Source organism: Aquimarina latercula DSM 2041, from assembly GCF_000430645.1.
Lineage (GTDB): Bacteria > Bacteroidota > Bacteroidia > Flavobacteriales > Flavobacteriaceae > Aquimarina > Aquimarina latercula.
In genome coordinates, this window is the sequence record NZ_AUMK01000021.1 from 1 (window position 1) to 57,671 (window position 57,671).

44 protein-coding genes and 1 tRNA gene are annotated in these 57,671 nt (G+C 31.7%); 21 read left to right on the top strand and 24 right to left on the bottom strand.

Going from position 1 to position 57,671, the window contains the following annotated elements; translation table 11 throughout:
* Nucleotides 1–172: 172 nt before the first annotated feature.
* Together H526_RS0117150 and xerA are read right to left on the bottom strand one after the other, a co-directional pair.
* Nucleotides 173–637 carry a hypothetical protein gene (locus tag H526_RS0117150; protein WP_027394136.1) on the bottom strand — a complete coding sequence of 155 codons (465 nt, stop codon included), beginning with the start codon at nucleotides 635–637 and terminating at the stop codon, nucleotides 173–175.
* Nucleotides 638–710: 73 nt separating this feature from the next.
* Complete coding sequence (gene xerA, locus H526_RS0117155) at nucleotides 711–1,844, bottom strand: site-specific tyrosine recombinase/integron integrase (RefSeq protein WP_027394137.1); 1,134 nt, start codon at nucleotides 1,842–1,844, stop codon at nucleotides 711–713.
* Nucleotides 1,845–1,974: 130 nt separating this feature from the next.
* Between xerA and H526_RS0117160 the strand changes: the two genes are divergently transcribed.
* Entirely contained in the window at nucleotides 1,975–2,352 is a 378-nt protein-coding gene (locus H526_RS0117160; protein WP_027394138.1) for a hypothetical protein, read from the top strand.
* Nucleotides 2,353–2,459: 107 nt separating this feature from the next.
* On the opposite strand, the gene recG is transcribed toward H526_RS0117160, so the two are convergent.
* Complete coding sequence (recG, locus tag H526_RS0117165; protein WP_027394139.1) at nucleotides 2,460–4,562, bottom strand: ATP-dependent DNA helicase RecG; 2,103 nt, start codon at nucleotides 4,560–4,562, stop codon at nucleotides 2,460–2,462.
* Nucleotides 4,563–4,664: 102 nt separating this feature from the next.
* On the opposite strand from recG, the gene H526_RS0117170 reads away from it, so the two are divergent.
* From H526_RS0117170 to H526_RS0117180, 3 genes are read left to right on the top strand one after another with little or no spacing between them, the layout of a single operon-like run.
* Nucleotides 4,665–6,782 (top strand): M1 family metallopeptidase, encoded by a 2,118-nt coding sequence (locus H526_RS0117170; protein WP_027394140.1) that lies wholly within the window; start codon nucleotides 4,665–4,667, stop codon nucleotides 6,780–6,782.
* Between the two features lie 8 nt (nucleotides 6,783–6,790).
* Nucleotides 6,791–7,684 carry a patatin-like phospholipase family protein gene (locus H526_RS0117175; RefSeq protein WP_027394141.1) on the top strand — a complete coding sequence of 298 codons (894 nt, stop codon included), beginning with the start codon at nucleotides 6,791–6,793 and terminating at the stop codon, nucleotides 7,682–7,684.
* 9 nt (nucleotides 7,685–7,693) lie between these two features.
* Complete coding sequence (locus tag H526_RS0117180) at nucleotides 7,694–8,617, top strand: patatin-like phospholipase family protein (RefSeq protein WP_027394142.1); 924 nt, start codon at nucleotides 7,694–7,696, stop codon at nucleotides 8,615–8,617.
* A 101-nt stretch (nucleotides 8,618–8,718) separates the two neighbouring features.
* Here H526_RS0117180 and H526_RS32515 read toward each other — a convergent pair whose 3' ends face one another.
* The 10 genes from H526_RS32515 to H526_RS0117230 form a co-directional block, all read right to left on the bottom strand.
* On the bottom strand, nucleotides 8,719–11,583 hold the full coding sequence (locus H526_RS32515; protein WP_027394143.1) for a PKD domain-containing protein: 2,865 nt from the start codon (nucleotides 11,581–11,583) through the stop codon (nucleotides 8,719–8,721).
* Nucleotides 11,584–11,955: 372 nt separating this feature from the next.
* A complete protein-coding gene (locus H526_RS29445) occupies nucleotides 11,956–12,729 on the bottom strand; it encodes a hypothetical protein (RefSeq protein ID WP_051336211.1) in 774 nt (257 codons plus the stop codon).
* Nucleotides 12,726–13,469: a hypothetical protein gene (locus H526_RS0117195; protein WP_027394144.1), complete on the bottom strand. Its 744-nt coding sequence runs from the start codon at nucleotides 13,467–13,469 to the stop codon at nucleotides 12,726–12,728. The genes H526_RS29445 and H526_RS0117195 overlap by 4 nt, the downstream gene beginning before the upstream one ends.
* 79 nt (nucleotides 13,470–13,548) lie before the next feature.
* Nucleotides 13,549–13,905, bottom strand: coding sequence for a bleomycin resistance protein (locus H526_RS0117200; RefSeq protein ID WP_027394145.1), 357 nt, complete (start codon nucleotides 13,903–13,905; stop codon nucleotides 13,549–13,551).
* Nucleotides 13,906–13,984: 79 nt separating this feature from the next.
* Nucleotides 13,985–14,503 (bottom strand): DUF7935 family protein, encoded by a 519-nt coding sequence (locus tag H526_RS0117205; RefSeq protein ID WP_027394146.1) that lies wholly within the window; start codon nucleotides 14,501–14,503, stop codon nucleotides 13,985–13,987.
* 13 nt (nucleotides 14,504–14,516) lie between these two features.
* Nucleotides 14,517–16,091: an FMN-binding glutamate synthase family protein gene (locus tag H526_RS0117210; protein ID WP_027394147.1), complete on the bottom strand. Its 1,575-nt coding sequence runs from the start codon at nucleotides 16,089–16,091 to the stop codon at nucleotides 14,517–14,519.
* 13 nt (nucleotides 16,092–16,104) lie between these two features.
* Nucleotides 16,105–17,388: an amidohydrolase gene (locus H526_RS0117215; RefSeq protein ID WP_027394148.1), complete on the bottom strand. Its 1,284-nt coding sequence runs from the start codon at nucleotides 17,386–17,388 to the stop codon at nucleotides 16,105–16,107.
* Between the two features lie 13 nt (nucleotides 17,389–17,401).
* Nucleotides 17,402–17,938 carry a DsrE family protein gene (locus H526_RS0117220; RefSeq protein ID WP_027394149.1) on the bottom strand — a complete coding sequence of 179 codons (537 nt, stop codon included), beginning with the start codon at nucleotides 17,936–17,938 and terminating at the stop codon, nucleotides 17,402–17,404.
* A 134-nt stretch (nucleotides 17,939–18,072) separates the two neighbouring features.
* Entirely contained in the window at nucleotides 18,073–20,445 is a 2,373-nt protein-coding gene (locus tag H526_RS0117225; RefSeq protein ID WP_027394150.1) for a PKD domain-containing protein, read from the bottom strand.
* Nucleotides 20,446–20,634: 189 nt separating this feature from the next.
* The gene (locus H526_RS0117230) at nucleotides 20,635–20,922 is read right to left on the bottom strand and encodes a hypothetical protein (RefSeq protein WP_035085904.1); all 288 of its coding nucleotides are present in this window, start codon (nucleotides 20,920–20,922) and stop codon (nucleotides 20,635–20,637) included.
* Between the two features lie 275 nt (nucleotides 20,923–21,197).
* On the opposite strand from H526_RS0117230, the gene H526_RS0117235 reads away from it, so the two are divergent.
* The 12 genes from H526_RS0117235 to H526_RS31045 all read left to right on the top strand — a co-directional run bounded on the left by H526_RS0117235 (nucleotide 21,198) and on the right by H526_RS31045 (nucleotide 40,557).
* On the top strand, nucleotides 21,198–23,528 hold the full coding sequence (locus H526_RS0117235) for an ATP-dependent helicase (protein ID WP_027394152.1): 2,331 nt from the start codon (nucleotides 21,198–21,200) through the stop codon (nucleotides 23,526–23,528).
* A 420-nt stretch (nucleotides 23,529–23,948) separates the two neighbouring features.
* Complete coding sequence (locus H526_RS31035; RefSeq protein ID WP_051336213.1) at nucleotides 23,949–27,329, top strand: starch-binding protein; 3,381 nt, start codon at nucleotides 23,949–23,951, stop codon at nucleotides 27,327–27,329.
* A gap of 767 nt (nucleotides 27,330–28,096) precedes the next feature.
* Nucleotides 28,097–29,887 carry a type VI secretion system Vgr family protein gene (locus H526_RS0117245; RefSeq protein WP_027394153.1) on the top strand — a complete coding sequence of 597 codons (1,791 nt, stop codon included), beginning with the start codon at nucleotides 28,097–28,099 and terminating at the stop codon, nucleotides 29,885–29,887.
* 24 nt (nucleotides 29,888–29,911) lie between these two features.
* On the top strand, nucleotides 29,912–30,706 hold the full coding sequence (locus H526_RS0117250) for a hypothetical protein (RefSeq protein WP_027394154.1): 795 nt from the start codon (nucleotides 29,912–29,914) through the stop codon (nucleotides 30,704–30,706).
* A 2-nt stretch (nucleotides 30,707–30,708) separates the two neighbouring features.
* Nucleotides 30,709–32,415, top strand: a complete 1,707-nt coding sequence (locus tag H526_RS29455; RefSeq protein ID WP_051336214.1) for a PAAR-like protein — start codon at nucleotides 30,709–30,711, stop codon at nucleotides 32,413–32,415.
* A gap of 37 nt (nucleotides 32,416–32,452) precedes the next feature.
* Nucleotides 32,453–33,685 (top strand): DUF3289 family protein, encoded by a 1,233-nt coding sequence (locus tag H526_RS0117260; protein WP_027394155.1) that lies wholly within the window; start codon nucleotides 32,453–32,455, stop codon nucleotides 33,683–33,685.
* 126 nt (nucleotides 33,686–33,811) lie between these two features.
* Nucleotides 33,812–35,371 carry a LysM peptidoglycan-binding domain-containing protein gene (locus H526_RS0117265; RefSeq protein WP_027394156.1) on the top strand — a complete coding sequence of 520 codons (1,560 nt, stop codon included), beginning with the start codon at nucleotides 33,812–33,814 and terminating at the stop codon, nucleotides 35,369–35,371.
* Nucleotides 35,368–35,898, top strand: coding sequence for a hypothetical protein (locus H526_RS0117270; protein ID WP_035085906.1), 531 nt, complete (start codon nucleotides 35,368–35,370; stop codon nucleotides 35,896–35,898). The genes H526_RS0117265 and H526_RS0117270 overlap by 4 nt, the downstream gene beginning before the upstream one ends.
* A 96-nt stretch (nucleotides 35,899–35,994) precedes the next feature.
* Complete coding sequence (locus tag H526_RS31850) at nucleotides 35,995–36,153, top strand: hypothetical protein (protein WP_155839715.1); 159 nt, start codon at nucleotides 35,995–35,997, stop codon at nucleotides 36,151–36,153.
* A 65-nt stretch (nucleotides 36,154–36,218) separates the two neighbouring features.
* A complete protein-coding gene (locus tag H526_RS31040; protein ID WP_051336215.1) occupies nucleotides 36,219–38,087 on the top strand; it encodes a hypothetical protein in 1,869 nt (622 codons plus the stop codon).
* Nucleotides 38,087–39,025: a tetratricopeptide repeat protein gene (locus H526_RS0117285; RefSeq protein ID WP_027394159.1), complete on the top strand. Its 939-nt coding sequence runs from the start codon at nucleotides 38,087–38,089 to the stop codon at nucleotides 39,023–39,025. Before H526_RS31040 ends, H526_RS0117285 begins: the two co-directional genes overlap by 1 nt.
* A 218-nt stretch (nucleotides 39,026–39,243) precedes the next feature.
* Nucleotides 39,244–40,557: a leucine-rich repeat domain-containing protein gene (locus H526_RS31045; RefSeq protein WP_051336216.1), complete on the top strand. Its 1,314-nt coding sequence runs from the start codon at nucleotides 39,244–39,246 to the stop codon at nucleotides 40,555–40,557.
* A gap of 19 nt (nucleotides 40,558–40,576) precedes the next feature.
* Here the strand turns inward: H526_RS31045 and H526_RS0117295 are convergent, their stop codons facing one another.
* A complete protein-coding gene (locus tag H526_RS0117295) occupies nucleotides 40,577–41,230 on the bottom strand; it encodes a response regulator transcription factor (protein ID WP_027394161.1) in 654 nt (217 codons plus the stop codon).
* Nucleotides 41,217–43,130, bottom strand: coding sequence for a tetratricopeptide repeat-containing sensor histidine kinase (locus H526_RS31050; RefSeq protein WP_051336217.1), 1,914 nt, complete (start codon nucleotides 43,128–43,130; stop codon nucleotides 41,217–41,219). The genes H526_RS0117295 and H526_RS31050 overlap by 14 nt, the downstream gene beginning before the upstream one ends.
* 297 nt (nucleotides 43,131–43,427) lie before the next feature.
* On the opposite strand from H526_RS31050, the gene H526_RS0117305 reads away from it, so the two are divergent.
* The 3 genes from H526_RS0117305 (at nucleotide 43,428) to H526_RS0117315 (ending at nucleotide 45,877) form a co-directional block, all read left to right on the top strand.
* Nucleotides 43,428–44,729 carry a cytochrome ubiquinol oxidase subunit I gene (locus H526_RS0117305; protein ID WP_027394162.1) on the top strand — a complete coding sequence of 434 codons (1,302 nt, stop codon included), beginning with the start codon at nucleotides 43,428–43,430 and terminating at the stop codon, nucleotides 44,727–44,729.
* Nucleotides 44,730–44,732: 3 nt separating this feature from the next.
* On the top strand, nucleotides 44,733–45,770 hold the full coding sequence (locus tag H526_RS0117310) for a cytochrome d ubiquinol oxidase subunit II (protein ID WP_027394163.1): 1,038 nt from the start codon (nucleotides 44,733–44,735) through the stop codon (nucleotides 45,768–45,770).
* A 32-nt stretch (nucleotides 45,771–45,802) separates the two neighbouring features.
* Nucleotides 45,803–45,877: transfer RNA gene (locus H526_RS0117315), tRNA-Pro, on the top strand.
* Nucleotides 45,878–46,003: 126 nt separating this feature from the next.
* Here H526_RS0117315 and H526_RS0117320 read toward each other — a convergent pair.
* Entirely contained in the window at nucleotides 46,004–47,413 is a 1,410-nt protein-coding gene (locus H526_RS0117320) for a vanadium-dependent haloperoxidase (protein ID WP_027394164.1), read from the bottom strand.
* A gap of 391 nt (nucleotides 47,414–47,804) precedes the next feature.
* Nucleotides 47,805–48,173, bottom strand: a complete 369-nt coding sequence (locus H526_RS0117325; RefSeq protein WP_027394165.1) for a DUF983 domain-containing protein — start codon at nucleotides 48,171–48,173, stop codon at nucleotides 47,805–47,807.
* A gap of 162 nt (nucleotides 48,174–48,335) precedes the next feature.
* On the opposite strand from H526_RS0117325, the gene H526_RS0117330 reads away from it, so the two are divergent.
* Nucleotides 48,336–49,208, top strand: a complete 873-nt coding sequence (locus H526_RS0117330) for an AraC family transcriptional regulator (RefSeq protein ID WP_027394166.1) — start codon at nucleotides 48,336–48,338, stop codon at nucleotides 49,206–49,208.
* A gap of 82 nt (nucleotides 49,209–49,290) precedes the next feature.
* On the opposite strand, the gene H526_RS0117335 is transcribed toward H526_RS0117330, so the two are convergent.
* Complete coding sequence (locus H526_RS0117335; RefSeq protein WP_027394167.1) at nucleotides 49,291–49,647, bottom strand: hypothetical protein; 357 nt, start codon at nucleotides 49,645–49,647, stop codon at nucleotides 49,291–49,293.
* Between the two features lie 127 nt (nucleotides 49,648–49,774).
* Here H526_RS0117335 and H526_RS0117340 point away from each other — a divergent pair, with 127 nt between their 5' ends.
* Nucleotides 49,775–50,620: a helix-turn-helix domain-containing protein gene (locus H526_RS0117340; RefSeq protein WP_027394168.1), complete on the top strand. Its 846-nt coding sequence runs from the start codon at nucleotides 49,775–49,777 to the stop codon at nucleotides 50,618–50,620.
* Nucleotides 50,621–50,716: 96 nt separating this feature from the next.
* On the opposite strand, the gene H526_RS0117345 is transcribed toward H526_RS0117340, so the two are convergent.
* From H526_RS0117345 to H526_RS31055, 6 genes are all read right to left on the bottom strand, one after another.
* The gene (locus H526_RS0117345; RefSeq protein WP_027394169.1) at nucleotides 50,717–51,526 is read right to left on the bottom strand and encodes an OmpA family protein; all 810 of its coding nucleotides are present in this window, start codon (nucleotides 51,524–51,526) and stop codon (nucleotides 50,717–50,719) included.
* Nucleotides 51,527–51,593: 67 nt separating this feature from the next.
* Complete coding sequence (locus H526_RS0117350) at nucleotides 51,594–52,034, bottom strand: hypothetical protein (protein ID WP_027394170.1); 441 nt, start codon at nucleotides 52,032–52,034, stop codon at nucleotides 51,594–51,596.
* Between the two features lie 78 nt (nucleotides 52,035–52,112).
* Nucleotides 52,113–53,351, bottom strand: coding sequence for a PepSY-associated TM helix domain-containing protein (locus tag H526_RS0117355; protein ID WP_027394171.1), 1,239 nt, complete (start codon nucleotides 53,349–53,351; stop codon nucleotides 52,113–52,115).
* A 163-nt stretch (nucleotides 53,352–53,514) separates the two neighbouring features.
* On the bottom strand, nucleotides 53,515–55,845 hold the full coding sequence (locus H526_RS0117360; RefSeq protein ID WP_027394172.1) for a TonB-dependent receptor: 2,331 nt from the start codon (nucleotides 55,843–55,845) through the stop codon (nucleotides 53,515–53,517).
* Between the two features lie 72 nt (nucleotides 55,846–55,917).
* Entirely contained in the window at nucleotides 55,918–56,943 is a 1,026-nt protein-coding gene (locus H526_RS0117365; RefSeq protein WP_027394173.1) for a transporter family protein, read from the bottom strand.
* 164 nt (nucleotides 56,944–57,107) lie between these two features.
* Nucleotides 57,108–57,497, bottom strand: a complete 390-nt coding sequence (locus H526_RS31055) for a hypothetical protein (RefSeq protein WP_051336218.1) — start codon at nucleotides 57,495–57,497, stop codon at nucleotides 57,108–57,110.
* Nucleotides 57,498–57,671 lie beyond the last annotated feature (174 nt).

Consider the following 57,671-nt stretch of genomic DNA (forward strand, 5'->3'; position numbering starts at 1 on the left):
TAACGTTTAATATATGTGTCGTAGCAGCGCAAAATGTTACCTTAATTTTGGATAAATCTGCGCATTGGTTGCTAACTTTAACTTTTGCAAGCATTGCGTCATCATAAATATACAAGAACCAACCGATTGATCACTTTGCTGCTATGATCACATATATGTTGTTAGAGCATGTTTATTTTTTTCCGATAACAGTCATTCCGTAATCTCCTTGCGATATTTCTTTTCCGTCATTCAGATTTTCAAATATCATATATACTCCGTTGTTTAATTTAATCGTAATTAATCCTAAAGAGTCCGTATCCTTTGAAAAGTTAAGTTTTTTAGAATTCAATTCATTAGTTACTTCATCAAGAGTAGGGTGGATGCCTTTTTTTAGAATCCAATTATCCATAACATTTAAACTTTCTCCTCCGTCAAGTTCGTTAACGTAATCATTGAATATTCCTGACAGATGAGTTTTATCATCAAAATGTAATTCAAAATTCCCGTATCTCCATATTCTAGAGGATTCTTTAGACTCTTTATTCAGCCAACATTCAGGGACCAGGTTTTGATTTTCAATTTCGGATTTGCTTTGTCCGATTTTTAGAAAACCAAACTCTCCATTAGTTATTAATCTTGTGAAATTTATATTCAATTCAGATGAGTGTTATTTATAATATGCTCTAACAATGTTATAACAGCTATTGCTGTTATATCTCTTTTATCATCTACAAATCTAGAGGATTTTTAATCATTCTAAAAGTATTTGTAGCGACGTGAGTATAAATTTCGGTTGTTTTACTAGAACTATGCCCTAGTAATGATTGTATGTAACGTAGGTCCGTCCCGTTCTCTAGTAAATGTGTAGCAAAACTATGCCTTAACGTATGTGGGGTTATCCTCTTTGTAATTTTAGATTTTTTGGCGGCTTTTTCTATAATTGCTTTTACACTGCTTGCACTGTATGGATTTCCTTTTGGCCCTTCAAATAAATAATGTTTAGGTTGGTATTGTTTGAAATAACTCCTTAAATCTTTTAATACATTAGTAGATAATAATGTATATCTGTCTTTGTTACCTTTTGCATGGACAACCCTGATTACCATTCGCTTGCTATCAATATCTGATATTTTTAAATTGAGTAACTCAGCTCTTCGTAATCCGGCAGAATATAATAGACTAACAATACATTTGTGTTTTAGGTTATTGGTATTATTGATGATGGATAAAATTTCCTCTTTACATAATACAACAGGAAGTTTTTGTTGTTTTCTAGGTCGTTCTATGGCATAAAACCTATTTGGCATATTAAGAACAATCTCGTAATAAAACTTTATGCTATTTATGGCCAGATTAATATAAGAGTTTGATTTTTTTTTACTTATTAATTTTCTAAGATACCTTCTTATTTCTAGCTCACCAATGTTTAAAAGTTCAATATCCGTATAATAATTAATAAAAGCTTCAAAAGCATTTACATAAGATCTTACCGTATTTTGAGAATAACGTTTTAATAATAGTTTTTGTAAATATTCTTCAGGACAAACTCTGTAGGTGCTTGCTAGCGTTCTATTCTTAAGTGGTTGAATATTAGCAATTGGGTTAGAATGGTTAATCACTTTATCGCTATAAAAATAATTACAATTGATCCAAGCCACACCTCTAAACTTCTCAAAAATTAGATCTATATTTTTTTGATTATTAATGATATAAGGCATTTTAAAATGATTACTCCACCTAGGATTAGGTAGCTCTTTGATTAAAGCCTGGATTATTTTATCCGGATAAAATTGCAAACCAATCATTTTTTGTTGATCAATCATTAAGTGTTTTAAGGTGATGTTTTTACTAATATGTTTCATTTGTTCCAAAGATGTATAGTTTTATAATCAATCACAATATAAGACATCGAATTAAACGTTTATTAAACGTTTAATTCGATGGATAGGTAACATTTATGGGTTTGAATACACTATCTTACAAAGATGTGTTATGGAACGACAGTGTACGTATTGTAAAGAACAAATCGAGGGAAGGGTAGGAAAAAAATTCTGTTCTTCTTATTGCAGGTCTGCTTTTTATTATCAGAAAAATAAAGAGAAAGAATATTCTTTATTTAAAAAAATAGACAAACAATTAAAAAAGAATCGAAAAGTTTTAAAATACTATAATAAAGCTGGGTTAGTAACTATTCGTAAAGAAAAGCTTCTAAAAGAAGGTTTCGATCCTAAGTATTTCACTCATTATTGGAAAAATAATAAGGGACAGGTATACTTATTCTGTTATGAATATGGTTTTTTGACTATTAGGGAGAATGAAAAAGAAAAATATGTATTAATCCAATGGCAATCATATATGAATAAGGCTTAATTGCGTCAGGGATAGGAATGGCATCCTTTTTTTTAGAGCAGTATTCTTAGGTTCTCGAAGAACACTGCTCTAAAAAAAAGATATAATGGATAGCCCGCTCGGACGCCTTAGCTAATATAGTTCCAGATATTTTTATGTTTAGCAAGTTGCTGATAAGTAAATAATAGTACTTTATTTTTTTCTAGAGATAATGCTGGGTCTTCTTTTAGAATTTTCATAGCGTAATATCTTGCCGTTTGCAGCACATCATTATCTCTTACGATGTCTGCTATTTTAAGATTAAGAACGCCACTTTGTTGGGTACCCATAATATCACCAGGACCTCTTAATTTTAGGTCTACTTCTGCAATATCAAAACCATCATTGGTGCGTACCATGGTTTCTAATCTTGTCTTACTGTCTGATGATAGTTTATGACTGGTCATTAATATACAAAAACTCTGTTCTGCACCGCGACCTACGCGACCACGTAATTGATGTAATTGTGAGAGTCCGAAACGTTCTGCACTTTCTATAATCATTACACTGGCATTAGGCACATTAACACCTACTTCGATTACTGTAGTAGCAACCATAATATTCGTCTCGCCTTTTACGAAACGTTCCATTTCATAGTCTTTATCTGCAGGTTTCATTTTGCCGTGTACTATAGAGATTTGATAGCTGGGAGTAGGGAAGGAGCGTGCAATACTTTCGTATCCGTCCATTAGATCTTTGTAATCTAGAGCTTCTGATTCCTGAATCAAAGGGTAGACTACATATATTTGTCTTCCTTTTTGAATCTCCTCGGCAATGAATTTGAAAACTTTTAAGCGATTACTATCATATCGATGTACTGTTTTAATAGATTTTCTACCTGGTGGTAATTCATCAATAACAGAAATATCTAAATCACCATAAAGGCTCATCGCTAGCGTTCTAGGGATGGGTGTTGCTGTCATCACCAAAATATGTGGAGGATAGGTGTTTTTATGCCATAATTTAGAACGTTGTGCAACTCCAAATCGATGTTGTTCATCTATAATCGCTAAACCTAGATTTTTAAATTTTACTTTATCTTCTAAAACAGCGTGAGTTCCGATAAGGATATGTAATGTTCCTTCTTCTAATTCTTGATGGATTTCTCTACGTTCTTTTGCTTTAGAGCTACCCATTAGTAACCGTACATTGATGTCTAATTCTTGGGTTAGTTCTACTATTCCTTGATAATGCTGATTGGCTAAAATCGCAGTTGGAGCCATTAAACATGCCTGAAATCCATTATCTATAGCCAATAACATTGTCATTAAAGCTACAATTGTTTTACCTGATCCAACATCTCCCTGTAGCAATCGATTCATTTGGGCACTGCTGCCAATATCTTTTCGAATTTCTTTAATCACTCGTTTTTGCGCATTGGTGAGTTCAAAAGGGAGATGATTGTTATAGAAATTTGTGAAGTAATCACCGACTTCGGTAAAAGGAAATCCTTTAATCTTTTGTTTACGGATTAACTTTTTAGTAATTAATTGTAATTGGATATAGAATAATTCTTCGAATTTTAATCGGTATTGCGCTTTAGCCAATAATTCCTGATTCTTAGGAAAGTGAATATTAAGGATTGCTTCACTTTTATGAATTAATTTTAGTTCTGATCTAATTTCTTCAGAAAGTGTATCATAAAATCGTGCTTTTGTATCCAAAAATAGTTGTTGCATCATCTTACTCAGCACTCGATTAGTAATACCCCTATTTGATAATTTTTCTGTTGAAGGATATACTGGTTGCATCATCACTTTCAGATTCTTTTCATGTTCCGAAAGTAATTCCATTTCTGGATGCGGCATACTGAAACCATTATAATACTTAGTTTTTCCGAAAATAACATAAGGCGTATTAAGTTTTAGGTTTTCTTTTATCCATTTATGACCTCTAAACCAGACTAATTCCATTTCTCCAGTATCATCTATGAACTTTGCCACTAAACGTTTTCCTCGTTTTTGCTCTACCATTTTAATGTGAACAATTTTACCAACCATTTGTACTTCTGCAGAAGTACGTTGTAACTCACTTATCTTATAGTAATTCGTTTTATCTATATATCTATTTGGAAATAAGTTTACTAAATCCTGATAGGTATGTACTCCTAACTCAGTGCGCAATAGATCGGCTCTGGATGGTCCAACACCTTTTAGATAATCAATTGGAGTTTGTAAAATATTAGGATTCATTAAAGCGAAGATACTATTAATCATAAAAATCTTCAATGTAAAATTTGTCACATAACCAGAGTAAAATCGTTATTTTGGCAGAACGTTTGATTATTGAATGATATGCGATTTATTTTATGTCTAATTATAAGTGTTGCTTCCATAGGAATCAATGCTCAGCAAGTAGATAGTTTACTTGAAAACACAAAAAAAGAACAATCCTCTGTAGATTTTATAACAGGAAAGGTAAATATATTTCTAGATGCGAATTATAGAAAAGTAGAAGGAAGAGTAATTTATACCTTTCGGATAAAGCAACCTACGCAATCTATTTTTATTGATGCACAAAGCATGCGAATTATGAATGTTTTATTAGATGGCGAGAAGATAGAAGTAGTATATGATGATAAAAAAATAGAAATCACTTCTGATTTTAAGTTAGGAGATGAACAAACTATCGAAATACAGTATATAGCTGCTCCTAAAAAGGCACTTTATTTCTTAAATGATTATCAGGGTAATGATCAAATATGGACGCAAGGACAAGGTAAATACACATCTAATTGGTTACCTAGTTTTGACGATATGAATGAGAAGGTCATATTTGATTTGACAATCAATTATAACTCAAATTATGAAGTAATTGCTAATGGTAAATTAGTTAGCAAGCAAGCGGTAAATGATTCTATCCAACGATGGGAATATGATATGGAACACCCTATGAGTAGTTATTTACTAGCATTGGCTATTGGTAAATATGAAAAAGTGGTAGAAACCTCAGAAAGTGGTATTCCATTAGAAATGTATTATTATCCAGAGGATAAAGACAAATTCGAACCTACTTATAAGCACAGTAAACAGCTATTTGATTTTCTCGAAAAAGAGATTGGATATGCTTTTCCTTGGCAAAATTATAAGCAAATTCCGGTTAAAGACTTTTTATATGCGGGGATGGAAAACACAGGAACGACGATTTTTTCTGATGCTTTTGTAGTTGATAATATTGGTTTCAATGATCGTAATTATATCAATGTAAATGCCCACGAATTGGCGCACCAATGGTTTGGTGATTTAGTTACAGAAACAGAAGGGAAACATCATTGGCTTCAAGAAGGGTTTGCTACGTATTACGCATTGCTAGCAGAAAGAGAAATTTTTGGTGAAGAATATTTTCAGTATAAATTATATGAAAGTGCAGAACAACTTACAGAGCAATCCAAAGCTAACGATGCTACTTCTTTATTAGATCCTAAGGCAAGTTCTCTTACGTTCTATCAGCGAGGTGCCTGGGCACTACACGCTCTTAAAAATGATATTGGTGAAGCGCATTTTAAGGTAACAATTAATAATTATTTAGAGAAACATAAATACGGTAATGTGACCACATCTGATTTTATTACGATTGCTGAAGAAGTAAGTGGCGCAGATTTATCAGAATATCAAAAAATATGGTTGGAAGCAATTGAGTTTCCTTCGCAAGAAGCACTAGATATATTGACAAAGTCTACATTTATTAAAAAATATTTAAATCTTGCTGCAGAGCGAACGCAACCCATTGCGGGCAAATGGGGAACGTTAGCAACAGCATTGGATTTTCCTATAAACGAATATTTAGGTCAAGAGGTGATCTATCAATTAGAAGGAGATACATCACAAGAAGCATTGGCATTGTTTACAAAAGCGTTTGAGACTAATAACATATATGTTAGACAAGCAATTGCCAATACGATGAGTAGTATTCCTAAAAGTTTACAAAAACAGTATGAGTCCTTATTAGAAGATCAATCATATGCTACTATAGAACCGGCACTATACCATTTATGGGCTAATTTTCCTTCGGAGCGAAGTAGATATTTAGAGCAAACTAAAGATATCATTGGATTTAATGATAAAAATGTTCGAATTCTGTGGTTGGTCTTAGCATTAAGTACCAAAGAATATCAAAGCGAGAAGCATCAAGAGTTTTATACAGAATTATCAGGGTATTCATCTTCGAAACATCATTTTAGTACAAGAGAAAATGCTTTTACATATTTAGAAAGTTTACAGGCTTTTTCCGACCAATCCCTTATAGATCTTGTTGATGGAGCGGTACATTATAATTGGAGATTTCGAAACTTTTGCAGAAAAGTTTTGGATAACCTTTTGAAGAGTCCTAATTTTCAAAAGAAATATGTAGATTTAAAGAATAATTTGCCGAAGAGGCAACAAGAGTTTTTAGAAAAGAAATTAACCCCATAAACTATGATATGCGTGCATTAGTAATTTCCGGAGGAGGAAGTAAGGGAGCTTTTGCAGGTGGAGTAGCACAGTATTTAATTCAGGATTTAGGAAGGGAATACGACTTATATGTAGGGACATCTACTGGTAGTCTCTTGATTTCTCATTTAGCTCTTGCTAAAATACAAGAGATCAAAGAAATATATACTTCTGTTAATCAATCTTCAATTTTTAGAAATTGCCCTTTTGTTATTAAAAAGAAAAGAGGGTACAATGAAATTTCAATTAATCATTTTAATGTATTCCGAAATTTAATAAAAGGTAATAAATCTTTTGGGGATAGTAGAAACCTTAGAGATCTTATTAAGCAATCAGTAACAGAAACGTATTTTCATAAAATTAAACAAACTGATAAGGATGTTATTATTACGGTGACAAATTTATCAACCAATGAAGTAGAGTATAAATCTATTAAAGAGTGTACATATCAGGAGTATTGTGATTGGATCTGGATTTCTTGTAATTATCCACCCTTTATGAGTTTGGTAAGGAAAAACAATTGTGATTATGTTGATGGAGGATTGGGTTCGATGGTACCTATAGAAGAAGCTATTCGTAGAGGGGCTACAGAGGTTGATGTGATTGTTCTAGAAACCGAAATTAATTACCTTAATCGCATGCCTACAAAAAATCCATTTACTCTAATAACGAGTATGGTAGATTTTATGATGGATACTATAGAACATCAAAATATTAGAATTGGTAAATTTATAGCGACTAGAAAAGATGTGGCTATGGATTTATATTACACACCTACAGTATTAACCACGAATTCATTAGTATTTGAAAAAGAGAAAATGAAAAAATGGTGGAAAAAAGGCTATGAATTTGCCAAAGAAAAAAATATATCAAATAGACTATAATCAAAATATATGCGCGCATTAGTCATATCCGGAGGAGGAAGTAAAGGAGCATACGCAGGTGGTGTAGCTCAATATTTAATGCAGGAGGAAGGAAGGAAGTATGATCTTTTTCTCGGAACTTCTACCGGAAGTTTGTTAATACCTCAATTAGCATTAGGAAACATTGATAAAGTATATGATATCTATACCAATGTAAATCAAAGTACTATTTTTAGTGTAAATCCTTTTAGAACCAGAAAGAAAGGGAATCGAGAATTCGTTTCAATTAATTTCTTTAACACGGTTGTACAATTCCTGAAGAGAAAAAGAACCTTTGGAGAAAGCAAGAATCTTAGAAGAAATATTCGTAGAAATTTTTCTGAAATAGAGTTTGAACTTGCTAAAAAAAAGGTGGAAGACATTGTTGTAACAGTATCTAATTTAACAAAAAATACTACGGAGTATAAGTCTATAAAGGATTTTTCTTATGAGGATTTTTGTGATTGGATCTGGATATCTTGTAATTATGTTCCTTTTATGAGTTTAGTAACCAAAAATGGTTGCGAATATGCTGATGGTGGCTTTGGTTCAATGGTTCCTATTAGAGAAGCAATCAAAAGAGGTGCTACCGAAGTTGATGCTGTTATCCTAGAATCCGAAAATATGGAACATAATAAAGTACTAGGTAAGAATCCTTTTTCTTTAATGGTAAACTTGTTTAGTTTTATGTTTGATCAGGTAGAAGGTCACGATACTGTGGTAGGAAAGTTGTCTGCAAAAAATAAAAATGTAGTACTCAATTTATATTATACACCTTCTAAATTGACAGAAAACTCGCTAGTGTTTAATAAAAAATTGATGCGTAATTGGTGGCAGCAAGGATTCGAATATGCAGCTGAGAAAGCAAAGCAAGCAGAAGAAAATAAATTAAAAAATATTGATATGGCAGGGTAATTTTCTAGCTGTGTTTATACTATAAGTAAGCCATACTAAGTAAGTCTAAAATAAAGAAACTTAGTATGGCCTAGTTTACATAAGATTATTAGATACTATTCTTAATTTATTGTTTTAATAAATCGATCTACTAATTTATTATTGATAAGTAAGAAGTATAACCCTTCTGGAAGAGAACTAGTATTTAAAGTTTCAGGAATATCAGATCTATTTATGATTGTCTGACCTAAACTATTTACTACTTTTAGAGAATATTTATCTTCTAATGCAGATACTCCACCTATATTTAAGATTTCTCTTGCCGGGTTAGGATATAGGATGATTTGATTTTCTGGTGATTCAATATCGATAATAGATAATGGCTGAATTTCAATATTCTCAGAGAATATGCTACATCCAACATCGTTAAATACTTCTAATGCGTAAGTACCTGTTTCTTCGGCTATGTAGCTAGAACCGGTAGCACCTTCTATTTCTTGGTTATTAAAATACCATTGATATGAGGTATACGGTTCTACCGCCGAAATTTCATTTGTTTCTGCATTAATATTCATTGTTGGTAATGCTGGAGCATCTGAGATACTTATTTCGACTACTGCACGTTCTGTAGTTTGGCATCCACCTAAAGTAGAAATTTCCCAATTATATAGATAATAGTAAAAGCCTTCTGGCGCAGTGGTAGCAGAACTTCTTTTAATATTAATTACGTTTTCTACAATATAAGGATAGTTAATATTATCATTACTTCTGAAAAGATTTGCCTCTTCAAGAAAACCTATTTCCAAATCTGTTCCTACAGGAATATTCATATTGATATCAATGATACTTTCTCCATCAGGAATATTTATAGTTTTTGTTTCTAGTACAGTTCCAGCCGCATCAATAAGTTGTAATGTTCTGTTTCCAGATCCTTCTGCTATTACTTTCGCTTTTTTAAGGATAATAGGCTGATTTACATCAAAAACTAGATTAAACCCTCCTTGATGAATATCTCCAGAATTAGATGATATGTCTTGTATTCCAGTTACTGCAGATATAATAGGTTCAATAGTTCCTGCTACATAAAATGTTTGGTCTTCTGTAAGATTAGAAACATCTAAGTCAGCACCTGTAGCAATAGCTGTATTACTATCTACAGCGTCATACCAGATGTAACCAGAACTACCCGATGCTGTTATAGTGGTGGTATTTCCAGGACATATGGATTGGTTCATGTTTTCTGGTAATATTGCAATATTGATCGTGATTAAATCTTCTTTGGTATTAGTATCTTCCCCTATTGTATTAGTCGCTGTTAGTGAAACCGTATATGTACCGTTTGTCGTATAGGTATGTGTAGGATTCAGTTCTGTAGAAGTAGTTCCATCTCCAAAATCCCAAGAAACCGAAGTAATTGTATTGATAGACGTATTTAAAAAACGTACTTGATCGCAATTTATAGATGCCTCGAAATTAGCAATAGGAGGCTGATTATTGTTTCCGGGAGTATAGGATCCTGAGATTTCGTAAAAACCAACAGAGGAATAATCCGAATACCCATTAGAAACATTTCCTTCTCCAACACCATCGATTTCTATAAAATATGTTCCTCCCGCTAATGTAGCATTAATACTAGCACTAAGACTATTAGTTGGATTAGAGATAGCAAGCTCTTCTCCTGTACCACTAATTATTCTAGCCTGGATATTTAGATTTGGGTAAAATGGATCTGGATCAATATTAAAATTCACTTCGCCACCAGCAGTAATAAAAGAAAATAAATCTTTATCCCCTTTTGTAGAAATTAAGGCTTGATGTAATGATGGATTAACGGTTCCATCTGTACTTACTTGTATAGGTGTGGCTTGTGCTATGTCATCCGAATGGTCATCTTCTTTATATCCAAAACCATTTCTATTTCCTGATATGATTGCCATATCATCTTCTTGTGTAATTGCATTGTCATATTCTCCTTTACTCCATTGTCCAATGGGTCTACTAGCACTCCATCCCATAATTGGACTCCAATCTGCATGACCAGCATAATATTGATTTCCAGGCACACCATCGTGCGATAGGCCTAAGGTATGACCAACTTCGTGAGATCCTGTTTCTCCAGCTGATCTGGTTCCACTATTATATACCCAACATGGGTTATCTATATTGGTATTAGAGAAAGAATTGAGATATGCGACACCTCCGGATCCAGGAGCTGCATCTGTGGTAGGTGTGAAAATACACATCATCCTTTGATTGATTGGAGTACTTTCGAAAGCAGTTCTATCTGTAGTAATATTAATATCAAAAGGTCTGAAATCTTCGGCCATTATTCTCCATATTTCTGTGATTTTAGCATCGCTATATCCTGTTGGTTGTGCATTAATAGTAGCTCCATTAACCCACCAGGTATCACTAACTACTTCTCCATCAAAATCTAAATATACGGTATATGCAGATCCAGGAAGACTAGATAATAAAGGTGCTCTAGAAGATGCTTTATTAGTATTAGTTTCTTCTGAAGTTACTTTTTCATAATCTATACAAAGAACTTTATGAATGTCGATTTTTTGAACGAGAACAGTGTTCACATCATCGGAGTAGTATCGATATGCTATTTTTTCTTTGTATAATACGATATGGCCAGAAATGATATTATTTTGTTTTGTAATATGAAATGTAGAAGTATTATCATCATTTATACTTCCAATAATAGAGTATGTATCTGTGTTTCCTTCTGTTTTGGTGATCTTTCCTTTATAGGATATATCTTTTGAAACGTCGAGCGTAATTATGTCAGATTTTTTATTCCAAAAGGTTTGTGTAAAAGTCTTTTCATTTCCCAAATGGTATGATTCATTTTCTTGCGAGAATGCAGTATTATGATAAAAAACACATAGTAGAAATAAACTAAGTATTTTTAAAAAGCTGTGTTGCTTTTGTTTAAAATAATGTTGGTTTTTTGTTTTTAAGAGTGCAATTTTTTTCATTTGACTTGATATTGAATTTGTTGATAATGGTTTGATTCACTTATACAAATGACTTGCTTATCAAGAAAACATAGTCTTCTTGATATTTATAAATACCCGTGCGTAAAAAGGAGGAAGAATGATGAACAGCTTCCAATTAAATATTCTGGTTTTGGACAGCTTGATTAGAAGAGTGTCTGGGTTCTTCTAAGCAAATTCATCAAACACAGGAGTATGTACTATTGTTTTACAGAATAAAACATATGTTTTATAACAAGAAAAAATGTCTTTTAGTATTTATAAACGTATCAAGATTGAAAAAAAGATCATCTTTTTATAGCGTGATTAAGTTAGGAGTGCTTTTTTTATTTTTATGTGCTTTCTTATTGGATTTTATTTTGCACTGATTACTTGAATTTCAGTTTCTTGTATCCAATTTTTTAAAAGATGTTTATTGGTGCTAAGTTCAGAAATGTAATAAACGGAATAAGAAGCAAAAACATCTGAATCTTCAATTCTTTCTATTTCTACTCCTTTAGAATCAATGTAATTTGAATGAATTAGATATAGTTGATCTTTTGTTTTTAGAATATATCCAACATGACTAGTATCAAATCCAATAAAATGAATTCCTTCTGTTAGAGTCGAGTTAATTTTAGAGATATTTTGATCAATAGAATTTTCTGAAATTTTCAAGACTTTAGATTCCACTCCTAAACTTTGTGCTTCATTAATTGGGCTTTGTTGAGCTAGTTTATACCTATTGATATTTACACCAATATGTTTTAGAGTTGTTGAAACAAAATACCCGCAAGCGATTTTCCCTTTCTTCGGGACGGATGTATGTCCTTCAAAAGACCATTCTGTACCTTCCCAAAATGGGATTATTCGATTTACTAAAGAAATTGTGAATAAATTAGATAAGGAATCAGTTGATGATCCCTTGTAATCTAGCTTTTTAGCTTGTATGCTGCTTTTTATTGATTCATAACTTTTGGACGAATCAGTTGCTAATTTTAGTTCTTTTAATGTTTGTATGTATTTGGTTTTTTGTTGATAAGAAGCTCTAGTTGTTTTGTGAGTCTCTTTATGTAAAACTTGTTCCTTGTTTTGCCCTTTACATCCAAGATGTATAATAATCAATATTCCTAAAAGAGTTTCTTTCATTTTGGATTTATATTATTAATGATCAATATACCCGTTACTTGACTAATATCAAATCCTAAACTTATATTGTTACCATTATTATCTGTAGTAATGTTTGAAGAATTATGATAGTCAAAATTAGCACCCAATTCTAATTCGTTTTGATCAATATTATTATCATTCTCAAGAATTACTATGTTGCCAAAATCATACAATACCCGTATTTTTTTATCACTAAAATATTCTTTACTCTTTGCACCCTTCAATCCTTTCTGTTTGTTGTTTTTTAGCGAAGTATTTTTATTCTTTTCAAATTTAGAAATAGAAAGTACTTTATTGATTTTAAAGATATTTAGATCCGTTAATGAAAAGCTATATTTATTTTTTAGTATTATTTTATTTATTTCGTCCAGTTGTTGTTGGTTTGTTTTTGATTTAAAGATGATATCCCAATAATCCTTTTGCTTAAAATATGATGATTCGGGAGTAGGGAGTAGGGTTTTAGTTATGAATTCATTAATTGTATCCTTTGTGATAATACAAAATCCATATTGAATTTCCATTGGACTATAAGCCCCCATTTCATTTTTTGAAAAACGTGTTTTACATAGTATTTCCCCTTTCTGATTAATTGAAATTGGTATAATACTAGATTCAATAGTAGATGGACCGGTTATGCTTACCATTGAACTGGAAAGTGAAAACATGAATAGCCCAATAAAAAGAATGACAATTTTTGGTATATATAATTTCAAATCCATTTAAAAATAACTTCAATAATATAAAATACAGTTACAACAAGGGAAGAGATAATAATATGCCATTATTTATTCGTTTTTTTTAAATAGCTTGACCGAATGTAAGAAGGTTACTATCTGGATCAAGTAAAGAAAACTCTTTCTGTCCCCAAGGTTTAGGTTCTAATTTTCCATTCGGGTGGATACTTACATTATTACTTAATAAAGTCTGATATAGTTGTTCTATGTTATTAGTTCTAATATAAACTTGTCCATAATTTTTTTTAGGATCGATTTTTTTAAACTCAAAAAAATGAATTTGAATTTCATCTTTTTCGATCATTAAATATTCATTAAAATTAGTATTCCCAAACTCTTTAAACCCTAATTTATCAATATAGAAACCTTTAGTAACATTTTTATTTCTAATTGGTAGCTTGGGATTAATATCAGTCAACATAATTTTAATGTTTTATATATATGATTTTATTTGTTTCAGGTCAATAGGATATTGATTATATGTGAAATTCTAAATACGATTAAAATAAGTCTTCAACTTCAGTTTTAATAGCAGATAAAGCGGTATCACTAGGCGAACCTTTTTCTATGATCTCTGTTAGGATAAATTCTCTCATTTTATTAGCAGAGTCTATTTCTTCTTTCATTACTGTCTTTCTAATTAAAGCAATAGTTCCATTTTTAGCAGCTTTTACGATATTCCAACATTCATCGGATATGTAAATCTGCTGGGTAAGATTATGGTCAAATTCTTGTTCAATTGTATTTACCAATAATGATTCATAACTTTTTTTATCATCATCTATAGGAGCCGTTCTTAGTAATAGCTTACCAGGAGAAATTCTTTCTAAAAATAAAGCCATGCGCTCATAAGCCTGTAATCTTAAAGGAAGTGCTTGTTTTTGATTTTCTTGATGTAATAAAAACCGTCTTCGCTTTTCTTCATTATCTGTATGCGTTTTGAAATAAAAGAGTGCAAGTATCGTAATAAAGAGAGAAGGTATTAGTGAGATTAGTAATGGAATGATTTCGAGATTCATGTATATTGTTTTACTATTTGTTAGTTATTTCTTTATAATTTCCTCCAAGATGAGCGCAATCTTTTAAATCTTGAGTACAAGTAAATTCTACAGGGGTTTTGCTATACTTAAAAGATTGTTCTAAGGTTTTTGTGAGCTCACCATCATCTACATTTACATCAATGTCTTTCATTGTAAATTGAGAAGGATGTTCATATCCAGCCGCGTGGGTTATTTCTATTAGTTCTTTCCGAAACGATTTAAAATATTGCGCCAGTCGATCAGATTTAAGAGGTACGTTTATTCCTTTTTGTAACCACTTACTTTGTGTGGCAATTCCAGCAGGACATTTATTGGTATGACAAATTTGCGCTTGTATACAACCGATACTCATCATTGCTTCTCTAGCTACATTAATACAATCTGCCCCCATTGCAAAAGCCATGGCAGCTTTTGCAGGAAAACCTAATTTACCACTACCGATAAAAACTACTCTATCTGTTAGATTGTGTTTTTGAAATATTTTATAAATAGCACTAAAACCATAAATCCAAGGTAGCGATACGTGATCAGCAAAACTTGGGGGAGCAGCACCTGTTCCTCCTTCGCCACCATCAATTGTAATAAAATCGGGGCCTCTATTAGATTTTACCATTAACTCCGCAAGTAGTTCCCATTGTTCAGTTTTACCAATTGCGGCTTTGATCCCAACAGGTAATCCCGTTTCTGAAGCTATATCCTCAATCAATTGTAATAATTCTGGAACATCTTTAAAAGCTTTATGAGTGGAAGGTGATAAGACATCTTTACCTATTTCTACCCCTCTAATTTTAGCAATTTCTGATGTGATTTTTGCACCTGGGAGTACACCACCTTTACCGGGTTTAGCTCCTTGAGAAAGTTTAATTTCGATGGCTTTTATAAATGGATTTTTTTCAACTAAAGTTTTCATTTTTTCCATAGAAAAGTTTCCATCCTCTGTACGAACACCAAAATACCCTGTGCCAAAATGAAAAACAACATCCCCACCATTACTATGATATGGTGATAATCCACCTTCTCCCGTATTATGATAAGCACCTGCCTTTTTTACTCCATTATTAAGAGAATCAATAGCACGAGCGGATAATGAACCATAACTCATCGCTGAGACATTGATTGCAGATGCGGGGCGATATGGTTTTTTACGTTGATTATATGCTCCCATTACCTTTGCACAAGGTAAAAAGGTTTTATCAAGCTTATTAGGATGATCCGTATTCATCTGAAAAGGAATCATACAATTTTTTATAAAAATATGTTGATGCTGATAAATATCTCGATCAGTACCAAACCCTTCATAGTTGTTTTCATTTTTAGATGAAGCATATACCCATCCTCTTTCAATTCTATTAAAAGGAAGTTCTTCTCTATTATTAGCTACAAAGTATTGTCTCATTTCTGGCCCGATACTTTCCAGAAGGTATCTAAGGTGTCCAACGATAGGGAAATTATGACTAACCGTATGTTTTTTGTTAAAGAATATATCTCTAATCGCAATGAATATAAGAGCGATTAAAATCCACATCCACCAAGATATAGAACTAATAAAATCTAATACAGTATCCATTTAGTAATTAAAATTATTGAGCATTTAAATAATCTAATGTTAATTGCGACATCACTTTTACACCTAGTAATAAACCACTTTCATCAATATAAAAATCAGGTGTATGGTGCGAAGCCGCTTTTTTTTCATCTGGTGATTTTCCTCCTAAGAAGAAGTAAAAACCAGGTACCACTTCTTGAAAATACGAAAAGTCTTCTCCTCCAGTAGTAGCTTTTGATAAAATTACATTTTCTTTTCCAGCAATTCCTTCTATGGTAGGCAACATTTTTGCTACAAGAGCGGGATCATTATAAGTGATAGAAGTATTGTTCTGAAAAGTTATGGTTGCTTCTCCACCATACGCTTTAGCAATAGCAGGAACCATCTCATTCATACGACGTATAATCATTTGACGCATTCTTGGGTCAAGTGTTCTTACTGTACCAATCATTTCTGCACTTTCTGGTATAATATTAAATCGTACACCACTAGTTATTTTTCCTACTGTTATAACTGCTGCTTCATCTACTAAAGGAGATTCTCTACTAATAATAGTTTGTAAACCGTCAATAATTTTTGCAGAAATTAAAATAGGATCAACTCCTGTCCATGGAGCAGATCCATGAGTTTGTTTTCCTTTTACATCGATTACAAAACGCTCTACAGCAGCCATGGTTCCACCTGGTTTGTATCGTATCATTCCTACTGGTGTTCCTGAATTTATGTGAAGTCCAAAGATCGCATCTACATCCGGGTTTTTAAGAACCCCTTCTTTGATCATTAATTTAGCACCACCTTCTTCTCCTGGTGGTGGACCTTCTTCTGCTGGTTGAAAAATAAATTTAACAGTACCACTTATTTTTTCTTTATTCTTACTTAAAACTTCTGCAACTCCCATTAATATTGCAGTATGCGTATCGTGTCCACAAGCATGACTTACACCAACCTCTGAACCAAGAAAAGTAGTTTTTACAGTCGATTTAAAAGGGACTTCTACTCTTTCCGTTACAGGTAATGCATCAATATCTGCTCTTAAAGCGACGACTTTTCCTTCTTTACCACCTTTTAGAATTCCTACAACTCCAGTTTTAGCTACATTTTCTGTTACTTCAATACCAAGGCTTTTTAGATGTTTTGCAATTTTTTTTGCTGTTTCAAATTCTCTATTCGATAGTTCTGGATTTTGATGAAAATCTCTTCGCCATTCTATCACCTTACTTTCTACTTTTTCTGACATAGAATTTATGGAAGGGTCTATTTTTTGCGCCTGTATACCGCAACATAACAGAAGTATGACGATTAGTATGTTGTTTTTCATAAAGTACGTTGAGTTAAAAATTAATGAGTCTAAAATCTTTATTTTGTAATTGTACTAAAGCAGTCATTGCCGATAACGAAAATTTTACTTTTGGATGTGTATCAGATTTAGAAATGTTTCTATGAGCCGCAGTTTGCCCACATAAAATAACTTGAACTCCTTTTTCTGCAAGTGCAGAAATTAAAGCAGTATTAGGATTATTGATACCAAATTTCGAATTATAATTTTCATCATTTAATATATCATTAGCGGCACTCCCATGTATTACTAACGCAACTTTAAGTTTTTTTACAGATACTCCAGCATGTACATGCATGTTAAGATATCTGGCAGCTGTATTTATTAAAGGATTTACTTTAGTACTATCATTAAAGGATCGCCCTACATCAAAAACTGCTTTTAAATCATTTGCGAGATCAGTTTTAAAATCAGGGTTCTTAACATCGTATGTTTTACCATATTTTGTAATAATAGTTCCTTTTATGGGTTCTTTTTGACAAAAAAGCATCCCAGGGAGTAAAGCGAGGAGAAATAAAAATGTGTGTTTCAAGCCTAGTAATTTTGGTTTCTAAAGATATTCAAAAATCTATTAAAGGAAAGTTAAAATGCATTTTTGATCATTATGAAACAAAAAAGCATATTTTTATATTTTAAAAATATGCTTTTGATGCTGGCTTAATTTTATTATAGTTTCACGAATTTACCAACAGATTTATTATTTATTAAAATCATATAAAGTCCACTAGATAATTTAGTTAAATCTACTTGAGGCTGTATGATCGTATTCATTACGACTTGTCCAGATGTATTTACAATTCTTATATCTTTTTCGTTAATAGTTAGTCCATCAATGATAAGTATATCTCTTGTAGGATTTGGATAAAAATTGAAAACACTGGATCCTTGACTTAGATTTAATTGAGATAAATCTACTGAGAATATTGATGAAATAGCATTACAGCCAGTTTCATTAAAAACTTCTACACTATAATCTCCTATTTGATCGGGTCTATACTGAGAATCATTAGCTCCAGTTATCATTACACCATTAAAATACCATTGGTATTGTGCATATATTGATTCTACTGTTAGATTTTTGGTGTCCGGAATTGAAAGGGTAGGAGGTTGTGGGTTCTCCTCGACAATTACTTGTATTTCCGTTCTAGTATTTGTTGTACAGTTATCAAAGGACCCTGATACATAATACGTTTGACTTGTTTGCAAAGTATTAGCTTCATACGTTGCTCCTGTATATAATAGATTTCCACCAGTTGGAGCATCATACCATTCAAATTCACTATTTCCGGTAACAGTTAAAGAAGCGGATTCACCAATACAAATACTTTGATTTTCGCCAATTGGTTGTTGCGGAATATTAATAGAAATAAAATCATCTCTTTGTCTAGTATCTTCACCAGCACTATTGGATGTAGTAAGTGATACACTATACGTTCCACTATTGGCATAAGTATGAGTTGGATTCTGTTCTGTAGAAGTGTTTCCATCTCCAAAATCCCAAGAATATGTATTTACATTATTTATTGTGGTGCTATTAAAATTAACTGTAGAACAATTTGTTGCTGCTTCAAAATTTGCTATTGGTGGTTGATTATTATCACCCGGAATATATTTACCAGATATATAATAATTACCGATAGAAGAGTAATCAGAATATCCATTACTTAGATTACCCTCGCCAACACCATCAATTTCTATAAAATACGTTCCAAACGTAAGATCTAAATCAATATTAGCACTAAGACCAGAAGGGTCTGAAGTAGCAATTTCTTCTCCAATACCATTTAGAATACGAGCTTGTATATTAAGATTAGGGTTGTCTGGGCTGGGATTGAAATTGAAGGATACATTTCCTGTTTCAATTACAAAAGAAAAGATGTCCTTATCGGTACGATTATGAATAAAGCCAAAATTTTGATCAGCACTGACATTTCCATCCGTATCTACCAGAATAGGAGTTGCTTCTGCTAGAACATCTTTATGATCATCTTCTCTAAAACCGATACCATTTTGTGATCCAGCGATAATTTCTATATCATCTTGTTGTTGTGTAGCATCATCATATTCTCCCATACTCCAATGGCCTATTGGTTTGCTGGCGCTCCATCCCATTATAGGAGACCATTGTCCGTGACCAGCATAATATTCTTCTCCAGGCCTACCATCATGACTTAGTCTTAATGTATGTCCTACTTCGTGTGATCCAGTTTCTCCAGCGGCTCTTGTAGATAAGTTATATACCCAACAAGGATTATCAGTCCTAGTAGAAGAGAAAGAACCTAAATACGCTACACCACCAGAACCAGGCGCTGCGTCATTAGTAGGAGTAAAAATACACATCATTCTTTTGTTTTGTGGAGCTGCATCATATAAATCTCTTCTAGTAGTTACATTTAGGTTGAAAGCACTAAAATCTTCAGCCATTATTTTCCAAATATCTATTATTTTTTGATCAGAAAAATTTGGAGATTGCGCATTAATTGTTCCTCCACTTACCCAACTTGTTCCAGAAACGACCTCTCCATCAAAATCTAAATAAATAATTCCTGACGCTCCAGGAAGACTTTCTAATTGAGGAGGCATTCTCGAAGACGTATCATTTTTGTTTAACTGATTTTCTTCTTTAATTGCTTCAAAGTCTATACAAACTAGAGAATTAATATCAACTTCTTTTATGTATACCTTTCCTAGATCATTCGTGAAAATTTCATACCCCGTTTTATTATTTCTAAGCACTAAAGTCCCATCTATTTTATCTTTTGTTTTATATATTGTAAAAGTGGAGAGTTTTTCGTTATCAATACTTCCGATATAAGTAGTTTGATCATCTTGAACCTCTTCTACTTTAGTTGTTAAGGATACAGAAGCATTTTTTGCAGGTAAACTAATAGAAAAACACCTTGATTTAGTAGTAAGATTTTTAATAAGACCCTCCACATTATCTGCAATTAATTGTGAAGAATTTTGCTGCGCATAAGTAGCAAAAGTATTAATTATAAAAAGGGTTGAGATGAAACTTTTGAGGTAGATTTTAATCATTTTTAGATTTCTTTAAATCATTAATTAGTATAGGTTTATTAGTTTTTTTAGTAAAATGGTTATGCGTTGATTAATAATCAACATAACATCTCTGAAAAGAGTTTATTGTTTGAAAATTGATAAATAAAAACTCTCAATATATCATTAAGAAAATATTGAGAGCTTTCATGGCAATAACACTTAAAATTTTTAAGAGATACTTATTATTCTTTCCAAAGGAATTATTGTAGCTTGTTTTAGAATTACTTCCTTATCAGTAATTCCCCAAATAGTGGTTTCTACTTTTTTTAAACCTTTACTATCAACAAATACAATTCTTACTTTTTGACGCTCTAAATTTCCTAACGATAGTGCTCTTTGTAATTCTAGAATTCTATCTATTTGATCTTTTCTTTTATTAAGGACATCCTCTTTTGGAAATGTTAGGAACTTTATTTGTTCTTTTTCTATAGGCTGGGGATTTATGTTTGGGGACATAGGAAAAAAATTAGGTTAATTTTGGGGTTTGTATAATCTGTTAAGATTATTAATTATGCTAAATATATGTATTTTATCTTACAAAAACTGCATTTAAACGATTTTTTTACTTAAAAAATTATCAATACTATAAGAAATAGGTGTCATTTGATATTTAAATTTGGTTGGAGACAATCTAGGTAAGACGTTGATGACTTGTTTATAAGTATCATTAATATTAGTTCAATAAAATAGATAGTTTACTTAAATTTCGAGGCTTATAAAACATAGAAAACTTGGAAGAATATTTAGCTGGATTGAATGATGCACAACGTGCTCCTGTACTGCAGAAAGATGGCCCTATGATTGTGATTGCTGGTGCTGGATCAGGAAAAACGAGAGTTCTTACTTTTAGAATAGCTTATTTGATGAATCAAGGAGTAGATTCATTTAATATACTGTCTCTAACCTTTACCAACAAAGCAGCACGGGAAATGAAGAAACGTATTGCTGATATTGTTGGTGCAAGTGAGGCAAAGAATTTATGGATGGGAACGTTTCATTCTATTTTTGCTAAGATATTAAGAATAGAAGCTGATAAATTAGGATATCCATCTAACTTTACTATTTATGATACGCAAGATTCTCAGAGACTAATTTCTTCAGTGATTAAAGAAATGGGATTGGATAAAGATATTTATAAATATAAACAAGTACAGTCTCGTATTTCTTCTTATAAAAATAGTTTGATCACGGTAAAAGCATATTTTCAGAATGCTGAATTAGTGGAAGCAGATGCCATGGCAAAAAGACCGCGAATGGGAGAAATCTATCAGCATTATGTTGATCGATGCTTTAAAGCAGGTGCTATGGATTTTGATGATTTATTACTTAAGACTAATGAATTATTAAACCGTTTTCCAGATGTTCTAGCCAAATATCAGAATCGTTTTAGATATATATTGGTGGATGAGTACCAAGATACAAATCATTCACAATACTTAATTGTAAAAGCATTATCAGATAAATTTCAGAATATATGTGTAGTAGGGGATGATGCTCAAAGTATATATGCTTTTCGTGGAGCAAATATTAATAATATTCTAAATTTCCAGAAGGATTATGATAATGTACAACAGTATAGATTGGAGCAAAATTATCGATCTACAAAGAATATTGTTGAAGCCGCAAATTCTATAATTGACAAAAATAAAACAAAACTTGATAAAGTTGTTTGGACAGCTAATGATCCTGGTCCTAAAATATTAGTAAACAGGTTGTTGACTGATGGGGACGAAGGTCGATATGTAGCAAGTTCTATTTTCGAAAATCAAATGCAGCATCAACTGACTAATGGTCAATTTGCTATTCTTTACCGAACAAATGCACAATCCAGGGCTATGGAAGATGCACTTCGAAAAAGAGATATTAAATATAGAATTTACGGGGGATTATCGTTTTACCAAAGAAAAGAGATTAAAGATGTTTTAGCATATCTTAGGTTGATTATCAACCCAAAAGATGAAGAAGCTTTAAAGCGAGTTATCAATTACCCAGCAAGAGGAATAGGAGCTACAACTGTGGATAAACTGGTAGTAGCTGCCAATCATTATGATCGATCTATTTTTGAAGTTATAGAAAATTTGGATCGTATTAATCTTAAGATTAACAGTGGTACAAAAACTAGACTTGAAAACTTTATGAATATGATCAAGAGTTTTCAGGTAACTAATCAGAGTTCCGATGCCTTTGTGTTATCTGAAATGGTCGCTAAAAATACTGGTTTACTACAAGAACTTAAAAAGGACGGTACACCTGAAGGAATTGCCCGTATTGAAAATATAGAAGAACTGTTAAATGGTATTCGTGATTTTGTTGAAGAACAGAAAGAATTAGCTGACGAGACAGGAACTTTGGCTGAGTTTCTAGAGGATGTAGCGTTAGCTACAGATTTAGATCAAGATACTGGAGATGATGATAGAGTAGCTTTAATGACTATACATTTAGCAAAAGGATTAGAGTTTCCGTACGTGTACATTGTAGGTATGGAAGAGGATTTATTTCCTTCTGGGATGAGTATGAATACCCGATCAGAGTTAGAAGAGGAAAGAAGACTGTTTTATGTAGCACTTACAAGAGCCGAGAAGCAGGCATATTTAACTTATACACAATCTCGCTATCGATGGGGGAAATTAGTAGATGCAGAACCTAGCCGTTTTATAGAAGAAATTGATGATCAATATTTAGAATATATCACTCCAGTCGATACTTATCGTTATAAACCTTTAGTGGATACTGATATTTTTGGCGAAGTTGATAAAAGTAAATTAAGACTTAAAAAACCTGTTTCTGGATCACCTCCGGTTTCTCATAAACCATCAGAAGAACAACTACGTAAATTACGAAAACTAAGACCTGTGTCTAATGGAACAACAAGTACTCCTAAAACAAATCTTTTTGATGGAGATTTAGTACCGGGAACTATTGTAGAACATATGCGTTTTGGAAAAGGGAAGGTTCTTCAATTAGAAGGAGTAGGGCAAGATAAAAAAGCTGAAATTAATTTTGAGAATGGAGGTATAAAAAAGCTTTTATTAAGATTTGCGAAGTTAAAAGTGATAAGTTAATACTCGCATTTTTGTCTTTTAAAATTATAGTATTAAAAGATTTTTATTTGATTGTCAATAGCTTATAGATAGTCTTTAGATATCCTTAAAAACTTGTTTTTACTGGTTTATTAATGTTGTTATTTTTATAATTTGTTAATTCTTTACTTCAATAATTAAAGAATTTTAAGAACTAGGTTTGTGAGTTAACAAAACAGATTATTTGTTATATTCCTTGCTAATTTTTTAATCATTCTTCATAATTTTAACTCTATAAGAATTAAATATCAACACTCAATCGTTTTCGTGTAAAATCGATTCTTCGATAATTATATTTTCCCGTTTTTTTTTAGAAATATTTATTACAACGTTTGAGTAATTCCCTTATAAAAGGGATGTTTTCTAGAGCGTCTTTTATTAACACACAAACCAAACTTAATTATGAGAAAATTACTCTATTTAGGGGTATTATTGTGCTTATGTATACCTAGAGTAGGTAGTGCACAGTCAGAAAGAAATCTCCCATTTTCTTGGGACAATCTTACAGTTTATTTCCTTATTACAGATCGTTTTAATAACGGAGATACTACTAATGATTCTAACTTTGATCGATTTCAGGATAGTGGAAACAATGAATTGGATTTCCATGGAGGAGATATTTCTGGAGTTACACAAAAACTTGAAGAAGGATATTTTGATGAGCTAGGAGTTAGTGCTATTTGGGTTACACCAGTTGTAGAGAATAGACATGGATTTAATAATCCACCTGCAGATGATCCAGCATTCAGAGATTATCCATATCATGGATATCATACAAATGATTGGACAGCCTTTGACCCTAATTTTACAAGTGCTGAAGATTTTGAAGAGTTTATTGATACGGCACATGATCACGGAATAAGAGTATTGGTAGATATTGTAATGAATCATTCTGGCTATAGAACATATAAGAGTGTAAATGGACAGTTAGAGTTTGTCGATGAAGATTATCCTTCAGATTGGGTACGATTACAATGCGGAACTGAGAATGGAGAGCTTCCTTGTGATGATTTAACAACTCCTCTTTTTGGCTTACCGGATATTAGAACGGAATCCTTTAATACAGTTAATCTTCCGCAATGGTTATTAGATAAGTGGGATGTAGAAGGCAGAAGGCAACAAGAAATAGATGAATTGGATGCATATTTTGCTAGAACAGGGAAACCTAGAGCTCCGAGATATTACTTAATAAAATGGTTAACCGATTGGGTTAGAGAATATGGAATTGATGGATTTAGAGTAGATACCGAAAGACATGTAGGTGTTGATGCTTGGGCTGAGCTTAAAGATGAGGCTGTTTCAGCGTTAAAAGAATGGAAACAAAACAATCCAACTAAAAAATTGGATGATTTAGATTTTTACATGACTGGAGAGCATTCTGGGGTAAATATAATAGGTAATGTTGGAGATCAATTACCAGATGATTTTACCGTAGGAAAATTCAATAGTATGATTAATTTTCGTTCTCCGAAAGAAGCTTATACCGATTTAGGTCAGGAAGAAATATTTAGTTCTTTTGCTGCAAAACTAAATAATAATGATGGTGGTTTTGGTACCCCCGGAGAGTACAACATGATAAGCTATCTGAGATCTCATGACTTTAGTGAATTCTACACGGGTAATATGTTTGAAGGAGCTGTAAAGTTATTGTTATCTCCAGGTGGAGCGCAGATTTATTATGGTGATGAATCGGGACGTCAGTTTTTTAATGCTACAACATATGTGGATGCTGGCTATCGTTCTGATATGAATTGGGATTCTATAGATGATGCCATGTTATTACATTGGAGGAAATTAGGAAAGTTTAGAAGAGAACATATTTCCATCGGTGGAGGTTCACATCAGAAACTAAGTGATGCTCCTTATATTTTTAAGCGTGAATATAATCGTAATGGTCAAAATGATAAAGCATTAGTATTCCAGGGTCAAGATAATGACTTCGAAGGAGTACTTAATGTTTTCGGAATGTGGCCAGATGGAACTGTACTTAAGGATTATTTTTCTGATACAACGGCAACAGTCTCTGGCGGAACTATAACTTTTGGAACAACTTTTGGAATTGTTTTGGTTGGAGAGCCTTTTGACCTTTCAGATTCTGTTACATTATCTGTAAATCCAATTTCAGGAGTTTATACTGATACTGTAACTGTTGAAATGAATGGATCTACAACAGCTTCAGGTTCGGCTACATCTATTTTTTATACTACCGATGGTTCTAATCCTACCGCATCCAGTACTTTATATTCTTCATCTTTTGATATAAGTAATACGACTATTATAAGAGCGATAGCTATCGATACAGAAGGAAATGAATCAGAAGTTATTACACGTAACTATGTAATAGGTGATGGAGAACCGTTTAATGTCTATTTTAAAAAACCATCTAGTTGGTCATCTGCAAATATTTATTTATTTAATCAAAATACTGGAGATGCACTACCTGGATTTCCAGCTTGGCCTGGAGTTATTATGAATAATGTAGAAGGTACTCCTTGGCTTACTTATAATATTGATCAGGATGTACAGGTTGGTATTGTTTTTAATGATAATGGTGGAGATCAAACAGACGATTTAACAAGAGTAACAGAAGGTTGGTATGATAATCAATGGTTTGATAGTTGTCCAAGTGAATGCCCTACTATTTCACAACCTCCAGTGTTGACAGTTTCTCCGGACTCAGGTACATTTATTGGAAATGTGCAAGTTAGTATGAATGCTACTAATTCTGGAGTTATATATTATACCTTGGATGGATCAGTTCCTGATGTTACAAGTACTTTGTACGATGGATCTTTTATAATATCTGAGGTAGGAATTACCGAATTAAATGCAATTGCTATAAATAGTACGGGAAGTTCTGCAGTAATTAGTAAGAATTATACTATCCAAGATGTATCTGGATATACGGTTAATTTTAGAAAACCTGATAATTGGAGTACAAGTTATATTTATTTATATGATAGAAATGCGGATGCAGCAATTCCAGGGTTTCCTGCTTGGCCAGGAATACAAATGACTCAACTAAGTGATTCTCCTTGGTATTCTTATACAATTGAAGAATCTGTTGAGGTTGGTATTGTTTTTAATGATAACGGAGGATCTCAGACGGATGATTTGGTCAGAAGAACAGATGGTTGGTATAATAGCAGTTGGACAGATACCTGTCCTGGAGAATGTCCGGGAGTAATTGTTGATACTTCATTTGATGTTTATTTTAAAAAGCCTTCTTCTTGGAATACTGCTTTTATTTATTTGTATGATAAAAATGCAAATACTTCGATATCTGGAGCTCCGGCTTGGCCCGGAGTAGAGATGAATGAGATTATTGGATCCCCTTGGTATTCTTATGTAATTGATGAATCTGTTGAAGTAGGAATTGTTTTTAATGATAATGGAGGATCACAAAGTAATGACATATTTAGAACTAGTAATGGTTGGTATGATAATCAATGGTTTGATAGTTGTCCCAATGAGTGTCCATCTGTAGATGATATCAAAGGCTCTTTTTCCGATAAAGTTCCGGGAAATGACTCATTGCAGCTAGTAAAAGCTTGGCCGAATCCTTTTACTGAATCCTTGACATTATCTTTTACCGGAAATATGAATGATAATCGTGTTAGTATAGAAATATTTAACCTTGCAGGAAAGAATACGAATACTACACTTATCAAGGATAACAAAACAAATACAATAACCATGGATACAGCAAACCTTCCTAAAGGGATTTATCTTCTAAAGATAATTTCTAATAAGAATGTGAAGGTGATGAAAATGGTTAAATAGATTATTATTTTATTGAAATAAATAGAAACCTGTTAGGGAATATCCTTAACAGGTTTTTTTTTGATTAAATATCAAGTGTGTTTTTAAAATGAGTACTTTTTTTAAGTTAGTAAAGTAATTTTGGAATATTTTTTTAACGATGTAATTATTTGTTTTTCAGTAGTTTATTTTTGTTTTGTTTGAGTTAGGAAAAGTTTGGCACGCGTTTTGAAAATTACTAAGCAACTGATAGGGCAATAAAAATATCGGTTGAAAAATGTTTATTAATTTAAAAAAAGGAAATCATGACAAATTTTATTTCATTAAAAATCAATTGGAGTATATTAAGAAAGTTTTTACAAGAATTACCAGCGGCTAGTAGTCATGCAATTCATAGATAGACTTTTACCAATTTAAACCCCAAAACAAAATGTATACTACATACTTTTAACAACTGGATATGAATCTATTTTATATCCAGTTTTTCTTTTCTATTGGATTGGGATCAAATAATTTCTCATTTATTTTTTTAGTCTAATTAATCTTTTTACGGGTAATCCTTATTTTTTTTAGTAACGAACCGTTGATAATCATAGTGGTTTTCAGGGGTATATTTTCACTGAATATCTGGTTGATCTAAGAGGTGTTGTTTTCTAAATTTGGAATAACCAAAAAGAACTATTGTTTATTCTTCGAAACCTAATTTATTGTCATTGAATACATTTAGTTAATAAGAATAATAGCTTGTTACTTTAATTGGTTACACAAATTAATCTTAAAACTCAGCAATGGCACTTCAATCTAATATCCAAATTTTTATTGGGGGAGTTTCTATAAAAGCATTTAAGAAACTTACACTTAAGCAAGAAATAGACGATCATCATACACTAGAAATTTTATGTCGTAAAGATGTTTTAGAAAAGGTTTCTGATCTTTATGAGGATGAAAGCAATGATTTTTTAGGGCAAACTATTATTATTTCTATTTCATCATTAGATTCCGTTAATGTTTATAAAGAATTAAAGTTTAATGGCGTTGTTACAGAAGTAAAAGTGACCAATGGGTTTCATCAATCCATGGGAGATTCTATTTTAATCAATGCTAAAAGTAATTCTATACTTACAGATGATGGGCCTCATTATGCATCATTTAGTGACGAAAACCTAACATCCATTCTTACGGATGTTTTTCAGAAATATGATCGTTCAAAATTAAATACTACAATAACTACAAGATTTAATAATCCATTGCATTATTGTGTGCAGCAAGGAGAAAGTAGTTTTCAATTTGCGAGTAGGCTATCCGCTCAATACGGAGAATGGTTTTATTATGATGGCGAAAATTTAATATTTGGAGAACCTCAAAATTCAGAAGAAGTTGCACTAACTTATGGGTTTGATCTTCAAGAATTTTCTAGACGTTTACAGCCTAGATCTAATAGTTATTCTTTTTTTACTAATGATTATCTAAGTAATGAGAAACATGAAGTTGGCACTTCAGAAATTACAAGTTCTATTAATGGGCATAATGGATTTGCTTCGAATAAAAGCAAAGAAATGTTCCCTCATAAAACACAAGTATTTTTAAATACTTATAATGATACTCAAACTAAACAAAGACTTGGTAATTTAGTAAAGGAACAAAAAAAGGCAGAAGAAATTAAACAGGTAATTATTACCGGTAAAAGTGATAATCCTGGTGTTAGTTTAGGAAGAATAGTAAAAATAAAAGAAAAAAATAACGATCAAGGCGTTTATAGAATTATCAAAATAACGCATACAGCAACCGAAAATGGGAAGTATATAAATCTTTTTGAAGGAATTGCAGTAGATCAAGATGTATATCCTAATACAAATATCTTTAAGATACCTAAAAGTGAGACTGAGGTCGCTACAGTTACCGCTAATGATGATCCAGAAGGAATAGGTAGAATAAAAGTACAATTAAATTGGCAAAAACCGCTGGGAGTTTACACGCCTTGGCTTCGTGTAATGACTCCGCATTCTGGAGGAGATAAAGGATTTCATTTTATTCCAGAGGTAGGAGAAGAAGTATTAATAGGTTTTGAGGGAGGAAATGCAGAGAGGCCTTTTGTCATGGGCGCATTGTATAATGGATCTGAGAATCCATCAGGATGGAAAACGGATAAAAACAATGTAAAAGCTATTAGAACTCGAAGTGGCCATACCATTGAATTAAATGATACTGATAAAGGGGAGTTTATTACTATAAAAGATAAGAATGAAAATCTAATTCATATTGATACCGCAAATAATAACATTACCATCACTGCATTGGAAACCATGACATTGAATGCAAAGAATTTTGAAATGAATGTTAAAGAGGATGCTTCATTTAATATTGGTAGAGATACAACAATTTATACAGAAAGAAATTTTGATACTTCTTCTTCTAATCATACAAATACAGTAGAAAGTAAAATGAAAAATACTATAGGAGGTGATTTAATTCAGAATAGTGGTAATGCAGAAATTCAGAGTAAAAGAAATATGAAGATTGCTTGTGGAGCAACAGCTTCTTTTCAAGGCGGAGGAAATGTAAAAATTAGTAAAGGATAAACGTATTTTTTTAACACATAAGTCATGATCCCAAGTAAATATAGATTTAGAACACAAGAGATACAATTAAATATTCCGAAACAAGGAATGCATAAATATTTGATAGAAAGTACAAATTTTATTAATTATTCTGGAGAAATACGTTGTTCTCGGAAGAAAGAAGTTTCTCTTTCTATGGAATACAATGAGGACCAACCATACATTCGCTTTGTGAATGTTGAGATTGAAAATGATAATTTTCAATTCTCTGACGGGTCCTTTGCAATGCAAGATATTATAAAAAGAACGGCTTCAGTTTATAATAAACTTAATTTACAAGTATCTTATAAAGGGCAAATTTTATCCATAGATAATATAGAAGAACTACAAGAGAATTGGTATAAAATAAAAATGTACTTTGAAAGTAAGTATAAAGGAAATCAAATACAGCGTTTCATTTTAAAAACAGAAGCGATATTAAATTCGGAAGAAGAGATTATAAAAGATATTTCTCTATATCATAATTTTGGAGGATTAATAAAATCGATCTATCAAAAATATAGTTCTGATTCTTGTAGTATTACTTCACAGTATTTATCTACAAAATACGGAAAGGTCTCTACAGAAGAGGATGTTTTATTACAATCAGCAAAGGAAACAGAAGATATTCAATTACAATTACAAGCTCATTATCCCAAAAATAAAGAATATGTTTCAGTAAACGGAACTTATAATTTTAAAGGGATACTTGAATCTTGGTTGCAGCGAGCTGTAATTTCTAGTATAGAAAAATATGGCAGACAAGAATATCATAATACCGTTAGTATAATTCAACTATAATAATGGCAGGGCAATTTGTAAAAAATGGAGCTACTTTAAAATGTCCTCTATGTTCTAGTAGCGGTACATTAATCGTATCACATACTCAAGTGCAATTACAAGACACTCCTTGTGCAACAAATGGAGATCGAACTAAGTCTAATCTTGTTTTTGGAGGGGTTTGTAAAAAATGGCGTAAAAGCCCACCGCCTTGTGCAAGTGTAATTGCTCCGACTCAATGGAAGGGAATTGCGACAGATGTAGAAATTGACGGAGAATTTATGTTAATAGAAGATTCTACAATTACCTGTAGTACTGGTGGCGTCGATATTGGTATTGATGATACTGCTCAGATGGATGTTCCAACAGATTTGCCAGATACTGAGAATGCCGTGCTAAAAAAGTTTTTGGTTAATATAAGAAGACCAGATGATTATAAAGGCGAATATGGTTTTGATTGGTTACGAGAAGAATATATTCATCCAATTGAAACTATAGTATATGATAATGGAAGGAATTCTTTTTCTGGACCTTTAAACCAACAACTACCTATATGTAAAAATGTAGAGGATCTAAAGAATGAATATAAAACAAAAGATGTAGTGAATCCGATTACTCCTTATGGAGAAGAGTATTATCCGGCATGGTTATCCATTTTTCCTAATGTCTCTTATAATGGAGTAAATGAGGTAAAGTTAAATATAGAAATAGAAGAGATAGAACCATTAGAAAATGATGCTACTCAAATTATTTTTGAATCAGCTAATGATTCACTTACAGTCACTCCATCGCAAATAAGTTTAAGTGAACTTTTGGGAGAAAAGCAAACTAGGGATTTAGGCACTACTACCAAGATTTTTTACGTAGCTGAAAAAGTAATTACAATAAAATGTGAAGGAAATCCTTTGGAAAATCATGAAGAAATAAAAATCTATGCGGAGTTGGATGGAGAAAAGGAAGAAGTAGGGAAATTAATGATATATCAAAATGATGCTATTGCCTTGATGGAAATTGTAATAGTAGATGTTAGTATCGGAACCCCCCAGAATAAGAGTACGTCTTTTATAAAACCTTTATTAGAGCATTCTTTTTCGCAAGCAATGATTCAACCTGTCGTTATGTCCTTGACAAATTTTGATATTACTTCATTACCCGATGATAATGAAGAGGTATTAGATTTTAAAAACACCTATTTACAAAATTCTGGAATAATCCAAGGAGGTTTAGAAGTTATTGTAGGTTTTGAAGATGCATTTCTTAGTTTGTTTAATCGTTATGGAAACACAGGGTTAACACATAGGATAAATAGTAACCTATCTAAAAAAACGTATATATTTTTAACACCTTTTCAACTAAAACATCCAGATACAGGAGAAGATTTAAGAGGAATGGCTTATATCGGAGATTTTAATAATCCAGCAAATCCAGGATGGGGTAATTCTGTGCTTATGACCCCTTTTGGTCTTTTGGATGACTCTAATGTGATACACGAGTTAGGACATTCATTGTCATTACCGCATACTTTTGAGGAATATTTTGCACGACCATTTACTTTTTATCAGGGTTTTACAGATAATCACATGGATTATTTTAATCAATATCACCCTGATCCTAATACTATTGGAGGTGCAAATCCAAATAAAGAGAATATGCATTCATTTTTTAAATGGCAATGGGATATTATGAGAGGAGATAAAAGTTTGGTGTACGACAATAACAATATAGAATAAGATTATGTAAAAAAAATACGCTTAAAACCTATGAATCATGTCTGGACAATTTGTAAAAAACGGAGCTACCTTAAGCTGTCCGCTCTGTTCTAGTGATGGAGTACTTGTTGTATCACATACAGAAGTGCAATTACAAGATACACCATGTGCGACTAATGGAGATCGAAACAAATCGAATCTTGTTTTTGGAGGAGTATGCAAAAAATGGAGAAAAAGTCCACCGCCCTGTGCAGGTGTAATTGCTCCTAAACAATGGCAAGGAGTTGCTAGTAATTTAGAAATCGATGGAGAGTTTATGTTGTTAGAAGACTCTACAATTGGATGTGCAACGGGAGGAGTAGATATCGTAATTAAAGATACCGTTCAGATAGACGTCCCTACTGATTTACCTGAATCAATGCTACAAGATATAGAAGTGCCTTTTTATGTAGAACGTTATAGAATACCAGGATTAAATGAAGATGGAAGTGCAATTGCCAATGATATGGCCTATGGTTCAGGAGTACCTAGTACGTTGATTTATTCAGAAGAGGAGATACAAGCTTACAAGCAAGAATATGAGCAGGATGGTTTTAATGATACAGAACATATAGAGTTCGCAAATGGAGATAGGATTACAGATAAAGCAATATATAAGACTGAAGAAATAACAGAAATAAGACCTATTTTATTTAATCTTACCAGGTTGAATTTTGATTTTATGCTCTTTGATGATTTTAGAATTATGGCTTTTCAACTTTCTTCAGGTGCATTAAGAGAAAATATAGCATCTATGATTGATAAGTTTCAAAATAATGAAGGAGGGATTTATGAGAATGATGAACTTAATCAAGCGGCTATCGAGAGTTCTGCAACCGAAAGATTTTGTGCGGCTTTAGAAAATGACATTACACAACGAATACAGAATAGGGGAGGAAATATTGCGGCGGCAGAAGATACATCTATAAGATGGCAAAGAAGACAGGGTGCTTCTCCTTCATTTGCTAGAGGAGAAGATAACAATCTTTTTAGGGGGTTAACAATTGCTGTGAATGATATTTGGAGTTACGAAGTAAGTGTTATTGAATATACTAAAAAAGAAAACGGTTATGATATCAAATATGAGGTGATTTATTGGGATCATTTTGGGTTGGATTTACCGGATATGCAAAAGTTTTATTCACTAGGAGCAGGATTTAGAGGATGGTTTTTCTTACAACATGTGAGAGGTTATAAACCTTTTTTGACAAAGATAACTTTTGAAAAAGAGTTTTTTGTACCTGTTTCCTAATTGGTAAATATTCTTTGAAGAGTGTTAGAAGGTAAATAACAAAATAGTTGATACTTCTCTAGAAATAAGAGGTGATCTTTTATGATTCTATAGATAAAGAAATATAATATTATATCATAAGAAATTATGGGTGAACATATTCAAGAAGCAATTAATGCAGCACGACAATTGATAGAGGCTCGTTCTAAAAGAATTGAGGAGATTAATCGCAATTGGGCTGATTATGCAAATCAAACAACTTTAGCTACTAATGAAGGAGAAGAAGCCCTACAGGATGCGTATTTTGCTGAGAAAAAAGAACGGGAGGTACCAGCAAATGATTCTTCAGAAACAGAACCTGAAACATATACAGTTGTAAGTGGCGATACTCTTGGTAGAATAGCGAATAGTTATGATGATGTAAGTGTGGAAGATATAGTTCAGGCCAATTCATCGTTAGATTCAGCTGATGAGATTGGTGTCGGAGATATCTTAATTATACCAAATGTAATTCCCATGATTACTGAGGTATATTACAATCCTACAAACATAGTAACTTTGGGTAGTGACACCTATATTGTAGTAAAAGGTTTTGCATTACAAGGTAAAGAAGCGACAATTCAAGTTTTTGAAAAAAGTCCTTTTTTATTAATGGAGGCTGAAGATACTCCGTTGACATTTTTAGAATATGGATCTTTGGATCCAGAAGGAGATGACTTGATCAATGAAAACCAAACAGAATTTAAAGTTCAATTTAATGATCAGGGAGAAGCAATTGTAAAAATACAACTAAGACCAAAAAAGGAGGATCCAGATACAGTTTATTTAGAATGGCAGGAGAAATTTATACCCAAAGAACCCGAAGAAGGAATGACATTGCCGCCTCCGACTCAAGAAGAAATACAAATAATTGAGCCAGAACAACCATTAACTTTCGGAAATGGTACTCCTGGAGAAGATGTATTATCTCCTACGAATCAATCAGCGAATTTTCCTCTTCCTGGGGCAAAACAGTCATTACCTCCAATTATAGATTTTTTATGGTTAAAAGTAGAAGTAGCTGGAGATAATGGCACTTATGAAAGACGCTTTCCTGAAGAAAGAGGAGAATATTTTAGATTAGAAGTTAATAAACGTGCTCCTTGGATGGAAATTGCTATTAGAGAAGCAAAAAAGGCGAGAGGCATAGTAGAAGGAATAGAACCAATGTATACTATGGCCAAAAATTACTTGCGTTTTGTAGGAAATCCTTTTGAACCAACAAGTTCGAGAAATGGACCCTGGTGTGCTGCTTTTATGAATTGGTGTATGGAAGAAAGTGGTCATAATTATGCATTAAGCGCTAGTTCTTTAGCCCCAATCCATGAAAATTTTGATAAAAATTTCAAACAAATAGAAGTGCCTGTTTATGGATGCATAGTAGTATATGCGAACATTAGTCAATGGAGAGGTCATACAGGTTTTTTATTTGGAATGGCAACTAATGGCGATTACATCCTTTTAGGAGGAAATCAAGATAATTCTATAAAACTAGCTCCTTACGGAGAATCAATAGGAAGTAAAAGACTTTATGGATTTTATGTCCCAGCTGACTATGAGTTAGGGTTCAATGATCAATTAACGGATAATGACAGAAATATAGACATTTCAAGAATACATACGGAATGGGGGATAATCCCGTCTGAAGATAAACAGGAGGTAGAATGATTATGAAAAATAAATTATACTTGTTTTATTTTTTGATCATAAAATTGTTAGTTAGTTCCTGCACTAACGTAACTATTAATTCGATCATCAGTGAAAAAAGGACAATAAAAAAAGGAAGTATTAAAAATTATCAAAGCTGTATTAAATTTTCAGATAGCTTAAAGGTTAATGAATTTGTTGTTAATTATATTAATCATATTTATAGTAATGATCTAATCGCTTTATCTGAAAAGAATAGTTATCCTTTAAAATTTATAGGTTCTAAAGTTGATAGTAAAGAAGAGTTTTTATTAAAATTCAAAAACTCAAAATCTAACCTTAATTCCATATTCAATATTGAAGTGTTTAATGAAAAAGATATCTTAATAGATTCTATAAGCTCTAAAAATACCGAAATTCTTTATAAAGATGATTTAAAAAACAAAAACTGTAAGGAAGTATTTATAGGCTTTAAAACTGGGTTATACCTAAAAATTAATAAGAGTAATAGTAAATATAAAATAATGGTAATAGATTTTGCTGGGTAAATAACTTTCATAAACTTGAATTAGCGCATTTGTATGAAAGAGGAGATATTTATTAAAGAACAAAATACTAAATAAAAAATATTTACAGTGGATTTAATGGAAGTGCTAAGAAGTTATGATCCAGTGAGAATGGAAAACAATCTTCTTTTAGTTCCTGTTAAGGCAAATGACCAAGAAATAGAATCAATGACTCTTTACAGATTTAAAGTTAATGAAAATCGTCTAGAATTGAAATCTGTAAATTGTATAGGATGATTAGAAATAAATGGCATCTAAATTTATGAATTATTACATCTATTTGTAATAAAAAGAATATTAGAATGAGTGGACATAAAGAAGGAATTAATGCAGCACAACAATTGATAGAAGCTCGTGCTAAAAGAATTGAGGAGATTAATCGTAATTGGGCTGATTATGCGAATCAAACTACTTTTGCTACCAATGAAGCTGAAGAAGGCCTACTTGACGCATACTTTGCAAAAAGAAAAATAGAAAAGAGTAGAACTGAGAATGTAGGATCTCCTTCTGAACTTTATAAATTTAGAAGTAGAATGACAATTGTTTCTGATGAAAATTATAATAGAATAGTTACAGCAATAACTAATAATTATAATGAAAATTTAGAAAGTCAAGATTTATATACTACAGAAGAACTTGTAGCTTCAGTACTTGAAAATGGTGAGTACCCAAAAGATACAGAACTTTCGGTTCCAGTGATGACAATAGAAGAAACAGAAGAGTTTATAGAAATTAAAAGTGGTGTTTTAGGTAGAGATGCTTATATTTTTGTAAAAGGGTTTGCTTTAAAAGATAAAGAAGCAACTATAGAAATTTTTGAAAGGAGCCCATTTTTATTAATGGAGGATGAAATTCCACTTACAGTTATTCAGTATGATACTATAGAAGCAGAAGAACCAAATGAGAATACAAATAAAACCGAACTAAAAGCTATTTTTAACGATCGAGGAGAAGCTGTTGTAAAAATTAAATTTCGTCCCAAAGTAGAAGATCCAGATACGATCTACAGTGAATGGAAAGAAAAATTTACACCTAAAGAACCTATTAGTCTCCCTCCTCCTTCTGTAGAAGAAATGCAACTAATTACTCCGTCTGTTCCACTAACTTTTGGATCAGATGTGCCACAAATTGGGTCAGAGGTATCTACTAATCCAGAGGATTATCCTCTACCCTCTAATCAAAAGCCGGAATTACCCCCGGTAATAGATTTTTTGTGGTTAAAAGTAAAAGTAAGTGGAGATAAACAGGATTATGATGAGGAGTTTTTAAATGAAAATAACGATTCATATTTTAAGCTTAAGGTTTGTAATTGCGGGAAAAAATATGATGGACAGTTTAGATGCACAAGATATGGTAGAACGGTTAAAGTATATGGACCAATATATAACGGTAGTTACAAATTAAAAGATTATGCTAAATGGAACGAAATAATTTCAAAAGGAATAGTTACTAGTATGGAAAAAGATATATTTATAATTATGTCTCCAAACGAAGGTAATCTTGATTCGGTCCAATCATATGATAGTGAAATAGTTACTGCTGGCGCAATGCAAAAAACAATTAATCCTACTGGACAAGGAGAGTTCCCTATTCAGGTAGCAGAATTTAAAAATTCTAACGCTGAGAAATATGTTTGTCTTTTTGAAAGTTGCGGTTGGACAGTAGAGAATAATACTATGTTCTATAAAGATCCGGATGATCCTAATGCTCAAAAAATTACAGGTAGCGATTTAAAGCGTAAAATAAGGGAGGGCTTTGATGCCTCTACTTTCGGTTCCAGAATAAAATGTAAGCCACTAGAACCTATAGTTAATGCAGTAAATGATAATGATTTTCAAGTAAAACAAATAGAAGATTTTATCTCAAGATTAAGAGATAGGGTTTTGCCAATTGTACCTAGAGGTTATTCTCATACATTAGGTGATTTTTTAATATCACGATTAGGAAGAGCGACCGCTTTAGATCATCATATAAATAGACCTGCATATGTTAGAAATGATCTTGGAGATTCCTTGAATAATTTTTTCGCAAGGAATCCTAATGTGTCTGAGAATCCATTAAATTGGGGAGATAATCATCAGACTTATGAAACTGCAATTTTAGAAGATTATGGAGTAACAAGAAGAGGTACAGATATGGCTGAAAGATTTAACAAAATGAGAAATAGGTAATGATTACTATGAATAATGTTTATAAGCCCTTTGTGATTGTTTTGATTTTGTTAGTTAGTTCATTTTTTAATTGTGCTAGTACAAATAGTTATGAAACCACTTCTAGTTCAGTTTTGAAAGGTAATCAGTATACTTTATCCTGTGAAACTAATAGGTTGTCAACAATTTTAATTCAGAAAGAAATTATAGGAGATGAATTAATTTTGAAACTGATTATAAAAAGAAAAAATAAAATTGTTGTTAAAAAAAATATAGAAATTAACAGAAGTACTTTTGGTTATGATTCCTTACCAGACATTGATCTTGAATGCTCTAGTGGTGGATTTAATATAAATTATACTTTTAGTTTTGGTAATGAGTATATATTATTTAATCATTTTATTGGGGAGGAAGACGCTGATAATTTTTATCTGAAAAAAATAGTGTTTTATGGGAGTAGTAGAAATTCTTTTAGCTTTGAAGGTTCTAAGGTACTAAAAACAATATCAATAAATAACTATGAAATACATACGTTAGCTTCATTAGAATTAAAACCAATTTATTTTAAAGATAATTTACAGACAGTAAATGAGCTAGTATTAAAACCACTTGTAGATAGTCTAAGAGAACGATCTTATTTTGATATTATTGGAAATGAAAAATTATTAACCATTATTACTCGAGAAATCCCTGTTTCAAAAAGCAATTTATTAAGTTATAATCAAATAGAGGGCAATTTAAAAAGGAGAGAACTTTATTCAGAAACAATCTTTTTATCAAAAATTGTTTTACAGAACCATGAAAACTCTCAGTCTTATTTGAATATGGGAGATGCATATTGGAGCTTAAGAAATGAAGAAGATGCAAGAAAGTCTTATGCTAAATATATAGAGTTAATAAATAGTAAAGAACAAAAAACTCAAATTCCCAAGTACATTCGAAATAGATTAAATAATTAATTCAAAATTTGATTTCGAAATTAAACTCATATAGTTTTCGAATTATCTATTTGATAGTGTTTGATTATAATTTTTGAGTGTTATATTAATAAAAACTCAGTGGTTTTCAGGGGGTGTTTTCTATGGAAATCATGGATGTGTACTATCATTTTATAATCTACTTTTGGTTAATATAGATGGATCACACAATTCTTCTAAAACTCATAAAACCAAAACCAATGAAGGGCTTATTAACCTATAAAAACCTGCTTCTTGTTGTATGCAGTTTGATCGTATTTTCTTGTTCTAAAGAAATAGATGGGTCAGATGTTATTTTACTTAATAGTGAAAAAGATATAATAGAATTTACATTTCTCTCATCAGATAATGAAGAACTAGAGATTGATGTTAACGCTCGTATAGATCAAAACGATAAGTTGATATCTGTAGTATTACCATATGGTACTCCAATTAGTGCATTGAAACCAAGTATTAAAATTTCAGAATCAGCATCCATTATTCAAGGCACGGATATTTTCGTAGATTTTTCTGAACCTTTAAATTATAGTGTGATGGCAGAAGATGGCACTTCTTCTGATTATACGGTGAGAGTGCGCGTTGTTGCCAGTACAGATCAAGAAATTTTGCTTACTATTTTTAATCAAAACCCTGACAATACATTAGGTTGGGATATCACTAATGATGACGTTTCCACTTGGGAAGGTGTTGTGGTTATAGATGAGAAGATAATAGGGTTAGAGTTAGATGAAAAAGGGCTTACCATATTACCGCCAGAAATCTGTGATTTGTTTTATCTTAAAACATTATCGTTAGAAGGCAATATGATTTCAGAAATACCAAGGCAGATTGAAGATTTGTCTAATAACTTACGAGTATTAAATCTCGGTGGAAATCAGATAGAAATAATTCCAGGAGAATTTTTTAGTCTAGAAAAACTAACCGATCTAAGAATGTATACCAATATGTTAGTAGATATACCTTCTGATATTAATAAACTTACAGAACTGAGATATTTGAGTTTGTCTAATAATGCTTTACAAACACTGCCTTCAGAACTGTTTGAACTCTCGGAATTAAATACATTATTCATTAATAATATCGAATTATTAGAGGTGCCACAAGAAATAACAAACCTATCTAAATTAACTAGTTTAGGAATCTCCTCCAATCAATTAGGATCCGTACCAGATCATGTTTTAGAAATAGAGACATTAACTAGATTAGATATTTACAATGCAGGTATAAGTACTATTCCTGCAGGAATTACAAAACTATCCAATCTAAGAAGACTTCAGTTATCTGGAAATAATTTAGTTGAAATTAATGAGAACGTAGGGGATTTATTTCTTTTAGAAAACCTGTTGTTAAAAACGAATATGATAGAAGAAATACCTGTTAAACTTAGTAATTTGATAAATTTACAAGTATTGGATATTTCGGAAAATAACATTGTTTCTATGCCAAATGCTGTATGTGATTTAGTAAATACAGGGACTGAAATTGTAATTGATGCTGGTGTAGGATGTATGTAAAAGGTTTAGAGATTAATCTTTAATCAACTAAACCTAATTTAATAGCGTGCTTAGCTAGTCCAACTACATTTTTTACATTCAACTTAGAAATCAAACTTGTACGATATCCCTCAATCGTATATTTACTTAAAAATAATTGATCCGCAATTTCTTGAGTAGTATATTCTTTTGCGATAAGCTGTAATATCTCTTTCTCACGCTTACTGAGATTTATTTCGTTATGCTGCTTTTGCTCAAAAATACTTTTTGTGTAAGCTTCTTTGATACTGTTTGAAAAATAATTAGAACCTTTTAAAATGGTTTCAATTGCTTTAAGAAGCTCTTCTTTTTTAGCATTTTTTGGGATATATCCATTAACCGATGCCTGTGTTAATTCATAAATTTTCTGAGGTTCAGATAACATACTAACAATAAGAGTTTTAATAGTGGGATGGTTTTCTTTGATATAATGATTTAATGCTACCCCATCCATTTTTGGCATATTAATATCTAATATTGCTAAATCAATTTGATCAGTAGTATTAATATCTATATACTTCTTAAGATCCAAACCGTTACTAGCAGTATACACAATTTCATAATCAGATTCGTGTGATATGATGCTTAAGAGACCATCTAAGAACATTTTATGATCATCAGCTACTACTAGTTTATATGTATTACTTTTTGTCATTTAGTACAATGGGTATTTCAATCCGTATAGCCGTTCCACGATTAATAGCAGAATCAATGTCGATTTTTGCTTTTAATAACGTTAAGCGCTTTTTTATATTTTGTAAACCAATACCATTTGTTTCCTTTTTAGAATCAAAACCAATACCATCATCCTCAAAAATAATTTCTATAGAATCATTATATGCATTAAGACATATTTCAATGACTCTTGCTTTAGCATGTTTAAGAGCATTGGTCATTAGTTCTTGTATAATTCTAAAAATTTCTACTTTTTGATTATCATTAATTGTATTAATTTTCTCTATTGGATGTGGTATAAATGTAATGTCTGGATCTGTAACTTTTTCTATAGTATCGATGTATTCTCGTATATAATTGGCAAATGCAGTTTGATTAATTTTTTTTGGTATCAAATTATGAGAAATCTCTCGAACTTGTTGATATGTATTATCTAATTGATCGATAATCGTAGCTTGTGTTTTTTTATCTTTTTCGATGTTAATCATCTGTAATTTTATAGCTGCTATATTTCCTCCAATGCTATCGTGCAGTTCTCTTGCAATTCTATTTCGTTCTTCGTTTTGAGCGATTACATAGGTGTTTGCCAGTTTTAATTCTTGCTCATTTAGAAAAGAAGCAGTTTTCTGGCGATTGATTTCTTCTTTCTGAGCATTATATTTTGTTTTTACTTGTAGTTTTTGATAATATACTAGAAGTAAACCAATAATTGGGATTAGAACAATGATAAAACCAATAATATAAAACCGTCTTAATAAACGTTGTCGTTTTATTTCTGCTTCGCTAGAGAGTTGATCTTCTTTTAAAAGTAAAATTTCCTTTTCTTTAGTTGCAGTTTCATATTTTACTTCTAATTCAGTTATTGTCTTTTTTTGTCTACTATCACTAATAGAATCTTTTAAAGTATGAAAATTGTTTAAAGCTAGATTTGCGGATCTATAATCATCAATTGAAGTGTAAATATTCGTTAGGTTTTCATAAATGTTTTTTTGTATTTCTAAATTTGAGATCAGCTTTGCTGGAGCCAAGCTATTATTTAGTAGGTTAATAGCTTCCTGCGGTTTTCCCAGTGCAGCTATAGCTTTAGATTTGTGGACTATGGCATTGATACTTTTGTCTTTAAAACCATGAAGATCAGCAATCTTTTTACTATCATTAAAATATGCTAAAGCTTCTTCATATTTCTTATTTTCGTGTAAAACATCTCCAATATTTAAAGCTAACGTAGCAGAGGCCTTTGGAGAGGTGTTAGGAGGAATCATTTCATAAGCTTTGAGAAAGAATTTTTCTGCATTGTCATAATCTTTTTTTCTAAAATATACAGCTCCTATATTTATGTAATTAGATGAAATGATTTTTTTATCTGTAGTGGCTGCATTACTTTCTTCAAAAAACTGAATAGATTTATCATAGTTTTCATTATTAGCGTTTAAAATTCCAAAATCAGATTTGACTTTAGTAATCATTTCTATATAATCAATTTCTTCAGAAATCTTAAGACTTCTATATAACATTTCTATAGCTTCATCCATGTTACCGCTTCGTCTAAAACTGGAACCTAATAATCTATATGCTTGTGCTAAATGTTTTTTATTTCTTAAGTGGATTAAGGAGGCTCTTGTGTAATACATAGATGAATCCACAACACCTATGGAATTGAAGTAGCTTCCTAGATAAAGTTTGGCTTTAGATTTTATGGAATCTTGTTGTTCTTTATCTCTAGAAATTTTGGATAAAACGCTATAAGAATAATTAGGATTAGCGTCTAAAGAATCAATAGCACTATCTAATTGTATACTAATCGATTCTTGCCCAATACAAAGAAAAGAATAGCATAATGTTATGCATATAAGTATTTTTCTAATAGATATTATGTCCATTACATTTGTGTAAAATAAATTGGTCTATCCACGAAAATAAAGATTTCAGTGTAAAGTGTTATTAAAGATAAGTGTATTTAAGAAATACTACTTATAATCATCAAAAAGTTATTGAGTTTTATGAGAAGATGTTAATAGATTTATAATGGGTTTGATTTTATGTTTTTTTAATATTTGTAAGCTTTAAAATTTAATGGAAAAAAAAGTAAAAGACTTACTGTTTTTCTTCTTAGAATGGGCTTTGAGTCGTATCTTTATAGAGTAATTAGAATAGCATTCTTTCTCTAAAAATTTTCTATGGAAAACCTTGATGCAGCAAGACTCCAGATGGCATTTACCTTAATATTTCATATTGTTTTTGCATGTATTGGAATGGTAATGCCTTTTTTTATGGTGGTGTCACATTATAAGTGGTTAAAAACTAAAGATCAAATTTATTTAACGCTAACAAAAGCTTGGCAAAAAGGAGTGGCAATTTTTTTTGTTACTGGTGCAGTTTCGGGGACTGCTTTGTCTTTTGAATTAGGTTTATTATGGCCAGAATTCATGAAACATGCGGGTCCTATTATAGGAATGCCTTTTTCACTAGAAGGGGCAGCTTTTTTTGTAGAAGCAATAGCGCTAGGATTTTATCTATATGGTTGGAATAAATTACCAGAAAAATTTCATTGGTTTACTGGTGTTATAATTGGATTATCCGGAGTCGCTTCTGGAATTTTGGTTGTAGCAGCTAATGGATGGATGAATTCTCCTAGTGGATTTGATTATATAGATGGTCAGTTTTTAAATATTGATCCAGTACAAGCGATGCTAAATCCGGCTTGGTTTACCCAGGCATTACATATGACATTAGCTGCTTTTACAGCAACTGGTTTTGCTGTAGCAGGAATTCATGCGTATCAAGTATATAAAGGAAGAAAGGTAGCACTGCATACCAAAGCTTTTAAAATTGCATTAACATTCGGAGCGATTGCTGCGATATTACAACCAATTAGTGGAGATATATCTGCAAAAGATATTGCGGAGAGACAACCGGTGAAATTAGCGGCAATGGAAGCACACTACAATACAGAAAAAGGTGCTCCATTATATCTGGGCGGTATCGTTGATGCAGATACCCAAGAAGTAAAATATAAAATTGCTATTCCTGGGATGCTATCCTTTCTAGCGTTTGGAGATTTTGATGCTGAGGTTAAAGGGTTGAATGATTTTCCAGAGGATGAACGTCCGAATGTTCCTATAGTGCATTATGCTTTTCAGACAATGGTTAGTATTGGTGGAATATTAATGCTTGCTGGACTGTTATATTTTATTTCTTTAAAAAAGAAAAGATGGTTGAATAATAATAAATATTGGATACTCTTTGTTTTGTTAGCTCCTCTTGGTTTTATAGCCTTAGAGGCTGGATGGATTGTAACGGAAGTAGGAAGACAACCTTGGATTATTCATAAAATAATGAGAACTAAAGATGCGGTGACTCCAATGCCAGGAATCGTTTTTAGTTTCTACACATATATAGTAGTATATCTAGCACTATCTGTTGCCGTTACTTGGTTGATGATTCGCCAAATTAAAGTTCTTAATGCCAAAAATGATTAGTTTATGTTGTATGTAGTATTATTCTTTTTGATATTTTCTTTGTATTTATATGTGGTTTTAGGAGGTGCAGATTATGGAGCAGGGATTGTAGAACTGTTTTCTTCAGAAGAGAATCAAAAAATAACAAAGAAAACAATTTATAGAGTAATGGGGCCTGTTTGGGAAGCAAATCATATATGGATTATCATTATGATCGTTATTTTGTGGATTGCTTTTCCTGCATATTACAATATATTGGTAGTTAATCTACATATTCCTCTAACAATAGTGTTATTAGGAGTTACGCTACGAGGAGTTGCTTTTGTTTTTAGACATTATGATGCGATAATTGATAATTCTCAAAAATTGTATGATGCTATGTTTAAAATATCGAGTTTGATTACCCCGATATTTTTAGGGATGGTATTTGGTGGATTAATTAGCGGTCAAATTCAGCTTTCCGAAGATGTGAGTAATTTAACTTTTTACGAGATTTTTGTAAAACCTTGGTTTAATGCTTTTAGTATTTTAGTGGGATTGTTTTTTGCAGCTTTATGTGCATTCTTATCATCAGTATTGCTTATTGGTGAATCTGAAGATGGAAAAGAAAATATTTATATAAGAAAAGCAGCTATAGCGACCATTGTAGTTTTTGTTATGGGTTTGATAACTTTTATATATGGATATGTCGATGATTATTTTTTTGTAAAGAATTTTATCACAGATCCTTATGCTATTGTATCCATGATAATTTCGGGAATATTATTAATACCTCTTTGGTTTACTATAAAAAAGGGTAGGAGAGTGCTAAGCAGACTTTTTGCTGGATTACAGGTTTTTTTAATTTTACTTGCTGCATTAATATCACATTTTCCTAATATTATTATTAGTAAAGATGGAAGTATAAGCTTATTAGATCAAATAGCTCCTGATAGTGTGATTAATGTACTAGGAATATCATTAATTATTGGTGGAGCGGTTATTCTTCCGGGTTTATTTCATCTCTTGAAATCGTTTAAAATGATTAAAATTTTAGAACAGAATAAGAACCCTTCTCTATAACAAAAGTATTTTTATATTTGTTTCCCAAATTTCGGGTAGTAGCTTAGTCCGGTTAAAGTGCTGGTCTGGGGGACCAGAGATCGGAGGTTCGAATCCTCTCTACCCGACAAAAGAAAATCCAATCATTACTGATTGGATTTTTTATCTCTTCTTTTATAAAAGATCATTAAAACAGAATACGTAGAAACTATAATATAAGATCAATTTATATTAGAATAAGTTTGAACATATGATTAGTTTCTTAATCGATATCTATTTACTGCATCGGATATTTCATACCCTAAACGATATCCTTCTGTACAATCGATCCTAATATGCACTCCTAGTGGAATTCTTGAAAAAGCATTTTCTTCGGCCATTTCTGTAAATGAATCAAATTGTCTTGGTTGACCTAAGAATTCTGTTCTACCTTCGTGTGTTCGATCCGTGAAATTAGTATCGTTTCCAAACTCATCTATGAATATTCCTGCAGCAGCAGAAGCAAATGTAGAGTGACCAGATGGGTATCCTGGGAATGTAGGGTTTGGCCAAAAAATAAATTTAAATAAGTTTGTTTGATAATCAGGGTTAATGAATTCTTGAATATAAACACTTGGCCGCATTACTAAATACTCATACTTATCAGCCCATGAAGAAACAGCTGCATCATTTAAAGAAAAACCTAGTTTAAGGAGCATAGCTAATGATCTATCATAATCAAGATCGTATTTTTCTATTAATTGATTAGCGATAGCAATTTGTCTTCCAGGAGGACTTACCATTAAACCTTCTACATCATCTGACCAAAATTCTGCGATCCATAATTCTTCATTATTTTCTTCTGCAGCTCTTGTACTTACTGTGTACACTTCATTCATTTCTGCAAAATAATCACTATTTGGATCTGTACTATAATTTAATGGTGGAGGAATACTAGTAGTTTCTTCAGAAGAAATTACAAAAGTTCTTACTTTTCCCCAGTAAGGAAATAAACCACGTTCTGGTTCTGCACTATAGCTCCATAAACCTGGACCAACAGGCGGTTCGTAATCAAGTGGTTGTGGTTCTAAAATTTGTGTTTCTGCTTCTGTATCCGTTTGACTATAAGCAATAACTTGTTTTGCTACGTGGGTTCCCCATTCGATAGAGTTTCTGATATCTCGTCGTCTTAATCTTTGCGAAAGTTGATCTTCATATTCAGATTGTAGTAGGCCTATCTTATTGTCTATAGATGGATCAATGTTATTCATAAAATGATCCATAACAATAGCGTAACATGTGTTTAATGCTAAGTCTAGACTGATATTTCTATCTCTTTCGCGATCATTTATTTGCAATCCATCCAGTCTATTTTCTATAGAACGATATCCTCTCATATCGTGCACAGTAGTTTCATATGCTGCTAAGTGTATATACGCTAAAGCTCTAGCGGTTGCATTAGGTCGCATCCCGAATGCGTATTGATCTAATTCGACCCATAAAGAGTTCCAGTCAGTGATCAAATCGATAGTGGTATCAGATTCATTAGGACTTTTGTTTAGATCATCAATGGTTTCAGTATCCAATGTTTCTGAGTCTATTTCTTCATTGTCATATGAACAAGATTGTATAAAAATAGCCGTAATAGAGAATACTAGTAGTATTCTAAAGTTTGATAGTTTCATAAATTGTATAGTTAATTGTTAGATTAAAAAACCGTGCTCTATCATTTCTGATTGGAGAATACGGCTTTCTAAATATTATTTCGACGTCAAATAATATTTAAAAAAGTAAGTGTCGAATTCTAAAATGATATTTATAATATCTTCACAATGTAGATTGATCCAAAATCAAAATTTCTTTAAATACTTAGCTAAGCGAATTCAAAAGAAATAACTTGATAATTACGACTAATATTGTTGAAGGAAATGGAGCTTTCAGTAGAACGTTTGTAAGTATTGCTAGATGACTTTTTATTTTCTGTGAATGGATTGTTTTATTCAGTGAAAGCTGTTTTTTTGCAAGTATACTAGCTGTTTACGGGTTGTTGTTTTATGTTGTATGTTAAACCCGTAGTTATTTATAACTCATAAAAAAGTTGATCCAAATGTTTCTAGATATTCTAAGAATTATGGGAAGAGAAACTATCATAACCGCTACAATTATGCAATAGGTTGGTATCAGGTTGATACCTAGTAAAAGATAAGACAGAATAAAGGCGGTGCCGGCAAATATAATACCTACTGGATAGCTAACATACATAGCTCCATAAAAAAAAGAAGGTTCAATTTTATATTTTGTATTACAAGAACTGCATCGTTCATTCATTTTTAGCGTATCCTTAATTAAATATGGATTTTTCTTAGAATACATACTTTCGTTTTGACAAACTGGACAAGTTCCTTTTATGATACTATAAGCTTTTGTTCCTTTTAAAAAATTCATCTGCTCTTAATTTGTAAGTTAACGACTTTTGTGATTTGTTACTCATTCTTAAAATAAAATGATTAAATGCATTATTTGATTACAAAATTAGTAATCCGTGTCGTTTTTGTTTTCATAGGTTTGTTGCATTTTTTTGTACTTTTAAGACATATATATATTTAAATGATCCCAATATTAAATATAACGCAATTTGATAAGGAAGAATCTTTAACCGATTTTTACAGTAATGATCTAAAAAATCATTTAATTAAAAACAAGAACATCTTTCATAAGCCACATAAGCATGATTTTTTCTTATGTGTGTTTTTTTCGAGAGGTTCTGGTCTGCACGAGGTTGATTTTGATTCTTATACTGTAAAACCGGGAAGTGTATTTTTTTTGATGCCTGGCCAGACACATTATTGGAAATTTCAAGAACAACCAGAGGGGTATATCTTTTTTCATTCTCAAGATTTTTATGAATTTCAGTTTTCTAACAAAAAACTTTTACGATTTCCTTTTTATTATTCATATAAAAACCCTCCTTATTTGTACTTAACTAAAGATGAGATGCCTGTAATTAAATCATATTTTGAACAAGTAAATTCAGAATATAACCAAACGTTGGTTTTTAATAAGGATAAAATAGTGAGTCTAGTAGATCTAATTTATATAGATTTATCTCGTTTGTATATTAATAGAAAGACGGAATGTTCATCATCAACTCCAACGTACCTAAAAACCCTCGCTTCTCTAGAAGTGGTTATAGAACAGTTTTATAAAAATGAAAAATCAGCTAAGTTTTATGCAGAAAAACTAAGCATTTCTCCAAAACATTTAAACAGAATTGCAAAAACCACACTGAATAAAACTACAACAGATTTGATAACAGAACGTGTTATGTTAGAAGCAAAACGATTAATAGTTCACTCTGATAACTCTTTGTCATTAATAGGGCAAAATTTAGGTTATGAGGACTATGCTTATTTTTCTAGGGTATTCAAGTTAAGAACAGATAAAACACCTTTAGAATTTAGAAGAGAATATCGTTATTAAAGTATGGATGTATTAAGATCCAATCAATAATTGATTGGATCTTAATACATATTGCAAGTTTTCTTTATAAAAAGAGTATTTCTTATGCGTGATAATAGCGCTCTCTATAGATTTTATTATCCTTCCATTCTGTTACTACTGTTTGTTCAGAAAGCATTGTGCTTCCATCCTTAAGTTTCAGTTCCATAATAGCATCATAAAAAGAATGATTTCCGTTAACGGCGTAATTTCTAACCTCATATCTAATAAATTCAGAAAGCTGGTTATCAATAAAATCTTGTTCAAATTTTAAATTGAATTCCTTTCCTTTTTTAGGTTTGTCATTGCTTTCTCTTAATTCTACATCATCGTGTAAATAAGTTTCCATTGCTTCGATGAAAGCTCCCTTAGCTAATAATTGATGAACATGTTTTAAATTGGTTTCTATTGTAGTTTCCATATGTATTTTATTTAAAGATTAATTATATATGCAAAGTTAGTCTGGTAATAGAGGTTCTGTAATGATAATTATTCCTTAAGAATGGTAGATTTTTCTTTTTTGATAAAATTTATTTGTTAATTTGAATATGAGATTAGATTATTCAAGTATAAAAGATGAGAGCTCATTTATTCTTACGAATTTTAATTGTTCTTCTTCACTAGATTTACTCAGAAATAAAGGGTTGTATAAGATTATATGGAGTAAAGATCATGAAGTGAGTTTTCGTATAGATGGATCTCTTATAGAATTACAAAAAGATCAAATTATTTTTTGTACTCCACTTAATGTATTAGAAATAGAAAACAATACGGATGGAATTATTTCGCTGGTATTTAATAGAGAATTTTATTGTATAAGGGATCATGATCAAGAAGTATCTTGTAATGGTTTTTTGTTTTTTGGTTCTTCAGTTCCGCAAATATTATCCCTTGATGAAAAAGAAAAAGTAAGTTTTTCTACGATGTTTGATTCTTTTAGAGAAGAATTTGAAAATAAAGATCAGATCCAAGGAGAAATGCTTCAGACACTTTTAAAAAGGTTTTTAATAAAATCGAGAAGATTAATTAAGGAAGACTTACCAGAATCTGAGATTCCGAATAACCAGTTAGACATAATTAGAAAATTTAATATTCTTATAGAACAACATTTTCGAGAAAAACATCAAGTAGCGGAATACGCAGAGTTGTTGTTTAAATCACCTAAGACACTGTCTAATTTATTTAATAAATACAGTGATAAATCACCATTGGCAACAATTAATGAACGTATAGTGCTAGAGGCAAAAAGATTGTTGCTATATTCTGATAAAACATCAGAAGAGATTGCTTACGAATTGGGATATAAAGAAGCAGGACATTTTTCTAAGTTTTTTAAGAAACATACTACTATGAATCCAACAGAATTTAAAAATAGAAAACTCACTAATTCATAGTATAAGTTACTAAATTCTTAATCACGATAATTAAAAGCCCAACTAGTAATTACTAGTTGGGCTTTTTAATTTGTATTATTAGATTCTTTTAAAAGACTAATTTTTCATATTATCTTTAACTAGGTTATAAAACTGATCAAATTTAGGATCAATTATAATACGAGTTATTGTTTCTATACCTTCCGTACCGTATTCACTTTTACCTAAAGATTCCATGCGTTTTGGATCTACTTTATAATCAGATTGAAGTACTCTAACTACTGATGCAGCTTGTCTAGAACTTAAATCCCAATTGTCAATTAGTTTTTTTCCATCAAGCTTTAGTGCATTGCTGTTTCCTTCTACTGTAATAGTAAGATTAGGATTTGCATTCAATGTAGCAGCTATTTTTTCTAAAGTTGGTTTCGCTTTATCATCTACAATATAATTTTTGTCATTTTCTCCAAAAAGAGTTGTATTAGGTAGAATTATAAATATAGTACTTCCGCTAATCTTTATATTATCGCCTCCAATAGCGTTTTTAAATTGACTAAATACAGCTAAATTCGTTGAATCATTAGCAGTAATAGCATCATTAATAACATTTAGTTGTCTATCTTTTGCTTTAATGATTTCTTGAGACGTTTGTAAGTTAGTAGCTTTTTTATTTGATAATTCAGTGAAACTATTCATGTTAGCCAAAAGACTAGCGTTGGTTTCTTTAAGATCAGCTACTTGCGCTTCCATAGTTTTAACCTTAGATTCGCTTACTCTTTCATTCTTTTTGGCTTCTGTGAGCTCTCCTTGGGTGCTTTTTAGTTCTTGTCTAAGCTTATCAATTTCCGCAATTAGGTCTTTCTTTTTTTGTGCATGTACAAACGAATTTGTAAATAATAGTACAGAGGCTAATAAAATAATTTTTCTCATTGGTTTAAGCGATTTGTTGCAGCAGCAAAAATAAAACAATTTTAGAAACTATATGTAGAAAGAAGAATTATGACTTTTTCAAAAGCTTTTCGGCATTAGCAATACTCAAATTAATTTGCTCTTTTAGCTTATTAACTTCTATTTCTTCTTCTTTTAGCAGTTTCATTTTTGCAGTAAACTTTTCCATGTCATCTGTTGTATTTTCTTCGCCGTGTGGGAATTTAGAGTTAAAATCACTCATCCAATCCATCATAAAATCATAAGAATCCTTAAGATCTTTTTGTGCTTTTTCATATGGTTTTCCAACGGAAGTGGTATCAATCTTAGGTTCCAATTCCTTTATTAAAGAGCTCATAGATCCCATTTTAGGCATTACTTCATCGTGTACGTCAATTACTTTTTGCATCAAAGCATCGAACTCTTGCTCTTCTTGAGACAATTTGTTACACGCAAAGTTTGTTAGAAGTCCGGTAATTAATATTAAGAAATATATGTTTTTACTTTTCATTGGTCTTGGTTTTTAATAGTTCAAATGTATTACTTTTTTGAATATGTATTATTCTGATATATTATAGATTAGGAAATTTTACGAGATTGTTTTTTTTCTTAGGTATTCCATTCCTAAAATTAATAATAGACTTGCTCCAAATAATGGGAATACTAACGATAGTAGTATAAGTAGGATTATAATTCCATATCCAACTTTAAAAGATGAAGGAACTTTTGGAACTCCCCAACTTTTTTTTCGTTTTCTTAATAAATAAGATAGAATGGCTGATACACTCATTATGGTTAACGTGATCGCAGTAAGAAGAATTAACCACCAATTAACGATGCCGAACTGACCTTGATGAAACGCCATAAACCACATTCTTGCGCGCATTAAAACTCCTACATCTTTCCAGGTAAGTTTTAGAATGGGTTCACCGGAGTATTGATCAAAATGTATTTTTTGTTGGGTGTTTAAATCAGAAGGATTAAAGTTAGATACACTAAATACCCCTTTAGGTCCTTTAGGAAAACTTACCGTTACCTCACCTGGAAGTTTTATAGTTTTTGCTTTTTGCACCATTTGATCTAAGGTTAATGGTGTTCCAGTAATATTCGATTTTAGTTGATGGCCTCTCCAAGTTGTTGGATATCCAGTATTTGTTAACTTTTGAACGTTTTTGAAATTTTCTCCAAAAACATCTGTCCACGGAAAACCTCCTAGTAAAATCATTACTAATAAAATAGATATCCAAAAACCTGAAATAGAATGAATATCTCTATAAAAAGTTCTACGGTCTAGGTTTGTTCTTGGGATAAAATATCCTTTTGATTTCCATCCTCTTTCTGGCCACCAAACATATAAGCCAGTAAGAATTAAAACAATCATCCAACTTGCAATTAATTCGATGATTTTAGTGCCAAATTTGCCCATTAACAATTCTCCGTGTAATTTTCGAACCGTATGCATATTTGTTTGTTTGGCAATGATCTCACCAGAAACGGTGCCCAAATATGGATTTATGAATAAACTACTCTTACCTCCAAACCTTCCTGAGACAAATTCTGTAGCGTGATTAAGAGATTTTGAGATAACCATTGAGTTTGGTTTTTTGATAGCTGTTTCATTAGCTATCTTCCATTGTTCTTCTAGAGAAATGGGACTATCCGTAATAACTACTTCTTTTATATGTTTCTGTCTCGGAGTCTCATAATCAGATTTAAATAAATAAATAATTCCTGTAATAGAAAGTATTAGAATAAATGGAAGAGATATTAATCCTGCGATAAAATGCCATTTCCAAAGCCATTTATTAAGTTTTGAATTTTTTTTCATGATTGTAGAATTATCAGTGGTTGATAAAAAGATCTACTGCCATTATTTTCTATTACCCCACAATAGAAAATAATATGTGTAAACCAATTGTAGAGATGTCGACTCTTTAAACACATATTTACTATGACAGTAGATCATAACTATATTTTAGAAACTTCTGGTTTTAAAAATTATATCGAACTCCAAGATGAAAAGCTCTTGGGTTTCCTATGGTGAAACTATTTTCGCTTCTAAACACGTTATATGAGGCTCTTGCGGCATACAATTCATCAAAAACATTTAAAGCATGCCCCCATATCACAATTCCTTTATAGTTTAATGATGCTCTAAGATTAAAAATAGTATGACCATCATAAGTAGCTGTACTAAAAGAACCATTATCGTTTTCTACTTGATTCTCAAAGCTGGTATTATAACTCCCTACCAGTTCATGTTCTCCTGTTATGCTAAAGCCAATATTTTCAAAATCCTTACGATAAGTAATGGCTGAAGTACCTAATAGACTAGGAGCGGTTTCTCTTTCTGTGTCAGAATAATCAATCCCTGAATCAAAAAAATCTACATATTCATGTTTCGCATAGCTACCATTGTGCGAAATAGATAATTCTTTAAGAATTTTATAAGTAATGCCATATTCTATTCCATAAGATCTAGTTTTACCTGCATTAGTATTAAAGAAATTGTCATCTTCATCTCTAAGTGTGATAAGTGTATTTTTTCCTTCTAAAACATATAAGGCGGCATCTAAAGTAAGTTTTGACGGAATCGAATAATACCCACCAATTTCATAATTATTATATCTACTAGGTTTTATTCCTTGTACCTGATTACGATTTCTATATAGAGTAGAAACTTGTGGAGGGGTAAACCCTTGAGAATAATTTGCATAGATACCCGTTTGGCTCGAAAGGTTGTAGTTGATCCCCAGTTTAGGAGTAAGATTGTTAAAATTATCTACGGCATCTTCTACACCTACAATACCATCTGCCTGATTATTATAATCATATTCGAATCCATCGTAGCGAATTGCAGCGGTTACTTTTAGAGGTGCTATAGGTGATATTTCATATTGCAAAAATCCTGCGTAATTAAAAATATTTGCTTCGTAATTTAATATAAAATCTCCTGAGTTGAGAGTAAAGTCCGTATTCCTTCCAGTTTCTGTGTCCACAATAACACTGGTTGTTTCTGCTATATATTTTTGTGGAGAAAAATCACCTGTGGCGCCTAGTATTAAAGAAGAATTAGCAAAGTTAAAATTTAGCTTATGTTGTATTAAACCTACAAAACTTTTAAATTGATTAGAGTTTATTTCTCCAGAACCAAATCCAGTTAACTGACCTTGGTCTCTAAATTGACGTACTCTATAGGATGGATTTTGATCCATCGTATTATCCCTGAAAACAAAATTAAAAGAGGTTTTGTTACGATCATTCCAGAATTTGTCTAATGTAGTTCTTAGTCTAAAAGCTAGAGCTTCTCGTTCAGTAAAAGTTTGATCACTTTCGAAATTTCCTCCATAATAATCGGACTCACTTAAAGAACCAGTCATATCTGATCTGTAATCTACAATGTCTAGAACTGTTGTCCATTTTGTGGTTGTAGAAAAATCATATACAGTCTTAAATGTAACAGCTAGTTTTTCATAGTCACTATGTTCTATAGGGCCATTTTTTCGTTGTACATAATGTCCTCCTAAATAGAACCCAAATTTGTCACTGGTTCTGTCAGAAACTTCTAATTCATAACGAGTTAATCCAATATCATTGGTCTGAAACCCTAAGCTACCACTAAGATTTTCTGTTGGTTTCTTGGTAATAAAATTAAAACTACCTCCAATAGATTCACTACCGTAAATACTAGATGCGGGGCCTTTAAGTACTTCTATGCGATCATAAGAAATATCATTCATTTCTAATAATGCATTATGATTAAATACAGAGGTAGGTCGTATTTGCAATCCATCTTCCAGATATAAAAACAAAGCTTTTGTAGAAATAGGTGATCGAACTGCCATAAAATGCTGTTCATTACTCGCTGCTCTAGAAGTCGACATAAAAACTCCAGGAACTTGATTAACTAGTTGATCAATACCAAAAGCTTTTGTCTCTTCTATGGTTTTTGCAGATATAGTAGCGATAGATCCAGGTACATCAGAACGTTTTTGAATTTCCCTACTTGCAGAAGTTACAAAAACCTCTTCCAAAGCTACATTATCAAGAGATAAACGGATAATATTAACACCATTAGTAAGGGAAACTTCTTTAGTTGTATATCCTACAAAGCTAATGGTAACTTGATTTGAATTTTGGAGTGTTATTGTAAAGCTCCCATTAATATTGCTCATTACTCCATTTGTAGTAGTATTAGATGCTATTATTGTTGCTCCTGGTAACGGATTATTAGAATTATCTACAACTTTTCCTTGAAAAGATTGTGCGTAGCTATTAATTCCGTAAACAAGGAATATAGCTAACATTAGTATATTTTTCATTATATGTAATGTATAGGTAGGATCATCATTCAATAGATGGATACCTAGTTTGTTAATTATTAAGTAAGTATTTTATAAAGCGTATTGTAGACCTAACGTAATCGTTTCTTTATTTCTTAATTGTACACCATTCATATTCTGAAACAATGGAATAGCAGCTTCAAAACCAAGACGCAGGTTTTTAAGGCTTCCTTTAAAGGCATATAAATTAAAACCTAAACCCGCGTTTGCATAGGTCATTCCGGAATTAGCAGTATCTGCAGTGATTACCATGATTGGATTTAGATCAGGATTCGTTCCACTTATTTTATCAATAGCTCCAAATTCAAATCTTCCGGAAAAACTTAACCAATCAGTGGCAGTTACGGCTAACCAATTGTTTAAACTATACTTGTTTCCTAGACGATATTCATTATCATTCTCACCAATTCTAAGTGTAGTTCTTACTTGCGTACCAAAAGAAAGAATACTCCATTGTTTTAGATAAGTTAAAGCAATTTCAGTATCCCAAGTTCCACTACCTATTTGCATTGGATAGGGGAGTATTACTTCGTTTGGAGTAGAAGCTGGAGTCACATTTTTTTCATTAATACTACCGGTAGGTATAGATATTCCAATTTGGCCGTGTAATTGTTGTTTGTTCTTATTAAAGAATTTATATAGCGCTGCAATCTTTGTATCACCAAACCCAGAAGACTCTGTAGTAAATACTCCATTCATAGCAGTAAGGTGATCCATTTCTTGGGATAGATAATTTACCATTGCCATCAAAGTTATTTTATCACTTGGCGCATACATCATTCCTAACATATGCATATTCATTGGCATACTTGTAGGCGTAACCATATATACATCATTAGGGCGTAACGCATTAGAGAAATCTACATTTTCACTACCTCTGTTAAGGTCTTCCATATTCATATACATGTAGCGATAGCTAAACATGAATTCACCTTTTCCGTGTGTGTGATCTCCCATTACGGATATAGGAGCGTGTCCATCAGGTCTTGATCCTGACCATTTATTTTCTTTGCTTTCTTCCTGCCCAGATATAAATTGTGCTGTCATTATAAGAATGACATAGATATATTTTTTCATTATATAAATGATTTGTAGTTGTATAGCTTTCTATTCAAGAAAGTTATCGTACAGAGATATTGTAACTTGATTAAAAACAGCTTTAAATAAATAACATATAGAGTTGATCAACCTAGAATAATTCTTGGCCGATTTCATTAAAAAAAAGATCACTACTTAAGTGATTAAGAGAAAGAAACTTCTGGTGGGCGATCAATATTATTGGAAATATTTTTAGTGTGTAAGTTAATTGGTTTCCAATTAGAATTATCCTCAAAATAGAATTGAGACATGTTTTTGATTTGAATTATATTGTCTTCAAAAAAGAGAGGAATAAAAGCTTCTACAATAACCGTTAAAGAACTGTTTTGAGTATCAGAAGTCGTCTTACTCATCTTCATTTGAGTCATTAGATAACATTTTCCGTTACAGTTTAATTTTGGCCTTTCTTTATTAACACAATATTTTTCTACAATGGTGTCAATATTTAACTGATAGTAGAGTACATTACTTATTTCTATTGCTGGTCTTAAAGCAAAAGCAATGAATATTAATATAGAAAAAAAGACTCTCAATTAAGGGTTTTTCAAATTCGCTGCAAATATACTATTCTTCTTAAAAGTAATATAAGATCTACTCTTAAAACTTACTAAAAGTATAGTTAATATATATAGCTAAAAAAGGTTTTGAATTATAATTAATCAACCATATTCCGGAATAGAAAATTTAGGAGGTTAATAAACAAACCG

Bases quoted from the DNA above. Each gene is read 5' to 3' on its own strand.
- xerA (WP_027394137.1), bottom strand. From the start codon at position 1,844: ATGAAACATATTAGTAAAAACATCACCTTAAAACACTTAATGATTGAT.
- H526_RS0117160 (WP_027394138.1), top strand. From the start codon at position 1,975: ATGGAACGACAGTGTACGTATTGTAAAGAACAAATCGAGGGAAGGGTA.
- recG (WP_027394139.1), bottom strand. From the start codon at position 4,562: ATGAATCCTAATATTTTACAAACTCCAATTGATTATCTAAAAGGTGTT.
- H526_RS0117170 (WP_027394140.1), top strand. From the start codon at position 4,665: ATGCGATTTATTTTATGTCTAATTATAAGTGTTGCTTCCATAGGAATC.
- H526_RS0117175 (WP_027394141.1), top strand. From the start codon at position 6,791: ATGCGTGCATTAGTAATTTCCGGAGGAGGAAGTAAGGGAGCTTTTGCA.
- H526_RS0117180 (WP_027394142.1), top strand. From the start codon at position 7,694: ATGCGCGCATTAGTCATATCCGGAGGAGGAAGTAAAGGAGCATACGCA.
- H526_RS32515 (WP_027394143.1), bottom strand. From the start codon at position 11,583: ATGAAAAAAATTGCACTCTTAAAAACAAAAAACCAACATTATTTTAAA.
- H526_RS29445 (WP_051336211.1), bottom strand. From the start codon at position 12,729: ATGAAAGAAACTCTTTTAGGAATATTGATTATTATACATCTTGGATGT.
- H526_RS0117195 (WP_027394144.1), bottom strand. From the start codon at position 13,469: ATGGATTTGAAATTATATATACCAAAAATTGTCATTCTTTTTATTGGG.
- H526_RS0117200 (WP_027394145.1), bottom strand. From the start codon at position 13,905: ATGTTGACTGATATTAATCCCAAGCTACCAATTAGAAATAAAAATGTT.
- H526_RS0117205 (WP_027394146.1), bottom strand. From the start codon at position 14,503: ATGAATCTCGAAATCATTCCATTACTAATCTCACTAATACCTTCTCTC.
- H526_RS0117210 (WP_027394147.1), bottom strand. From the start codon at position 16,091: ATGGATACTGTATTAGATTTTATTAGTTCTATATCTTGGTGGATGTGG.
- H526_RS0117215 (WP_027394148.1), bottom strand. From the start codon at position 17,388: ATGAAAAACAACATACTAATCGTCATACTTCTGTTATGTTGCGGTATA.
- H526_RS0117225 (WP_027394150.1), bottom strand. From the start codon at position 20,445: ATGATTAAAATCTACCTCAAAAGTTTCATCTCAACCCTTTTTATAATT.
- H526_RS0117230 (WP_035085904.1), bottom strand. From the start codon at position 20,922: ATGTCCCCAAACATAAATCCCCAGCCTATAGAAAAAGAACAAATAAAG.
- H526_RS31035 (WP_051336213.1), top strand. From the start codon at position 23,949: ATGAGAAAATTACTCTATTTAGGGGTATTATTGTGCTTATGTATACCT.
- H526_RS0117245 (WP_027394153.1), top strand. From the start codon at position 28,097: ATGGCACTTCAATCTAATATCCAAATTTTTATTGGGGGAGTTTCTATA.
- H526_RS0117250 (WP_027394154.1), top strand. From the start codon at position 29,912: ATGATCCCAAGTAAATATAGATTTAGAACACAAGAGATACAATTAAAT.
- H526_RS29455 (WP_051336214.1), top strand. From the start codon at position 30,709: ATGGCAGGGCAATTTGTAAAAAATGGAGCTACTTTAAAATGTCCTCTA.
- H526_RS0117260 (WP_027394155.1), top strand. From the start codon at position 32,453: ATGTCTGGACAATTTGTAAAAAACGGAGCTACCTTAAGCTGTCCGCTC.
- H526_RS0117265 (WP_027394156.1), top strand. From the start codon at position 33,812: ATGGGTGAACATATTCAAGAAGCAATTAATGCAGCACGACAATTGATA.
- H526_RS0117270 (WP_035085906.1), top strand. From the start codon at position 35,368: ATGATTATGAAAAATAAATTATACTTGTTTTATTTTTTGATCATAAAA.
- H526_RS31850 (WP_155839715.1), top strand. From the start codon at position 35,995: ATGGAAGTGCTAAGAAGTTATGATCCAGTGAGAATGGAAAACAATCTT.
- H526_RS31040 (WP_051336215.1), top strand. From the start codon at position 36,219: ATGAGTGGACATAAAGAAGGAATTAATGCAGCACAACAATTGATAGAA.
- H526_RS0117285 (WP_027394159.1), top strand. From the start codon at position 38,087: ATGATTACTATGAATAATGTTTATAAGCCCTTTGTGATTGTTTTGATT.
- H526_RS31045 (WP_051336216.1), top strand. From the start codon at position 39,244: ATGAAGGGCTTATTAACCTATAAAAACCTGCTTCTTGTTGTATGCAGT.
- H526_RS0117295 (WP_027394161.1), bottom strand. From the start codon at position 41,230: ATGACAAAAAGTAATACATATAAACTAGTAGTAGCTGATGATCATAAA.
- H526_RS31050 (WP_051336217.1), bottom strand. From the start codon at position 43,130: ATGGACATAATATCTATTAGAAAAATACTTATATGCATAACATTATGC.
- H526_RS0117305 (WP_027394162.1), top strand. From the start codon at position 43,428: ATGGAAAACCTTGATGCAGCAAGACTCCAGATGGCATTTACCTTAATA.
- H526_RS0117310 (WP_027394163.1), top strand. From the start codon at position 44,733: ATGTTGTATGTAGTATTATTCTTTTTGATATTTTCTTTGTATTTATAT.
- H526_RS0117320 (WP_027394164.1), bottom strand. From the start codon at position 47,413: ATGAAACTATCAAACTTTAGAATACTACTAGTATTCTCTATTACGGCT.
- H526_RS0117325 (WP_027394165.1), bottom strand. From the start codon at position 48,173: ATGAATTTTTTAAAAGGAACAAAAGCTTATAGTATCATAAAAGGAACT.
- H526_RS0117330 (WP_027394166.1), top strand. From the start codon at position 48,336: ATGATCCCAATATTAAATATAACGCAATTTGATAAGGAAGAATCTTTA.
- H526_RS0117335 (WP_027394167.1), bottom strand. From the start codon at position 49,647: ATGGAAACTACAATAGAAACCAATTTAAAACATGTTCATCAATTATTA.
- H526_RS0117340 (WP_027394168.1), top strand. From the start codon at position 49,775: ATGAGATTAGATTATTCAAGTATAAAAGATGAGAGCTCATTTATTCTT.
- H526_RS0117345 (WP_027394169.1), bottom strand. From the start codon at position 51,526: ATGAGAAAAATTATTTTATTAGCCTCTGTACTATTATTTACAAATTCG.
- H526_RS0117350 (WP_027394170.1), bottom strand. From the start codon at position 52,034: ATGAAAAGTAAAAACATATATTTCTTAATATTAATTACCGGACTTCTA.
- H526_RS0117355 (WP_027394171.1), bottom strand. From the start codon at position 53,351: ATGAAAAAAAATTCAAAACTTAATAAATGGCTTTGGAAATGGCATTTT.
- H526_RS0117360 (WP_027394172.1), bottom strand. From the start codon at position 55,845: ATGAAAAATATACTAATGTTAGCTATATTCCTTGTTTACGGAATTAAT.
- H526_RS0117365 (WP_027394173.1), bottom strand. From the start codon at position 56,943: ATGAAAAAATATATCTATGTCATTCTTATAATGACAGCACAATTTATA.